This is a genomic window from Runella sp. (assembly GCF_965279615.1).
Classification (GTDB): domain Bacteria; phylum Bacteroidota; class Bacteroidia; order Cytophagales; family Spirosomataceae; genus Runella.
The window spans coordinates 7,583,967-7,641,637 of the sequence record NZ_OZ257252.1 but is presented as its reverse complement, the minus strand read 5'-3'; the positions used below and the strand labels follow the sequence as shown (position 1 = coordinate 7,641,637).

The window sequence follows — 57,671 nt, the reverse complement described above, 5'->3', positions numbered from 1 at the left end:
TGGTAAAACCCGAAGGGCCTTTCCAGCTATAGGCAGTAAAACCGTCGGAGGCCGAAAGCGTGACAGCCGTGCCACTGCATACGGCCAAAGGCTTGGCACCGTTGGCATTGGCTGTAATGGTCGGATTAGATGTTACCGTAAAAATATCGCTGTTTTCAATGCTGTTAGCCACGGGCGTACTGCTTTTTACCCGAATACGAAATTTGCCGTTGGGCAAGCCCACCGGAAGTACAATCGAAATCGGACTTAAGGTAGCGCCCGTAAAATTGGTCAACACCACGGATGTGCCCGCTTCATTCATGATGTCGGCGGTAAAGATATTTCCTACCGGAAACGTGCCGGTGGTAGTAAAACTGATGCGTAAGGTATCTTTAACACAAATCGACGTGCGGTTGAGGGTCGGTTTGGAAATAGTGACTGTTATGGGCGGATTCCCGTTAACATCCAATACCTGCGTATATACATCTTTGGTACAGGAACCACTTTGATTGCGTTCATCTTCCCAAACGGCGATGTACGGATTGGCGGCCCCCGGATTGGCAGCTAATTTGAGGTTATGCCGAAATTTCGAATCAGTGCGGTTACAGATCGGCTTTCCGGTATTACCCCAATCGCGCGTGACTTGGAACGCATTATCAATGCTCACGGATTGTCCGAACAGTTGAAAATTAAACACACCGGTCATAAAATATTTCTTGGCACCCATAAACGCATCCTCTACAAGAAGACCTGACAGAGAACAACCTCCTCCATTATACCCTCTGGCAATTACTTCGATCTCGTTGGTTTTTGAGGTTGTTCCGTCAAAAATTCGCATTACCTGCGCATTATCCGCCTGATTGAGGTATAAAAAACAGGTCAGTCCGGAAATACCGGCTGCCACATTTACCTGATTGAGCGCCGACGATTTGAAGATATTCGTCACCCCGATCAATGTTCCATTGCTGTGGCGAAAACGGTGCGCGCGTACATCTGTCCCCGATCCGATCTGGCCGCTGTTACGGGCATAAACGACCAGTTCATCCGTAGCAGGTTGAACAATCGCATTCTGAATATGGATTACCTGCTCAATATCCCCGGAGTTATCAATCCGATTTTTATGAGTTTGGGTCAATGTACTGCCGCTGAGTGTATATCTTTTAACATGAAGCTGTCGATTCAGGTCTGAATGGGCCACAAAAATCACAATTCCGCTGCTCCAAGCCGAACCGAAAACGCGTGGTCTGATCTGATCTCCCGCTTCGTTTTCTAAGGCAACTTCGGTGGTGGGAGCGGTAGCGATATTGCTCAAATTGATCAGAGAGAGCTTAATGTCTGAGCTTCCACCGGCAATTTTAGAAGTAGAGACCACCGCCAATCTCCCTCCGCTTGGTATAAATGAAGCACTCCATTCCAGGTCACCGCTATTATATGCCGCCAACTGGTGGCCGATGCCTCCGTTTGCTGAAATTTGCGGCGCTCCGTTGCTTACCGTTACTGATTGATAATATAATTCGGTATTTGACCCTCTGACGACTTTATACACTATAATGGATTGACCCGCACTTTCAGCGGGAAATAAACCCACGCTTTTTATTCCATCCGCACAGGTAGGAGAACTGAGCCCGGTGACCGAAAAAAGAAGCCTTCCCCGTTTTCCTGCCGCCGGGGTGTATTGGGATTGTCCTGTAGCATTGTAACGTTGGACATACATGGCCGACGCATTCGCTTCACGTTCAACCCACGCAATGACGTAGCCTCCCGCACCATCTGTTGCTATTCCATAAAGTGTTGAGCTATAAACAGTACTTGCATCGCTGGAGACGCGCGTATTTTGTGTCAAATCACCACTCCATTGCGCCCAACTACCGATCCTTAATCCCATTAATAACACTAAAAGCCATCCTCTCATTATCATCATAGTATCATTTCTGCCTCTAAATGGTTCCCTGCAATTTACGCAAAATCACGCCTAAGCCATTGTTGTAAAATTGCTTTCTTAGAAAACGGTTCAAAAAAATTGGAATGGCTGCCGGTAAGCGTGCTACCCCCCGGGCGTTTTTGATAAAGCCGTATCTTTTTTGGCTTTACCGAACGCCGTTGAATTCGGTGTAATCACCTTTGAAGTGGGTTTGGCAGTTGTATCGACCACTGCCGCAGAAGTCGCTGCTTTGAGTTTGGCGGATAAATGCGGCACTTTTACAATGGGAAGGGAAGACGTCGACCGAGGTTTAAATTCAATTGGTTTTGAGGTATCCGACTGTATTATCGCCTCCTGTTCCAATGTTGGTGACGGTGCGGTTTCGGAAAGCGTTGGCGTTGGCTTTTTTTTCTGAAGAAAATAGGCTCCTAATGAAATAGCACTTATCAATACCAATATTCCCAAATACCAAAGTCCCCGATTGCTTTTGGGAGTTTCGGCCGGCGTGGAAGAAGCAACCGGCTCCGATTCGGCTATTGTCTTTTTAAATTTAACGGTATTATCGGACGAAGCAGCCATTGCCTGCATAGGCTCGATCCATTCTTTTGCCGCTTTAGATGGCTCATTATCTGCTACCTGAACCAAATAGCCGGAGTAATTATCACGCGTATTTCCGTCGCAAAGATTCAGTAACAGTTGAAGTTTTTTGTCGTTGGTCTCTTCGCTTTCCAGAATTTGACAAAGAGCATCATCATTCACATTTTCGAGCACCCCGTCTGTGCATTGAAAGAAATAATCCCGGGGCTTCACATCGGTCAGCGTATGAATTTCCATCTGCGTGTCTTTGTGCGATCCCTGAATCGCGCGCATGATAACGTTGCGTTCGGGGTGATTTTGCGCCTGTTCCGCCGAGATCAGGCCCGATTTCAACAGGAAATTGACTTTCGAATGGTCTTCACTTTTATAGACGATCGTTCCATTTCGAATTTGATAGATCCGACTGTCGCCAATGTGCCCGACATGCACCGCATCTTCCCCAAAAGCAACCAATGTAAAAGTGGTCGCCATGCCTTTGAGCAGGTGTTGAACGGCCAGCATTTCGTCAAATTGTTTTTGAACATGCGTAAGTGCCTCATCAATTACCTCTTCCGAAAAATCAGCGCTTGTATGATTGTTGAGGTATTCAGCAAAGCCCGACACGGCAATGTGGCTGGCCAATTCTCCCTTTTGGGCTCCTCCGACACCATCACAAACGATAAAAAAGCGATTTTGAACAGTAGCGGCACCAACTTCGGGATACACCGAATCCTCGTTGTTTTCGCGCTGTCCCTGAAATGTGAATCCCAAAGGCGGGTAGATACTATACGGCATCGTATACTTGGCTAGGTAAATACAAATAGCGGATCAAAAGCATATCTTTTACCAAATAATGGTTTTGGAATAATCAGTTCCCTGCACGTTTCGGGCGGCATCTCTGGCGCTGCTTGCCGCTTTGGTCGTTTGCAAAACCACCTTTGTTCGTCCCATTTGAATGGTATCGTTGTCTTCCAGATAGATCAGGTCTTCCGGCTCTAGTTTTATCTTACGCATGGCGTCTTTAGCACCCATCACAAACGTCCCGTTTCGACTTCCGGCTTCCGCGATCAGGTATTGAAACTGTCCGAATTTATCACGGGTCACTTCAATTACCGCATGCCGACGACTCATCATGGCATCGTTTGTTTCGATCAGAATGTCTGCCGTTGGCAACGAACTTTTTCTGCCGATAACGTTTGGACCAATGCGCAAAGGGTGCGTTTGGGCGGCGGCATTTTCATCGTGAACCACTAAAAACCCTACGGTACCGGTTTGTTGAAAAATATCATTTTGCGCTTTATTATCCTCCGGATTGGGTTGAGCAAACAAAGGGTTGCTTCCTCCTGCCGATTTTGTGATATGTTGAAACCCGGTAGGAGGCGATAAAGGAGGCATAAATTCGTTGGTCGGAGGAGAGGCCGGCGCACCTGCTTCCTGCGTAACGACAAAGACACACTTTTCGGGTCTTTGCTGTACACAATTCAGCTTGGCCGGACTGCCGGGCAATAATTTGACCGGCGACTGTCCTTTTTTGGTGTGCTGGCACTCCTTGCAACGAAAAACGTACTCAAACATATTTTACCAATCGATGTATAAAAACCTGTGTTTTCCCACTAAAGGGGCTTTTTTAGGTGTTCGTAAATAAATCATCCAACGAGTCCAAATGATAGCTATCCGTGGGAGGCACCAAACCGGCAGTTTGTTCCAAATGTCCCTGATGGTCATCATGGTGGTGGGGCTGTGCATGTTCCACATGCGCTACCTCTACATGGCCACGGTGCCCGGAAAGGGCATCTTCCAAAGAACTGTCAGGCATGGGCTGGTCGCCTTCCACGTAGGGTTGTACCAAAGATACATAGTCGTTTCTGATTTCCGGCGTCATGCCCGTCCATTCTTCAGAAGTATACGTATTGTACCATTGGCCATGCCATTCAAAGATACCACCCGGACCTACCTGTGCCCGTGCCGTATCAAAGGCTTCTTTAAAAGGCACTTCCTGATTTACTTCCGCTACTTCCAAAATGGGAGCAGCTGTGCCGGATTGTTCCGCAACGGGTTGTGGCAGCGGAGGAACGATGTAAGAGGTATCGGCGGGCTTATCTAAATTGGCGGCATTGATCACGTCGGTGGCGATTCCGCTCGAAGTTTCCATTACTTCGGCTACTTCTTCGGAAGGCTCCTGATTCATGGCCCACCAAGACACAAAAGCAATATTTCCGACCATCACGATTCCTGCACCCGCCATCTCTGTCGGCGACATTTTATCGGGACTGAATATTTTGGGTAACTCACGGGCAGGTGCCGGACCTGACTGTGGTTGGGGTTGAGGCTGCGGTTTAGGAGGCTGTGGCTTGGGTTGTTCCTGTTTGTGAGTACCCAGCATTCCGGTTTCATCCAACATGTCTATAATTGTTCTTTAAGCTGTGAATAAATCATCATCTGTTGCTAAATCTGTTTCTATGGTCACGGAAGCATCATGCGAACCGTAATCCAATATATGATGCAAATGTGCATCTTCGGTAGGAACAGCGCTTGGAGTCTCTGTCACCTGTGCCATAATAGGATGCCCGTCAAGGCCCAACGGCACGGCGGTTTCCAATGCACTATCGCCGTTTGTATCCAAATCCACCACTTCCGTTTCTCCCAAGCTTGACAATGAATTGGCAGTTGAGGAAGCAGTATCTGAATTCATAGGAACCTGAAGCGGATTTTCCAGGATCTCGGCTTTGTCTTCCAAAACTTCCCCTTCGTCAGATATTGGGAATGCCGTTTCGAGTTTTCCGTCGTTGTTTTTATCCACGTACATATACCCTGAAATCCCTTCTCCCGGCTCGTCTTTGATCACAATATCGGCAAATCCGTCGTGATTTTTATCCGCCATTGTGGTTTCTTCCACGCCGTCATTGTCCGTATCCAATTTAACAACGTCAGGGCTGTCTTCCACAACCGCAGCAGGCTCTTCCACTTCAACGGGATTAACGATCGGCTCAATTCGGTTAGTGAATTCCGTTTGCATATCCTTGGGCATCACATTCCACTCTTCGATGGAATACGTGCTGTACCATTGACCTTTGTATTCAAAAAGTCCACCGGGGCCCACTTGATCGCGCGCTTCGATAAACGCATCTTTGAATTCTGAGTCGTCGCTCACTTCCGCGATTTTGATCTCATCCGGCAATACGGGTGTTGCTACCGGCTCCGGTTCGGGGGCAGGTTTAGGTTTGGGCGCTCCTCCCGATGGCTTGGGGGCAGGGGGTGGCGGGGGTGGAAGCGAAGGAGTTTCAACGGGAGCCACCGGCGATTCTATAAATTCTTCTTTGGGCAACTCGGGCACAATCGAATCTGTCGGTGCCTGTACCGCCGGTTTTACCGGTTCGGGTGCTTCTTCTCCTTCAAACACCGTCCATGAGATAAATCCCACGCTTCCTACCGCTACCGCTCCAATCGCCAACGCTCCGGCTACTTTAGAATAGTCTTTTTTAGGTTTTGGGGCAACAGGTGCCGGTGTAGCAGCAGGCGGCGGCGGAGTGGCCGCTAAAGGAGGCATATTGGGAGGAGAAAGCGGCGGCGTTTTTTGAGCAGGCTCATTAGGCCCGCCGAAAAACTGGGTGTGTTCATTAAGACTCATTTATTTTCAGCGTTTAAAGGTTCATGATTTTACCCAAATTGCTTTGCACTGTACGCACAGGCGCTGCTTTTTGTGGTATTCGTAAGGAAAGCCGTACAATGACCGATTGCATTTGGGACATACGTACTGGATTTTAAAGTCATTTTCAATGTCAGTGACCAGATTTTGCGTCTTGGCCGATTTGTTCTTGCTCAACAATTCACGGGCGGCCAATCCAACGGCGCTGCCGACCGCAGTACCAACACCGGGGACCGGCACAAAAAAAGTTCCTAACAATGCCGGCGCAATAATGACGCAGGCCGTAAAAAACGTATCCATTCCGTTGTTACCCCGAGCCTGTTGGAGCAATAACTGGTAACTGTCCCATACATTCTGCAACTTCCCGAATTCAAGCGAATAATCGTTGGGATCTTCGCGGGTAGTGCGGGCTGCATCAAGAATCTGTTGAAGACTCAATCGCTGATCTGCCACCAGAATAATATCATTGTGGCTGATGCTTTTGCGTTTGATACGAAATCCGTTCACAAATGTCCCATTGGTAGAGCCCATATCTTCCAGTACTACCGTATTTTTGGAAGGGTCGATCACGGCCCGGGCATGTTGTCCCGACACTCCCCGTGAGTTAAGTACCACTTGTCCCGGCAACGGTTGTTGTCCTCTTCCGATCAGGATTACTTGCATTAGAGTTGTTTCGTTATTCGTTGTAACACAGCATCTTGCTTACTGAGTGCTAATTTACAAAACTATAAATATGCGCCCTAGACATTTTTATCGAACGGTAAAAGATTCTTTAGCCTCATTCTTTATATTATGAATAAAAGAAGTGGAAAAAGTCGTTTGATGCTCGTTGTTCTTTCCGCTCTCTGTTTCAGCGCTTTTTATGAGTGCAAACGCATTAGTTCACTTATATATGGAATAGCTATTACGTCCGTGACGGATCAAACTTACAAACGATAATGCCGGCGTTGGTTTTCGATGGGTAAAGGGCTAATGCGCACATATTCTCACCGTTTGATAAAAATAGTTAGGCATTTCAACCAAAACCGTTGTATTTTGGCTATCATAATCGAAATTGGATGTTTTGCGTCTTATGACTTACGAGCAATTTAAACAACGTTATCGCTACGACCCCTCCAACGATATTCTGGGAGAAGGGGCTTTCGGGAAGGTCTTTCGGGCAGTTGATACCGAAAGCGGCTCGACCGTAGCTATCAAAGTGGCGCCCGTCAATATGTCTAACGAAAGCCATTCGCTCAAACATGAGTTTGAGACCGTTGGCAAAGTAGACCCACACCTTCATATTGCCCTATACGATGAATGTTACCGCTTTTCGGTCGAATGGGCGGGATTGCATGACTTTGCCGTATTGGAATATTATCCTATGGGCAGTCTGGATAAAATCATCAAAAATCAAAAACTGACCGATACCGAAAAGCACGACCTGGCCGTCGGTATTTTGGAAGGCCTGCGTCATTTACATAATACGGGCGCGCAGGGCGTAGTACATCGCGACCTTAAACCACGTAACGTATTGATTCAGAAATGGCGCGGCAAGTACGTTCCCAAGATCACCGATTTTGGTCTGAGCAAATTTTCGGATTCGATCTCCAATAGCGTGATCTCGCAAAGTTTCAAAGGCGGCACGCTCAATTATGCTTCTCCCGAACAGATCAAAGGCGAGCAAATTCGTCGCAATACCGACCTGTGGTCTTTTGGGGTCATACTACACGAGATCATGACGGGTGAAGTGCCTTATAAAATTGACGACAGTTCAGAAAGTACATTGCGGCAAGTGTACGAGCGAATGAACAAACAAACGCTGCCGGAGTCGTTTAAAGAAGTTAAAGAACCGTACGCGTCCATCATCAAAAAATGCCTGATGGTCAATCCCAATCAGCGCTACCGGACCGCCGAGGAAATTTTACAGGATATTCGCAAAGCACCCGCTCCTCCTCCTCCCCCGCCGCCGCCGCCGGTAGTTGAAGAAAAATCACATTTAAAGGATAGAACGGAAATCTTTGAGGATAGCCCTTTTGCGGGTATGGGAAGCAGTTCAGGCTCTTTTGAGTCTTTTGGCTCCTCGTCTTCCTCCGATTTAAAACCGTTGAAAGAAGAGTCTAATCCTCAAAAAAATGACGTAAAAGAAGGTGATGGTTACGTTCGTTCCGACCCAAAACCGAAGAAACCATCCAACAATACCACACTGCTTATTTTAGCAGGAGTAGCGGTATTAGTGATTATTTCAGCTTCAGTCATTTATTTTGGTGGAAATAAAAAAGAAGATGTAACGTTTCAAAAAACCGACTCTACCGAGCTAAATGCTCAAAAGGCCGTTGTTACTTTAGATACCGTGGCACTTGCCCATCAGGCAGATTCGCTTTTCAATATACCTGATTATCAGGAATATGCCCGTCTGTCGCTCAAAGACCCTGCCCTCAAACAACGCGCGCTCACCAAATTGCTTAACAAAGCGCAGGAGGCCGATAAATTTGGGCTGGAATACGCGGAAGACCGCGATTATATGAGTTCGGTCTGCCGGGCTATTCTTATCATTGACCCTAAAGAACCCAAGGCGTTGAGTCGTTTGGAAAAAATCGCAAAGTATTAAGCTGCTTCAATGTTGATCACTGAATTATTACAAAAATACCAAGTTTCATTTGCGCCCGTTGTGCCGTTTGATTGGGAGAAAGATGGTTTTTTAGTTTTGGACTTTACCGAGCAAAACACTGAATTAGAATATGTTGACCTACAAAGCAGTCAATTATTTTCAGAATATGTGTTTGAAAAACTGCATCAGGCAAATGTTTCGGTAGGTGTAGGTGGGTACAACGAACACCGCATGATCTATCGCCGCAGTGCGCATTTTCAACAAACCGACGAGCCGCGCTGTATTCATCTTGGTGTTGATATTTGGGCGTTGGCCGGCACACCCATTTTTGCCCCTTTGGAAGGGCGGGTTCACAGTTTTGCCAACAATGCCAACTTCGGCGATTATGGCCCGACCATTATTTTGGAGCATCAACTGGAAAACCGGCTTTTTTACTCCTTATATGGACATTTAAGTGCCGAGTCATTGGAAGGCTTATATGAAGGAAAATCCATTGAAAAAGGGCAGCAAATCGCCGGGATCGGCCACTTTCCCATCAACGGTGACTGGCCACCACACCTGCATTTTCAACTCATGACCGATATGCTTGGCTTAAAAGGAGACTTTCCGGGCGTATGTACGTTGCGCGAACGTGAGCGATTTCTGCAACTTTGTCCCAATCCAAACCTGATTTTGGGCATTCCGGGGCTTTGAATCTGTCATTCGTTCCCATTGCTTCATTTCTTATTTACGTGAAATAAACAGCCGGTCGGGTTGTGAGCAACCTTCCGCACGAGATACACTTTCCGGTGCGGAAGGTTGCTCACAACCCGACCGGCTGACAACCCTTTTTCGATTATCCATTCTCCACTTTTCCATTTTCCGCTGTAACGTTTAGCCCTTGCCGGCAAAAGAGTTACCTTTGCAGTAATTCATGGCGTTCATTACGCTGAATTATGGTTCACAATCAGTAAAACTTACTAAAAAGTCAGTACAACATGGGAAATCGCCGTTTGCGAATGGGTCAATACAATCGACTTCAAGTCGTGAAACGCCTGGATTTTGGAATTTATTTGGACGGATACGAAGACGAGATTTTGGTTCCGACCCGATATGTACCCGAAGGCGTTGAAATCGGTGATTATCTGGATGTTTTTGTGTACCGTGATTCCGAAGATCGCGCCATTGCCACAACGCTTGAACCGGCCGGTACGGTGGGAGAATTTGCCTACCTGACGGTCAATGCCGTTACATCGGCGGGGGTTTTTATGGATTGGGGTTTGCCCAAAGATTTATTCGTTCCGTTTAAGCAACAGCGCGACAACATGCTCGTCGGCAAATCGTTTCTGGTGTTTATTCACTTAGATTCTCAAACCGACCGAATTATGGCTTCGGCCAAAATTGACCGTTTTCTGGAAGAAGATATTTCTGAATTGAAGGAAGGAATGGAGGTTGAACTTCTTCCTTTTGAATACACCGATCTGGGCATCAAAGCACTTATCAATCAACGGTATTTGGGCGTTTTGTACCACGGCGAGGTCTTTAAAAACATTGATCTTGGCAAGCCGACAAAAGGGTATATTAAAAAGATCCGAGAAGATCAAAAGATAGACCTATCGTTGGTAGAGCAATCCTACAACCGCATTGCCGACAGCAAAACCGTTTTGTACGAAAAATTGGTCGAGGCAGAAAACGGTATGCTGCCCTTCACTGATAAGTCTGATCCGGCAGTGATTCACAGCACGTTTGGAATGTCAAAAAAAGACTTCAAAAAGGCCATCGGCGGCCTGTTAAAAGAAGGAAAAATAAAGTTACAGGAAAACGGTATTTATAAAATTTGAGTTTTTCGTATTGGTGATGCAATAAAAAAAAGCGCGATCAGAGATCACGCTTTTTTGGCACATAGGTCTATTGTTTACCCCAATAGATGTCTTATTTCGAATAGAAATGTCTGCGTTAATAGGTAGCCCTATTCACAAAGACTCTAAATGAGACAAAAGGGTTGGAATACCCCTGAAAATATTTTTTAGTTGCGCATATCTTCCATTAGTTTTTGCAAAATACCCACTACTCTTTCGGTCTGCTCACGGCTCGGGGTAGTGTCCCAGTTTCCTACAATTCCATTGCCGCCTAAATAAATGCCATCTTTTCGGGAGATAATACTCGCGCCTTTGGTATTGAGTTTATAAGTAACTTCCGGCTGTGGAATCAGGCAGGAAAGCTGGCCCGAAACGGGCGTTAAATGCTCGTCATTGAAAATCGCTTTAGCCCCTAATCCCATGCAGTTGACCACACATTTTTCGGGCAAAGCATCAATATCTTCCATCCGTTTGATCTCGTGGATTTTCACCTTTCCACCAAATAACAGAAAATCGGTCATGTGTTTGTGAAGGTAGGTTGGAATATTGATCATTAAGTTTGAACGTCGAGATACATAATCGGCCTTGAAAGGGTGTTCTTTTTTGGTCAACATTATCCGTTCCGGCACCAATCCTGCCGGATCTTCAAAAACTTCGGTTGCGGAATGTGCTCCGGGCGGCTCGTTGAAAACATTGTATTCATCTACCCATGAGATAATATCATTCAGTCCCAATTGAAATTGAAACGCCCGAAACGACAAGCGGGTGGCCTTTTCCCACCAAGACTTAAATTCAGGAGTGGCTTTTAAAGGGTCACATACTCTGGAAGACGGCGACCATGTTCCCGTTGCCAAACTGCTTGTTATATTGGGCGCAAGGTCTTTGGCATAAATGGTCACTTCAATGCCTTTTTCCTGTAAGAGCCGCGCGGTGGTAAGTCCAATAGTACCTGCTCCAATGACGGCTACGCGTTTCACTCCCGTTTTCAAGACTTCTTCCCGCGCCAACATCCCCGAACCCCACGACAGCGACCAACCGCTGCCACCATGTCCATAATTGTGCACGAGGGTTTTGTTGCCCATTTGCTCAGATTCCAACCGCGGCCCAATGGTTCGAAAAGGCCGTAAGCCTACGGTTTCTCTCACAATCCTGTCCATTGAAAGGCGCAGTTTTGGGATACGATAATAGCCCATATTGATCTGGAAATGCTTATCTGCATATCCTTTTGCAGTAGTAGCACAAGCAGCAACCGTACTGCCTACAGCCGCCCAACCACCCGCAATTGCGGCCTGTTGGATAAATCTACGACGATTCATAATGGAAGGATTAGAATGTTGAATGAAATATATTTTGCCGAGCGGCCTTCCGGCAATCTATGAATAACTTTTACCAAATCTACTTTTAAAAAGGACTGGCGCAAAATATAATTTTGCCTATTTTACAGTAAGTAAGCCATAAGAATTAGTTTGCATTATTTTGTTTGACGGCAGCGGCCGGCCGTCCCGGATGGGGCGGTCGGCCGCTGCCGTCAAACAACCCGCCAATAATTTAAACTAATTTTGAACAGGTACTATAAAATATTAAATTTCAAGACTCTACTATTCAGCAACACAAAACCTTTAAATTATGCAAAAGTTATTCTGTTTCATTGGGATCATTGCCCTCTTCATTTTGTATTCTCCTCAAACACATGCCCAAACTGTTGAATTTTTCGGTAATCCTTCCTCTGCTATTTCATCGGGAGCAATTGTTCCGGAAGGAAAAAAGATGTTTTGGTCCAGCGGAATTGTCGCCGACGCAGCCGACAGCAGCGCCCAAGTAGGTACTTATGGGCGTTTTGGCAATACCAAAACACAGGCATTAAGCATCCTGAAAAAATTGCAGGCGGCTTTGAATAAGCAAAAACTATCCTTTAAAGACGTATTGTTCCTGCGGGTATATATTGCACCCGATATGTTTCAAAACAACAAATTTGATTTTCAAGGGTGGTTCGATGCATATGCTCAATACTTTGGAACGAAAGAAAATCCCATAAAACCCTGTCGTTCAACAATTGGCGTAGCAGCATTGGTCCAACCCGACAAATGTATTGAGATCGAGCTTGTAGCGGTTTATTAACGCTATTCCATGAAAAATAATGGGTTTTAATACGTGACCAATTCGGTACATATTTAGTCCAAGCAATAGAACAAAACCTACTGTTATTTCATGGAACTGAATCTTGCTTCAATCAAAGACCAAATCATTTTGGCCATTACGCAATATGGGGGTAAAATTTTACTGGCCATTGCCGTATTTATCGTTGGGCGTTTGCTCATCGGTCGCATTAGCCGCTTCATTAGTAACCGAATGAATAGCAGTCATATCGACCGCGATGTGCAGCCTTTTCTTAAATCATTGGTTACGGTTGGCCTGACTGTAATGCTTTTATTAAGCTGCGCAGGGATTTTAGGCATTCAAACTACCTCTTTTGTTGCCATTTTGGGAGCTGCGGGCTTGGCCGTTGGATTGGCCTTGCAGGGCAGTTTAGCCAACTTTGCAGGCGGTGTGCTGTTACTGGTTTTTAAACCTTTCCGCGTAGGCGATTTAATTACCGCTCAAGGTTTTACGGGCCACGTAGAAGCTATTCGCATTTTTGACACGGTATTGGTTACGGTAGATAATAAAACAGTTACGCTGCCCAATGGGCCTTTATCAACAGGGCCGATCACCAATATTTCGACGAAAGGTGACATTCGGGTAGATATGGTTTTCGCGGCAGGCAGTCAAAACGGAGTTGATAAGATCCGTGCCAGTATTGAAGAAGTAATTGCAGCCTGTTCATATGCCAATGACACCAAGCACGATGTATTGGTTACTAAACTCACCGAAAATGCCATCTTTTTTGATGTGCGGGTATGGACAAAAGCCACTACGTATTGGGAAACGTACTATTTTGTTCATGAACACATTAGTAAACAATTTACCCAAGACAAGGTTGAGGCACCTTTGGTGCAATACACCGTTAAACAGGGTTAAAAACAAAAGAGCCGCTTTCGAAAGCGGCTCTTTGTTATAGGTATTATTCTTTTCCTGCCTCTATCTTAGTCTTCTTCAACTCTTCTTTTTGATCATCACGAAGCGTAGGGTATTTGATGCCTAATTGCTCTAAATACGTTTTGTACTTGGTGGGATCGTAGTAATATTTAGAGAGTTCAGGTTTGAATTTCTCCATAATCGTGCGGTTTAAGTAAATAGCCGGCACTTCTTTGGGCGAGATCAACGGTTCGTATTTCATCTCTTTTGTCTGCTCATTCTTGTAATACGCCCATGCTTCTTTGATGATTTCGGGATTTAAAAGCATATCAATCAAGGTCATCGCCTCTGCTTTTGCCCCATACACCACGCCTTTGTGCGCAATGGGGGTTGCCATCGAAATCGCATTGGCCCAGTGGTGACCGGGCAGTCCCGGAATATTGGACGGATAACGTAACACTACCGTTGGCAACGACCAGGAAATATCGGCAATGTCATCCGAGCCACCGCCCAAAGACATACCTTGGCCACCCATCATGCGCGTAGGTGAGTCTGCCGGCAAGCCAATCGTATCAATTTTCATAGCCAACCCTTCTACTTTAGGGGCCTGCAATTCTTTTTGAGATGCTTTTGCCAACATTTGGTCTTCTTCCGACCACGTTGGCAGACCTACTTTCTTAATATTTTGGTACATGGCTTCAGCAATGGGTTTACTGAAATGCCCGGGCCAAGCGGATCCCAAAATTTCGTACGAAAATTTCGTATCCGTCATTAAGGCCGCCCCTTCGGCGATTTTGACCCCGATATCAAACAATTTTTTGATTTTAGGGTAAGAGCGTTCACGGAAATAATACCAAACAGCGGCTTTGGAAGGCACAACATTGGGTTGGTCGCCTCCATCCGGAATGACGTAGTGCGAACGTTGAGTTAATTCCAAGTGCTCGCGACGAAAATTCCAACCTACGTTCATTAACTCTACGGCGTCCAACGCACTGCGACCGCGCCAAGGTGCACCTGCCGCGTGAGCAGCGGCCCCTTCAAAATTGAAGCGTACCGAAACCAATCCGTTATTACCGGCATCGCCGTACGAAACTCCTAAATTATTGGCTACGTGCGTAAAAATACACGCATCCACGTCTTTAAAGTAACCATCACGGACAAAAAAGGCCTTAGCACCTACCAATTCCTCGGCTACTCCCGGCCAAAGGACTAAGGTTCCGGGAATTTTTTCCCGCTCCATAATTTCTTTCACCGCCAACGCCGAGATAATATTTAATGCCTGACCGGAATTATGGCCTTCGCCGTGGCCCGGAGCACCCACTACGATAGGATCCTGGTAGGCAACGCCCGGTTTTTGCGAGGCTTTGGGAATACAATCCACGTCAGAACCAATGGCGATAACGGGCTTACCGCTCCCCCATTTGGCCAACCACGCCGTCGGCATATTGGAAATGCCTTTTTCAATGGTAAAGCCATTTTTTTCCAACAAATCAGTCAGATACTTAAAGCTTTCGACCTCCTGAAAGCCCAGCTCGGAAAAACTGAACAGCATATCGTTGATCTGTTGCCCCATTACAGCGCGTTTTTCAACGCCGGCAACAGCATCTTGCTTGAGTTTTTCGAGACGTGCCTGTTCAGGAGTAATTTTGGGAGCTTTTTTGGATTGTGCCCAGCTCAATGTACTAATGGCTGCAACGAGCAGCGCGGTGTAGAGCGTTTTTTTCATAGTTTGGGTTAAGAAAAAGTGTAATTTACCCAAAAATAGAAAAAAACGCTTAAAATCGGTTTACATCGACGAAAGTAAATTTATAGTAGAATTATAAAATCAATTCCTGCATTGCTTCACCGCAATCAATACACTTATACATTCTTATTCCAATATTTATCTATCTATAACATACAGCAAGTCCATAAAAAGACAAAGCACAGCGGATTTCGCTGTGCCTGTACTACTATACTCAACGTTATGAAAAATCTTTATGCCCGAAAGGCAGTTTCTCGTTTATCTATCTTGAAACCAACCTGTATGGGAGTACTTATTGTAAATATCTCAACTTATTTTATCTATAAAAAGTATCATTATTTTTAGTCCCGCAACGCTATTGTGTTCTTCCTCTCAAGACTACAATTTTAATTTATGCCCGTTCTCCGACTTCTAAGCAACGTTTGAACTATTTACTCGTTATAAATTCGCTTATTTGCCATATTTTTTACAAATATAAGTCAAAACTTATATATTATTTATTTCTATCAAATGAATGAGCATTTTATTGGCATGAAAACTGTAAAAAATTTAATGGATTCTTAAAATATGAGAAAAGCCCGTTATTTTTGGACTGCGATATTCGTGCCCGGTATACTTAGCCTAACAGATGAAAAATACATTTTCTGCCCTCATCGTTGAGGACAATCCGCTTGCATCGGCAGAATTGACCGATTATTTGGCAAAAACGAATATGTTTGAGCCGCCTACTGTTTATACGACCGTAGCGGACTCTTTCAATTATCTTAACCACCAAACGGTAGATATACTTTTTTTAGATTTGGATCTACCTGATCTGCCGGGTCTCGAATTATTGAAGTTACTTCAAAAGCGTCCTCCGGTAATAATCACTTCTCTACACATTGACTTGGCCGTCGACTGCTTCGACTTTGATGTTGCTGATTTTCTTACTAAACCTTACTCGTATACTCGCTTATTGCGAGGCATTCACCGAGCTATTCGAAAACAAAACTCACTTGTATCACTTCCCGAACCAACCCCTTTAAAAAAGCATATATTTCTTCAAACAGGGCGTTCTTCGGCGCGTTTCGAATTAAAGGATATTTTATACATTGAGGCCTACGGCGTTTATGTAAAAGTAATGACTGCCTCGGGAGTAGTGGTTGTCAATCAGATGCTGTCAAACATAGAAGAAAATCTTCCGGAAACTTCATTTTTAAGAATACATCGCTCTTTCGTAGTAAACCTTGATCATCTTAAACGCATTGAACCTAACGACTTATGGGTTGGAAGCCATCAAATCCCGATCGGGCTCTCTTATAAAGAGAAAGTACGTCAAAAGCTGAAGAATGACGGAATAATACCTTAGTTTTGCAATTTGGGCAATGTAAAATAAAATGTACTGCCCACTCCCTCTCGGCTGACAGCCCAGAATTCCCCCCCAAGTTTTTGGATAAACTCACGACTTATCCATAATCCCAGACCGCTTCCTTTTTCGCCTTGCGTACCGAGTGTGCTTGAGCGGTAGGTGCCTGATAAAACCCTTTCCAGTTCTGTCAACTGAATTCCTGTTCCGGTATCCTGTATGGAAATTATTATTTCATCTGGCTTTTCATCAGCTTCAATTGTAACAGTACCTGAAATGAATGAAAACTTAATGGCATTACTCAGTAAGTTTCGTACTATTAGTTGCAGGTGATTTTCATCGCTTAACCCGATCGTTCTGCCGTCAATATTATTATATACCAGAAGTTGTTTTGCGTTTATTTCATCCTGCAAAAACAGGATTGTTTCCTCTACCACTTCTCTGAGCGGGATTTCTACAATGATACTTTTATAGCCACTTAGCTGCATATTTGCCCAATTCAGCAAATTACTGAGCAGTTGACTTACGTCCTTGGTTTTAAGCTGTATTTCACTGATCGTACTTTTAGATTGCTCTACCGAAAGTTTGCCTTCATTTAACAATTTTATGGTGGCTTGTAAATTATATAAAGGAGAGCTAAGGTCATGGCTTATCACAGCAAACAGATGGTTTTTAAATTGATCTAATTCCTGTAAATCAAGTGTTTGTTTCGATAACTGCTCATTTCGTTGCAATAACAAGGCTTGGTATTGCCGGAAAATAGACTTGGTGAAGTAAATGCAGGCGCATATAAAAAAATAACAAACTGTAAAATTCGTGACATTGGAATAATAATTCCGGAATGTCCATTCGTAAGATATATCTTTTATAACCAGCAATATTATCCAATAAACAGTCCCATTAAATACAATCGCAGCAATTTGACGATAACCCTCAAAAAACACTACTCCCACAGCTAAAAGGCCTACTATTGCAGTTTGTGTCTCATCTACTTCGCCCAGTCTTCGATTAACACCTGCTACAACCATTATAATAACATGAGCTAGCAGAAAAGCATACACAAAGCCAATAATGTAGTGATGTGTTTTAAACAACAGGTAAAGCGGTAGATTGACCAGCCATAAAACGGCAATCATTATGATGGTTATGAAACCATACCCCCAAATGCTGTCAAGTATAGCTAGGGAAAGCTCAAGCAATACGCAGCAAATATTCAATACATTGCACAAACGAATACGTTGTTCATCTAAGACTGATAGTCCGGAATGGATGCCCGTATTAAGAAGAATCTGCCAATACGATCGAGCTATAACAGTGAGTTTCACGAGAAAGGATAAATATCCTAAAATGATTGAGTGTAAAGGGATATATCTGCTATTTGACGTATTGTTCTTTGATTGGTCACAAATTTAAGAAAGAAAAATATTTACTCATTAGGTACAACCCTCTTTCTGCAAATTGGTTTTTGCTGCTTTTTAACATTCATTAAGACCGTTAATTTCATTTTAAAGGATAGCAAGAGCACATTCTACCGGCAGCAATCTCTTAAAATCCTTTTATCAAGAAGCATATACTGAAGCGAATCTTAGTACCTGTTTCACCTTGCAATGAAAAGATGCCTTTCAATACTACGTATAACAAAAGAAGATGATATTTTTCTGATTTACTCCTATACCTCCCCGCAAGAATTTTTTATATTGACCGGATAATCAGGTCAAAGCCTATCTTATAAAAAAATTAGAAGTTGAAAAGAGAAAGACTGAATGGAAAACTTCTGAATTACTTGAGATGTGACACACTTGATAGAAGTGTGCCGGCATGCTTTCTGTTAAGTTTCTATGGAATTAGAAAAGAGAAAGAAAAAATTAAAGCAGGGTAAAATGATATGACAAAAATACATTGAGTATTTTTACAATACACAGAATACTAATGAACAAGACCTTTTTTTAAGTAAAACATGCAAAAAAATATATAAATAAAAAAAAAGGCAATTTACTATTTGAAATGACTTTAAATTGCAAAGCTTTTCAGACCTTTATAGCATTCAATAACACTGTTATCTGTTTGTATAATATTACTAATTACATATATAGTACGCGATATGGAACACAAACTTGTCCCTTTAATAGTTGAAGACGATCCACTTGCTCAAAAAAGTTTAAGCTATCTTCTTACCAAAACCAATATGTTTGAAGAAGCTGTTGTATGTGGCACTGTTACTGAAGCTTTTGAATATCTCAATAGAAAAACAGCCGATATTATATTTTTAGATATTGAACTGCCTGATTTATCAGGGTTAGAGTTATTAAAACTTTTTCCGGCTCATGCGCCGGTAGTGGTTACTTCTTCTCACGTAGAGATGGCGGTTGAGTGTTTTGATTTTGATGTTGTTGATTTTCTTACTAAACCTTTTTCATATACCCGTCTGTTACGTTCTATCCAACGTGCTACCAAAAAATTACCTGATCAACAAGTCATTCCCGAGAAAGCGCCCGTCAAAAACTACATATTTCTGCCCACAGGTCGCTCAACGGTACGATTTAATTACAGTGATATCTTATACATTGAAGCCTATGGAGTATATGTCAAAATCGTCACTCCTGACGGCACAGTAGTAGTCAACCAAATGTTGTCAAATATTGAAGAAGTGCTTCCCCAAGATCCTTTTTTAAGAATACACCGTTCTTTTTTGGTAAATCTCAACCATATCAACCGTATTGCTACCAATGAAGTAAGGGTCAGCACGTTTTTTCTGCCCATCGGAATGTCATATAAAGAAAAAGTAGCGCAAAAATTAAAAAGCAGCGGATTGTTAAACGAATAAACTACGCTCCTCTTTCTTTTATACTATTCTACTTCCTCTCAGTTAAACTATCCGATTCACTTAGCACGATTTTTACTTCTTCATTATAAAAAACCTTTCATTGCTTTTATAAGATATACGGTTGTTCTTAGCAGCATGTATCAGGTAAGTCTGTGTTCTTTTTCCTTTCATTCTAAACATATTATGAAAATCTATCCCCTTTTTTCAGCTTTAACAGCGTGTTTTTTACTGTTTTTTTCTCCCCTTAGCTTTTGTCAAACTAATTTTGTAAATGGTGATTTACTACCCGATGCTCCTGAATTGGCAGCGCGTGGAAAATACAGTGTTGGAGTTCAAATGTTAAAGCTGGTTAATAATAACCAATTGAATATCCTCGCTAAAAATGGCAAAGATTCTCTCTATGATCGACCTCTGACCGTTGAAATTTGGTATCCTGCCGTCATTCCATCAAACAAACAGCAACTTGTAGAATATGACGAAGTATTGGGCTCAAGCAATGACCCAAAAAGACCATTGAAACCTTTCAAATTCATGGGACGTGCTTTACGCGACGCCCAAGCCGACAAAGCCGACGGCCCTTATCCGTTACTTATTGTTTCTCATGGGTATCCGGGTTCTCGATTTTTACTGACTTATCTAACTGAAAATTTAGCGTCTAAAGGTTACATTGTTGTAGCCATTGATCATACAGAGTCTACATTTAGAGATGCTGCAAATTTTGCAAGCACATTACTCAATCGGTCGTTAGACGATTTATTTGTTTTAAACGAAATGTCCAAATTGGGTCAAAAAGAAGGCAAAACCTTTCTTTCCGGTTTAGTTAATGCGGATAATACAGCACTAATCGGCTATTCAATGGGAGGTTATGGCGCACTCAATGCCGCCGGAGCCGGTTATAGCGCTCAAGCAGTAAAGTTCTTTGGACAAATCTCAGGAGGCAGCAAAGCATTGGAAAAACGGATGTCAGGAAACGAAGCATTTAATGCCTCATTGGATAAACGGATTAAAGCAGTAGTCGCTTTTGCGCCTTGGGGAATGGAACGGGGCGTATGGGATGCAGAGGGATTAAAGGGGTTGAGTATCCCTACCTTCTTCGTGGCAGGCAGCCAAGATGATGTTTCAGGATATGAAAAAGGCATAAAAGCTATTTATAACAGCGCTGTCAACGCCGACCGCTATATGTTGACTTATATGAATGCTCGCCACAATGTAGCCCCAAATCCTCCTCCTACCGAAGCACTCGCTGCCGGGTTGCCGCTTGATGAATACCTGCGTTATGCAGAACCCGCTTGGAGTGAGCGCCGTATCAATAATATCAACCAGCATTTTGTAACGGCTTTTTTGGGAAGCCTTCTGAAAGGGCTGGACTATAAAAAATACCTGGAACTCAAAGAAAACTCAAACGAAGCTACGTGGGCCGGATTCAAACCCCGTACATCCGTTGGTCTGGAATTAAGACACACAAAGCCTTAGATATATTTGACTGAGTTTTAGGTCTTACAGGAAAAATATTGCTCCGACGGTCTCGAACAATCCGCCGGTTGCGCCGGTCGGGTTGTGAACAACCCTTCGCACGGCTTAATGTGTAGAGTGCATAGGGTTGCTCACAACCCGACTGACCGCCGATAGTCGAAACAACTATTTCAAATACCCTACTTAAAGAATAATTTCAGGAGGGATAAAACAGAAAAAGGGCAGTTTGATAAACAAACTGCCCTTTTTCATGAATTCTATATTTTACTCAGCGTTTACTTCTATCGCTGACGTTTCTCTTTCGCCGGTTTGCTTGGTTCCTGATCTTTCTTCTTACCGGTACGGAAACCTGCCGGATAAGTAGAACGCAGATCGCTCATTGGCAGAATTCTAACTTCTACACGACGGTTACGAGTCATACCTTCTACTGATTTGTTATCAGCAAGCGGACGAAGTTCTCCGTAGTATTCAACAGTGATACGGCTTGGATCTTGCAGACCGTTACGGATCAGGTAACGTTTAGCAGCTTCTACACGACGTTTTGAAAGTTGAACATTATAGTTGTCAGAAGCACGGGCATCGGTATGGCCTACAATAATGGCACGGCAATTAGGTCTCAGGTTGAGCAAATCAACTACCTGGCGAAGAATTTGCTGCGAAGGATCTTTTACGATGGCCTTGTCAGTATCAAACTCAATATTTCCAAACATTGCCTCACACTCTTCTTTCGGCAAGTTACGGGCAATGATATCTTTAATGTATTTGTCAAGATCCATGGCTACCCCACCTCCGGATACGATACTGTTTGCCGGTGTACTTGGTTCTTTGTCGAAAAGATCCGCTACACCGTCACCGTCTGAGTCAGTAAACAAACGAGGATCAACGGGTTTCGGCATGTTGGCCTTCGCAATTGAATCCGCTTCTTTCATATTAGGATTGTATGGAGGCGGAATCAAAGCCAATGGGTTGGTATAACGTAAGTGATAACGGCCTTTGGCAGGGTCATGAACCCAATTTCCTTTAGCGTCTTTCTTAGCCATAACAGCACTTTTACCCATTTTATAGGTAACGGATATGCCAATGCTTCCCCATTTATCCTGTTTAGAATCTCCTTTTCTAAATGTCCAGATGTCCTGTCTGGCGTATTGTTCGCCACCGCCACCGCCATAGGTAACGTCTAATTTTTCTGTATTTACGTGATTTAAAGTAAAGTCTATTCCAATATCTATACGAGGTGAAGCTTCAAAGTGAATGGCTGAGCCAATTGGGACTACTATTTCGCGGGTGTAAGTAGAACCGTCACGTTCCCATTCTCCGGCTGTTTTGGAACTCTTGTTGGTATTACTGCGAATAAGTTCTGTTCCTTTATTGGTGCCTAAGCGGTAAACTCTTGAATTATACCACATATAGCCATATCCTACATAAACATCCCATTTCCAACGTTTAAGTTTATCATACCCAAACAAGATAGGCTTAAGGTTGGCATGTGCATTGAGTGAAGTTTGGAGAAATCCTTTTACCTCAAAATGAGCGTTATAGATTCGTTGTTTTGAACCATTGAGGTTTCCTGTCCAAAAATTAAGGCTTGCTCCGAAGATTGGTGACACCTGCTTGTGCAGTGCCAGACCCAGACCACCGGTAATATGTTCTTCCGGCCCCAGCTTAAAGTCGTGCTGACGTAAGTCGCCATAAAATTGCGTAAGAGCGGGAGTAATTGTCAGCGCCCATGTATTCAATTTGTTGGGACCTTCATAGCCGGCGCTTTTAGGGGCGGGAGCTTGAGCATTTATTTTCGTCAATGCAAACGATACAAAGAATAGAGTGGACAGAAAGTTGACTTTTTTCATGGGCAATGAATGATTGTTATTTACTACAAAAAGGTAATACCAACATTTTTAAAATAATAGTGTATCAAGTCTTATAAGCCGGATTCTGTTCCCTGACTTTCATCAGGACTCTTATCATTTATCTGGTTCAAACGTCACCGTCTGAATCTAGCAACCTACCCATGCCGATATCCCGTTGAAGAGAATTGGAGCGAGTAACTCCAAGATCGGCACTTATTTGGTCTTTCAGCCCGTAAGGTTTACCATGCCTCGCTTGTCACCAATTGAGCGGTGGGCTCTTACCCCACCCTTTCGCCCTTACCCCGACTTCGAAAAATATCCGAAACGAGGCGGTTTGCTTTCTGTTGCACTTGCTGTCAAATCGCCGTCGCCAACGACTTGCCTTCCTGTTAGGAAGTACGGTACTCTATGCTGTCCGGACTTTCCTCCCCAAAATAAATTTGGAACGATAAGACGGACCCGATTACACTATTGGGCACAAATCTATGAAGAGTTGTGCTCTTTAAAAATCAAATAAACAGAAAAAAATCGTAAAAACCATAAACAGGCATTCAATTTTTTGACTTAGAGCAGGCCATCAATTTTAACTTCAATGCGCCCTTTTGCCACAACCAACGCCACCAATGAGGTAGGGGTCAGATAAACCTGATCAGGGGTCAGCGTATCCAAACGTCCTCCCAAATCTATTCCTTTGGCTACTTTACGATTACTAAGTTGTTGACGAATAGCTTTTTGGGCTTCGTCGATTTGTGTGCCTATCGGAAACACAAATTGTTGTTCGATTTGCTTGGCAAAACGCCCCTGTAACAACCAATTTGCGGTTTGAACAAGCACGTTTCGGGTACTCAAATCATAGTCTACATTTTTTAAAGAAAGTAAACGAGTGGCAGCATCGTAGTAAGGAACTCCTTTCAAATAGATGACCCCGTTTATACTGCCCTTCAAACCTGCTTTAATGACCAACTTGTCGTTTTGACCATAAATAGCGACTTCGGTCACTTCTACTTTGTATTTACCTTCCTTGAAATCGAAGGTTTTTCCTATAAATTGAGCGGCTGCCAACCGAGAGGCTTCCTCGTAAGGTACTACTCCGATCAGGCCAATTTGAAAACCTTGCGGCACATCGTTGGTAATGATAAGATTAGGCACATCAACGACCGGCTTCGTAACGGGCTTTTCTCCGATCAATGTTTGTGTAAAACCTCTGATCCCTAATGTAGCTCTGATTTTACCGTTTTGAACTTCAAAAGGGGTTGCTAAAATATCGGTTGGAGTAATGATCAACCATGTTCGGTATTCTTCCGAGATCATGCGCGGTTCACGAATCAGGTTCCAGGCCTGAATCACGTATGGTTTTATAATGAAATTCTTACGAACGTTATCATCAATGGATTTGGATATTGTACCTAAGTTCTCCGATATCTTACGACTTACCAACCCTGTGATGGGAATATCTATTCCGGCTACCTTGATGCCGGGTTTTGTCACCCAATCAAAACCCGCCGAGACCGTTTTTGTATTTACCTGCCAGTCAGGATCAATGCCGAAACGGGTCATAAATTTGAGGTTAATTTGAAATTCCGTGCTTTGGCTACCTGCTATTTCAATGCCTAACGGTGCTATTTTATACGCTTTCTCAGCCCATATTTTTAGCGGTACGGTATAAAACAGCAGTGAATCTCTGGCCTCAGCAATAATAGGTGACCTTTTCCATACTTTGATCTTGAAATTATCCTGATTGTCGTCGTTAAAACTATTGTCTTCGTAAATTACTCCCTGTACCTGAGCATTCAGGTGCTTTGTTACTTCAGCAATCGACAGCTCTATGGGTACGTGTACTACTGACTTATGTTTTTCACTTTGGATTTCCATGTTTGTATGTTGATAAGCCTCAGCAGGGGCTTTGGGCTGGGTAGTCATGGGCGCTTTACAGCCAATGAGTAAACCGGAAAGACCAAAAAATAAACTATAAACTAATGAAGGAAAAGAGTCTAAAAAAGTGTGCCGGAGAGCTAAAAGTTTAACACAAACTTTGTTTAAATGCATGGGGATATTTCAAAATGAATATAAGGACTCGCAAAGTTATCAAAACAAGCTACAAGTCCTCTAATTTACGTTTAAAAAGTCCTTTTTCCTATTTTTTCAAAGGCCATTGGTAACGGAACTTTTTGTTGGTCGGCGCCCCGAAATAATTAACCTCCAAGTAATCCAGTCGCTTTTTGTGAATGTCCAGTCGTTTTTTAAAATCTTCGGTATTTTTAAGATGTTGGGCTGTCCATCCCACTTCGGCCAACGCAATAGCGCGTGGAAAAGCCATGTACTCTACATAGTCGGAGGTTGGCATGTATTCGGTCCATACATTTCCCTGAACGCCGAGAATATGCTTGGCTTCATCAGGTGTCAGATTGGAGGACGTAGGATTGTAAGCATAGGACTCTTCCAAGGGGGTTAATCCGCCAATCGCAATGGGCTGGGTCTTGGCATCCACTTGATAGTGGTCCAAATAGCAAAAATTTTCGGGTGTCATGATGGCATCGTGGTGTTGTTTGGCCGCTAATACTCCCCCTTCTGTTCCTCGCCAACTCATAATGGTGGCGTTGGGAGAAATTCCTCCTTCCAATATCTCATCCCACCCGATCATTTTTCGCCCCTTAGACGTGATAAATTTATCAATACGACGGATGAAATAACTCTGTAAATCATGCGCATCTTTGAGCCCTTCTTTTTTGATCAGTTCTTGACAAAAAAGACTTTCTTCCCACTGATTTTTGGGGCATTCATCGCCGCCGATGTGAATGTATTGGCTGGGAAAAAGATCAATAACTTCCGTTAAAATTTCTTCCAGAAAACGAAATGTTTCTTCTTTGGGCGCAAATACATCATCGTAAACGCCCCATTTTGTGCCTACTTTATATATTTTGTCGGGGTTATTGCCATACTGCGGATACGCTGCCAAAGCCGCTGAAGCGTGGCCGGGCATTTCAATTTCGGGGATTACGGTTACAAAATGCTCTCGTGCGTAATTGACAACTTCTTTAATTTCTTCCTGCGTATAAAAACCGCCGTAGGGTTTGCCATCGTATTTCTGATCGTTATAATGCCCCAACATGGTTTCTTTCCGTTGCGAACCGACTTGCGTTAATTTGGGGTATTTTTTTATTTCGATCCGCCATCCCTGATCATCGGTCAGGTGCCAATGGAAGGTATTCATTTTGTGCAGGGCGATCAGATCAATGTATTTTTTGATAAAGGCAACCGGATAAAAATGCCGCCCAACGTCAAGCATTAACCCGCGATAGGCATAACGCGGTCGATCTTCAATGTAGCAACAGGGAACGCTCCATTTTATATTTTCTGCCCTTACAGAGCCGTAGATCTCCGTCGGCATTAACTGCAACAATGACTGTAATCCGTAAAAGAAACCTTTGGGTTGTTCGGCGGTAATGATGATTCGTTTAGGCGTAACTTCCAGAAAATATCCTTCCTCACCCAATTTATGGTCTTTGCTCATCACAAAATTGATTCCGTCTTTTACCCGAAAATTGCCGGCAAAAACTTTCGTATCTTTTCCGGTAACTCTTCCGATCCGATTGGCCAATTCTTCGGCCAAACGACGCAGCATAGGGTCTGTACCTGCAACGGCTATGATCGGATCAGGAGGAAGAATAAATGAACCTTCTTTCGGTTCCAGAAGTAAAGGCTTGGGAATGATCGGATAAAGACTTTGACTGAAAACGGGACAAATGGCCCAAAGAAGTAACAAAAACAATGAAAAGGCACGTTTTTTCATAGATTCGGTAAGGATTTTAATCAAAAATGAATAGCTGTTCTACCTATAATCCTTACGCTAATCGGCTTCCGTTGGGCACCCAACGTTCCGGTTGTGACAAGACCACTTCTCCGTCGGGTAATATAAATCCTGTAACCAATACTTCAGAGATAAAATCAGCGACCTGTTTGGCGGGAAAATTGGTTACACAAATGACCTGTCGGTTGAGAAGTTCCGCTTTAGAATACAACTTGGTTACCTGCGCAGAGCTTCGTTTTATGCCTATTTCCTCACCTAAGTCTACCCATAATTTGCAGGCCGGTTTTCGGGCTTTTGGAAAATCTTCTACCTGAACGATGGTTCCTGCGCGCAACTCCACTTTTTCGAAATCCTGCCAACTGATGCTCATTTTATTATCGGAAAAAGAAAGTTAAAAGAACACAAACGTTTTTTATGCATTCTTCACATAACTGCCGAGCCACTTGATATAGCTGCGGTGTTTTTTGAATACTTTTTCAACGTTCTCATCTTTAAAATAGCCTTCCAACTCAATAAAAAACCAGAAATTAAAATCTTCGCTTCCTTTGTAAGGACGGCTTTCGATTTTAGTAAGGTTGATATTCAAGCGTTTAAAGTCCTGCAAAAAGCCGGCGAGGATACCCGGTTTATCGGTATCAGGCAGTCGGGCAATGATGGTGGTTTTATCGTTCTCGCTGGGTTGGTTGACAAAATCCTTGGCTAAGATAAAGAAACGGGTTCTGTTGTTGCCGTTGTCTTCAATATTATCAAACAAAACCGGCAAGCTGAACAACCGGGCAGCAATGACGGAGCAAATAGCGGCGCTTTCGGGGTCTTCTGCCGCAAGTTTGGCCGCTTTGGAGGTAGATTCAACCTGAATTTCTTCGGGCTGGGTTTGTTCAAAATATTTATTCAAAAATCCTCGGCATTGACGAAAAGCAATGTCTTTGGAATAAATACGCTTGATCTTGGAAGGGTTTTCGGCTTCTGTTGCCAACGCAAAATGAACAGGAATCTTCAATTCAGCGGCAATGTTGATGCTGGTTTCATTGAGTAGGTCTACGGTTTCGTACACGATTCCTTCCTGATTGTTTTCGATGGGAATGACGCCGAATTTTGCCCGTCCTGTGTCTACTGCCTCAAAAACGGATTTGATGGTCGGTAAGGTCATGTATTCACTCATGGCTCCAAAACGGCTTTCGGCGGCCTGATGCGTAAAGCTGCCTTCCGGGCCTAAATAAGCGATTCGTTCAGGAAGTTCGATATTACGGGCCGCGGCAAATATTTCCAGATAAATTGCCTCAATGGCATCAGAAGTAAGCGGCCCTTTGTTGTGGGATTTTACACGGTCTAAGATGGCTTTTTCACGTTCAGGGCGATAAATGACCGTTTTTGTAGCTCGTTTTAATTCACCAACTTTATGAACCCACTCCATTCGACGATTCAGAAGTGTCAATAATTGGTTATCTAATGCATCTATTTCTTGGCGAATCTGTTCTAAAGTCATGGTTTAGGAGTCAAAAAATGAAGGGTTGAGTCTGTTTCCTCACCCCTTCAGGTCAATAGGTAATAACACTGAATTTTATAACTGATCTTCGTCTTCTTTAGGAGCCGGCGGAATGGTCAATCCCGCAAAAAGAGAGTCCATTTTTGCCGCATATTCGGCGGTATCATCCAAATAAAAATGAACTTCAGGAACAATGCGCAACTGATGGCGTACACGTTGCCCCAACAATTGCCGTATTTGTTTACTGCGCTCCTGAATCTGCTCCAAAACAAGTCCTTTGTTCTTCACCGCCAGGAAACTCAAATATACTCTTGCGACACTTAAGTCCGGCGACATTCTAACGATAGTGACAGTTATAAACGCATTGTCGAACCAAGTTCGACCTTCTTTTTGAAAAATATCGCTCAGATCTTTTTGTATTTGTCTGGCAACTTTCTGTTGTCTTTTGGATTCCATAGTCAATTTATCTTTTACGATTGGCCGCTGTTTGTATTTACTTCTATTTCAGGTTCTGCCAATATTTATTAAGACAGGCACAAAGGTACGAAATTCTATTTATCTAATTTGGTACGGTTTTTGTTATTAGCCTTGTCAATGCTGTAAAAACACAATGTTTGGCAAAATGTCTAGACCTAATTTATACGAAACAGTACTGCTTTTTGTCGGTTTAATTGGCATAGCTCAAGCTCAAAATGTCAATTTTGAATCGTCAAACTTGCCCGTTGTTATCATTAATACACAAGGGAAAACGATCTCTGAGCAAGCTCCGATAAACGCAGGTATAGGATTGATTAACAATGGATTAAACAAAAGAAATTACTATCGAAATCCTACTAAGAACTACCAACCCGACGCCTTCAATGATTTTAACGGGTCTATCGGAATTATCTGCACAGGCATTACCTCCCAGTTTTTCCCTAAAAAATCCTATAGCTTCGAGATCCATACTAATTCCAATCAGATCAGCAAAGCTTCTTTGTTGGGAATGCCTGCCGAAAGCAATTGGATTTTAATGGCAAGTTATACCGACAAAACACTATTACGGGATGCCATGGCCTTCTACCTTTCAAACCAATCCGGACGGTACGCACCTCGAACAAAATACGTCGAACTCGTGATAGACGGTGATTATAAAGGGGTATATATTTTAATGGAGAAAATCAAACCAAGCCCCGACAGGATCACTATTTCCACGCTGAAACCTACCGCCAATTCCGGAGATTCTTTAACGGGTGGGTATATTTTAAAAGTCGATAAAAAAGAAGATACGACCTACGCTTCCTGGCAATCGCCTTATCTTGCCAATCATAACATAAGTGTTACAGTAGCCGTAGAATACCCTCAAAAAAGCGTGCTTACTACGGCTCAATTTAATTACATCAAAACTACTTTTACCGCTTTCGAGAACGCGCTCAAATCGCCCCAATTCAAAGATTCGACCAACGGCTATGCCAAACATATTGACGTCAGTTCTTTCATTGACTATTTCTTATTGACCGAATTGACCTACAGTATTGATGCCTACAGGTCAGAAGTTTTCATGCACAAAGATCTGAACAGTCGCAATCCCAAACTAAAAATGGGCGCACCTTGGGGGTATGAACATGCCTTCGGCAATGCTGCCTCGTGTCGGGGTTGGGAGACCAACCACTGGGCTTATAATTCAGTATCAGAATTTTGTCCAAACGAAGCAAGCCAAGTTCCTTTTTGGTGGGCACGTTTACTGGAAGACCGCAATTTTTGTATCAAAGTGCGTGATCGTTGGCAGCAATTACGCAACTCTCAATGGTTAACGAATACCATTACTGCCTTTGTTGACCAAACTACGAGTACGTTAAACGAATCTCAAACCCGTAATTTTCAACGATGGCCCATTCTTGGACAATGGGTATGGCCTAATTATTATTACGGTGACACGTATCAGGAAGAAGTTGATTGGTTTAAAAATTGGACGAAAGAACGTTTAAAATGGCTGGATAATAATATACCCCGCGTTGGAGTTCTGGCTCGGGAACTTGATTGTGCCGCAATGGCAAAGCCAACCGCCGACACAACGCAGGCGTTGTGTCAAGGCCAGGTAAGTATTCCGCTGGTTGCTACCGGTACCGCTTTAAAGTGGTACAGTACTGCGTCAGATACAGTTGGTACGGGCATCGCGCCTACGCCGGCAACGTCAATTGCTGATACACTTCATTTTTATGTATCACAAACGATTGACGGCTGCGAGAGTAAGCGTACTGTAATCGAGGTAATAGTGAAACCCAAACCGGCTAAACCATTGGTAGATTCTACCCTTAATTACACGCAAGGACAAATAGCTTCTCCACTCACCGCCAATGGGTTGAATTTGGCATGGTATACTTCGCTGTCTGATAAAAACGGCATAGTGAATACTCCAACGCCACCCACGGCTACCGCAGGCGTATTCATTTACTATGTTTCCCAAAAAGTAAACGGATGCGAAAGTGACAGAGCAAAAATTGAGGTAACGGTTAAATCACCTCTTGGCACCACTGTCTGTTTGGATATAAAAGTCTTGTTGGAAGGGCCGTTGGCAGGAACGGCAATGACCACTTTGTTGAATAAACAAGGATTGCTTCCGGGGCAAATTCCAACAAATAAAACGGCCATTCATACGCCGGCGGGTCAGCCTTACAATTACAGTCCCATCAATTATTATGGAAAAGAGACCGTTTCAGCTTATGACGCCGACATTGTGGATTGGGTGCTGGTTTCGTTACGAACCGCTCCGCAGCTTGCGACGTCTACCGTTTATCGAACAGCAGCACTGCTTAAAAAAGACGGAACCGTTCGTATACTTACAGGCTGTATTAATATCAATCCTGCGCTGAAATATTATGTGGTCGTTGAGCATCGAAATCATATCGGAGCCCTATCGCATGAGGCTATTTCAGTTGTAAGCAATAAGCTGACGTATGATTTTACCACACAACAATCTTACGTGCCAACAGGAGTCCCTGCCTACGGACAAACTAAAATAGGTTCGGTCTATTGCTTATTTGCCTCCGATGGTGCCAAATCTTCGTTTTCGGAAATCAACGCCAATGATGCTACCGTTTGGAAAACCGACAATGGAAAGTTTGGCTCTTATAAATCTTCCGATTTTAACATGGACGGCGAAATAAATGCTCTTGATGGCTCCATTTGGCGCAAAAACAACGGAAAATTCTCAGGAGTGAGTTATTAAAAGGAACTGTTTGTACTACCCAAAACCATAATTTTACATATTCCGTCGATACTGTCCGCCTACTTTGTACAACGCCCCTGAGATTTGACCCAGTGTACACACTTTGGTGGCTTCCATGAGGCTTTCAAAAAGGTTCTCTCCCCGCAACGCCATCTCCTGCAATTGGGAAAGTGCCAAATTGGCGCTTTGCGTATTTTGTTCCTGAAAGGCTTGGCGAGCCCTTACCGCGTATTGCTTTTCATCATCGGTGGAGCGAATCACTTCGGCGGGAAGTACCGTGGGCGAGCCTTTCTCATCCAAAAAGGTATTTACCCCAACGATGGGCAATGCGCCTGTATGTTTTTGCATTTCATAATACATCGACTCTTCCTGAATCTTACTGCGCTGGTACATTCGCTCCATCGCCCCCAATACGCCTCCCCGCTCGTTAATACTCAAAAACTCCTGATATACTGCTTCTTCGACCAAATCGGTCAGTTCTTCGGCAATGAATGAGCCTTGCAATGGGTTTTCATTTTTGGTTAACCCAAATTCCCGATTGATGATCAACTGAATCGCCACGGCGCGGCGTACGCTTTCTTCGGTTGGCGTAGTAATGGCTTCGTCGTAGGCGTTGGTATGCAGGGAATTACAATTGTCATAAATCGCTAACAGTGCCTGCAATGTTGTTCGAATGTCATTGAAAGCGATCTCCTGCGCGTGCAGACTCCGGCCTGAGGTTTGGATATGGTACTTTAATTTTTGACTGCGGTCGTTGCCTTTGTATTTAAATTTAATGGCTTTGGCCCAAATTCGCCGGGCGACTCTTCCCAACACGGTATATTCAGGGTCCATTCCGTTGGAGAAGAAAAAGGAAAGATTGGGGGCAAAATCATCAATGTGCATTCCTCGGCTGAGGTAATATTCCACAAACGTAAAGCCGTTGGATAAGGTAAAAGCCAGTTGAGAAATTGGATTAGCACCTGCTTCGGCAATATGATAGCCGGAAATAGAAACCGAATAAAAATTACGCACTTGGTTATCAATGAAATACTGCTGAATATCACCCATGAGCTTGAGCGCAAACTCAGTCGAAAATATGCAGGTATTCTGAGCCTGGTCTTCTTTCAAGATATCAGCCTGTACCGTTCCCCGCACTTGACGCAGCGTTTGGGCCTTGATCTTTTGATAGACTTCGGGAGCTAAAAGTTGATCTCCCGTAATTCCGAGCAGCATAAGTCCAAGACCGTTATTGCCTTCCGGCACCTCACCCCTATATTCCCTCTCCTGTGAGCGAGGGGACTTAAATGCTGCCAAGCGTTTTTCCCGCTCCTCCTTACTCCAAGCTGACAGAATATACTTTTCACATTGCTGGTCAATGGCCGCATTTAGAAAGAAGCCCAACACAATCGGTGCCGGACCGTTGATGGTCATGGAAACAGAAGTCGAAGGATCACAGAGATCAAACCCACTGTATAGTTTTTTGGCATCGTCAAGGGTGCATACATTGACGCCGGAATTACCCACTTTTCCGAATATATCCGGGCGCAGGTCGGGGTCTTCTCCATAGAGTGTCACCGAATCAAATGCCGTTGAGAGGCGTTTGGCAGGCATTTCTTTGGATAAATAATGAAAGCGTCGATTGGTCCGCTCGGGGCCGCCTTCTCCCGCAAACATTCGTGTAGGGTCTTCACCTTCCCGTTTGAGCGGAAAAACGCCTGCCGTATAGGGAAATTCTCCCGGTACATTTTCGGTCAGTTGCCACCGCAAAATATCGCCCCAATCATTGTACTTCGGCAGGGCTATCTTGGGGATTTTTAGATGAGACAATGTTTCTGTCCACAGATCCTGCTCAATGATCTTATCCCTGACCTTAAATTGATATTTTTCAGCCCGGTATTTTTGTACCGTTTCAGTCCATTTTTGCAGTAATTGTTTGCAGTCATACTGCAACTTGGCTTCCAACTCGCTATAGACCGTTTTGAGCGCTTCAACAGTATCGCTATTGGTTGTTTTCGGCAAAGCTTTCAGCGTTCCGTCCAATTGATACAGTTGTCGGGCAATGGCCGTTTGCTCATTGACAAATTGGTCGTAAGTTCGTGAATTTTCGACAATTTCGGCCAGATACCGCACGCGATCGGGAGAAATTATACCGGCAGCCAACGGCGCTCTCTGACGGAGGGAGTGTTGTTCCCATTGGGAAAACAATTTTCCATTCACCCATTGGCTTTCGCTGCTATCATCCTGTTTTTTAGTCTTTTGGTCCAGCAATGCCATGATTTTCACGTACAGAGCGTTCATTCCTACATCGTTGAACTGACTCGCCATTGTTCCGAAAATGGGTAATTCCTCATCTGATGTTTCCCAAAGACCATGATTGCGTCGGTATTGCTTTCTGACGTCGCGAAGCGCGTCCAATGAACCTCGCTTGTCGAATTTATTGATGGCGATCACGTCGGCAAAATCGAGCATATCAATTTTTTCCAATTGCGTAGCCGCCCCGTATTCCGCAGTCATCACATAAAGCGACAGGTCTGAATGTTCGGTGATTTCCGTATCCGATTGCCCAATCCCCGAAGTTTCTACGATAATCAGGTCAAAATGAGCTTCTTTGCATATATCAATGGCATCCTGAACATATTTACTCAACGCCAAATTGGATTGACGCGTGGCGAGTGAGCGCATATATACGCGCCCCTTTGAGAGTTCGGGATGAATGGCATTCATTCGAATACGGTCGCCCAAAAGCGCGCCGCCCGTTTTACGTTTGGAAGGGTCGATCGAAATGATCGCCAGGGTTTTATCGTCAAAATCTATCAAAAAACGACGCACCAACTCATCAACCAACGAAGATTTTCCCGCACCTCCCGTACCCGTAATCCCCAAAACAGGAGTTAGCGAAGTGCCATTTGCTACGAGTTGAACGTTGTTTTGGGCGTATATTTCCGGAAAATTTTCTGCCAGTGAAATTCGCCGTGCAACGGTCTGTACATTTGTCAGCAATTGGGTTTGTATCCAATCATTATCGTCCTCTTCTTCGGAAATATCTATTTTTTTATCCAATGGAAAGTCACATTGTTGAACCAGATCATTGATCATTCCCTGCAAACCCATCGAACGCCCATCGTCGGGGGAATACAGGCGTGCGATTCCATACGCATGCAACTCAGCCATTTCAGAAGGTAAAATAGTACCCCCGCCGCCGCCAAAAATTTTTATATCTCCCGCTCCACGCTCCTGAAGCAAGTCATACATGTACTTAAAATATTCGACGTGCCCGCCCTGATAGCTTGTTATTGCAATACCCTGCACATCTTCCTGTATGGCACAATCCACAATTTCCTGCACCGAGCGGTTGTGCCCGAGGTGAATGACTTCCACCCCGGATGCCTGCATGATGCGACGCATGATGTTGATGGCGGCATCATGCCCGTCAAACAGGCTGGCGGCGGTCACAATTCTAACGTGATTTTTGGGTTGATACGGTTTGATTGGGCTACTTTCCATGTTCTTTTTGCAGAAGAAATTCTGCGGCTAAGATACAGAAAGTATCGGCATCCAAAATCAGCGGCCTGTCAGTTGTTGAATCTTTCCCGTTTGGTAATTAAGTAAATACAGTTCTCCCGCTTCATCCTGCCCAAACGACGACAACGAACCCGTTAATTGAGTAAGTAATTTGTTGGATGCCTGCTTAGAGGTTTCGTTGTATTGCAACGCCCAAATATTACCGCTTACGTAATCACCGTAGATGTATTGTCCTTTCAAAGAAGGCAATTTGGCTCCACGATACACATAGCCTCCCGTAATGGATTTTCCTTCGGTAGTACCATAGTCAAAGACCGGTTCCATCAATCCTGTGCGGTTACAGTTACTGCCGGGATTGTAGCATTCATCTCCTTCAGTAATACGCCAGCCATAATTGCCGCCCCGTTCCAAAATATCTATTTCTTCCCGCGTATTTTGTCCCACATCGGCAATCCAAAACCGATCTGTTTCACGGTCTGCCGTTACTCTCCAGGGATTCCGTAATCCATAAGCGTAGATTTCGGGGCGAGCATTTGCCGTAGTTTTAAAAGGATTGTCGGCAGGAATGGCGTAGTTTAGGCCATTTTCTTTACTGTTTACGTCAATACGCAGGATTTTTCCAAGCAATACGCCTAAATTCTGGGCATTGTTTTGAGGGTCGCCTCCGGAACCGCCATCACCCGTAGCGATGTACAGAAAGCCGTCTTTTCCAAACAAAAGCGCCCCGCCATTGTGATTGGAATACGGTTGATTAAAGGTTAACAAAATCTCTTCGGAAGTGGCATTCGCTACCGTTTTATCGGACTGAAAACGGGAGATGACCGTTTGAAGTTGACCGTTTTGCTGTCTTGTATAATTGACAAATAATTGGCCATTCGTACTGAAATTGGGGTGAAAGGCAATTCCCAACAGGCCCGTTTCTCCGCCGGAAGATACGCGCCCGGTGATGTCCAAAAAGGTTGTTACCTGCGAAACGTTAGCTGTATTATTGAAAACTTTTACGAGCCCGCGCTGTTCCACTAAAAACAATCTATTGCTCCCATCACCTGCGGAAGTAAGTCCAACGGGACTGCCGAAAGTAAGCGCAGGGAAGGCATCTGTTACGGTCCAAACGATGGCGGAATCAACGTCTATGGGATCGGCATCTTCGGTTTTATTATTGCAGGAAATCGCGGCAACCACCAATCCGATACTTACCATTACACCGGTTATTACGCTGTTCTTTTTCATAACTCAATGATGATTAATGTGTGGAATTCTGTAAACAATAAAATGATATACCAATATGTTTAAAAAACTATACCACCCTTTAAACGAAAATTATGCCCATTTTCACATTTTTAATTTCTCATTTACCGATTTTGTTCAAATTGAAGGATTAAACAATTTCAGATATGACCGATGTACTCATTATTGGCGGAGGATTAGCGGGGCTTGTGAGTAGCATCGAATTAGCTCATAGAGGTTTCATGGTGGTTGTCGTAGAACGTAAAATATACCCTTTCCACAGGGTTTGCGGGGAGTATGTATCCAATGAAGTACGCCCTTATTTAGAAAAACTAGGGCTGAAAATAGCGGATCTGGGAGTGAAAGAAATTCAGCGTTTTCAGTTTACCTCTCCTTCAGGCCGCGCCTTGGAGACCGATCTTGATCTGGGAGGATTTGGCATCAGTCGTTACGCGTTGGATTTTGCCTTGTTTGAATTGGCAAAAAAAGCAGGTGTTGAATTTGTGATGGGAGAAACCGTCGAAAATGTTGAATATACCGAGGAAGAATGTCGGGCTACCACCACAAACCATCTTCGTTTGTCAGCGCGCATAGTGTTGGGAACTTTCGGAAAAAACTCCCGCATGGACAAATCACTGGACCGTGACTTTACGCATAAGAAATCGTCTTATGTGGGTGTAAAATACCACATTCGTACTCAATTTCCCCAAGACCTGATCGCTTTGCATAATTTTCAAGACGGTTATTGCGGTATTTCGGCCATTGAAGAGGATAAATATTGTCTCTGCTATCTTACTACGCGCAATAATGTTCGGAAGCACGGCTCCATTGCCAACATGGAACAAGCCGTTTTATGGAAAAATCCGCACCTTAAGCGCCTGTTCAACGAATCTGAGTTTTTATACGAGCGCCCCGAGGTTATCAATGAGTTTTCGTTTGAGCCAAAACAATTGGTCGAAAATCACATTTTGATGGTGGGCGATGCGGCCGGACTCATTACCCCGCTTTGTGGCAACGGAATGGCGATGGCCATTCACGGCGGTAAAATCGCGGCAGAACTAACGGCCCGGTTTTTAAACGGATCCATCAGTCGCCGGGAATTGGAAAACCGGTACAAAAAAGCGTGGAAACGACAATTTTCAACCCGCCTGTGGATCGGCCGCAACGTTCAACGGCTTTTTGGCGATGCGTGGCTGTCGGAAGCAGCATTGTCTTTTTTTGGGCTGTCAACTCCCCTTTTACGATTCGTTATTAAAAGTACTCACGGCAAAACAATTACATAATGGAAAAAGAACCGGTCATTTCAATCAAAGGGCTACAGAAAGCATACAGCAAAGAACTCATTTTAAAAGGAGTTGATCTGGACGTATACGCGGGTGAAATCATCGGTTATATCGGCCCAAACGGTGCCGGCAAAAGCACTACCATTAAGATACTCATCGGTATGATCCCTGACTTTGTCGGGGAAGTAAAAGTGCTTGGGTATGACATCAAAGAAGATGCCATTGAGGTCAAAAAACGCATCGGTTATGTGCCCGAAAATGCCTTATTGTATGAAGTACTGACGCCGATGGAATATTTGCAGTTTGTCGGCAGGCTTTATAAAATGGACGACGAGGTCATTGAACGGCGCGCGGCCGAATTATTGACCATTGTTGGACTCAAAACCCACGCCGACGTTCGCATGAATACGTTCTCGAAAGGAATGCGCCAAAAAGTATTATTGATTTCCAGCCTGATCCATAACCCCGATATTATCTTTTTGGACGAGCCGCTTTCGGGCTTAGATGCCAACGCCGTGATTTTGGTCAAGGAAATCTTAGCACAGCTCAAAGCAGCCGGCAAAACTATTTTTTACAGTTCGCACATTATGGATGTGGTTGAAAAGATCTCAGATCGCATTGTCATCATCAACCAAGGTACCATCATTGCAAACGGCACTTTTGAAGAACTCAAAGAAAAAGCCCACAGTGGCACGCTCGAACATATATTTCAGGACCTTACCGGCGACTCCGGAACGGATACCCGTGCCCACGATTTTTTACAGGCTTTACGATAAAATGGCGTTCATTTTCTATTCCGTTCAAATTTTATGACCAAAGGTGTACTGCGAATTCTTGATTTCTTTCAAGGCTTCTTCACGTGGCTCGGTGCCGATTATCCGCTTCTGCGGAGTATTGTGGAAATCAAATTCAGGATGCAAAACCGTCGCCAAGTCGCGGCATTTTCACACTACAATCAAGGCAAACCGAAAAAGGACGCCAACAATTCTTTTTGGTTACTGTGTGGCATGATGATGCTCTTCGGGCTGTTCATGGGCACCTTTATATTTATTGTTGATTCACCTTATTATGCCCTTTGCATTCCGTTTGGCTACGTCATGGTAATGTCGGTGCTGCTGTTGGTCACTGATTTTTCTGCCTTTTTATTGGACACCGCCGACAACTTTGTTATTCTTCCGCGCCCCGTAGACAGCCGCACTGTTTTATTGGCCCGTCTGGTACATATCAGCGCTTATGTGCTGCTTCTGAGTTTCAGTATTGCCTTTTTTACGTTGGCATTTACTTGGTTCAGGTTTGGAGTTGCGGCATTTGCGGTCAGCATTTTTCTCGTTATACTCACTGCCGTTCTTTCCGTCTTCTTTACCACCCTGCTTTATATGCTGCTGATGCGTTTTACCACCGAAGAGCGCCTCAAAGACATTATCAGCTATTTTCAGATCGGTTTTACGATGGTTATTACGATAGGTTACCAATTTATAGGGCGCTTATTTAACGTGTTTGACGGCGAATCAATCGCCGTTGTTGTACCAATTTGGCATTATGCATTGCCCCCAATGTGGATGAGCGGTGCTGTCGAATGGGTTGTTAACCGAACACCCGGTACTGCCCCTTTTATCTTTATCGCTTTTATCGCCCCATTGATCTGTCTATGGGTTTTAAATCGTTTTTTGGCACCCACCTTCAATAAACACCTTGCCGCAATGGGAACAGCCGACGGCGGCGGCAGCGAACGAATCATTGTTCAGCAACGCAAAGGTTTTGTTGATTGGTTGGCAAACCGCGTTACGCAAAGCGCGTTGGAAAAAGCGGTTTTTGAATTGACCTGGAAAATCACCTCACGCGACAGACGATTCAAACTCCGCACTTATCCAAGTTTAGGATCGGTTTTACCCATGTTTTTTGCTTTTGGACGAGATCTTTTCAGGCCTGAAAAATGGGCGGAGATCAGCGACTCTCATACGTATCTCCTGATTATTTACATGGCTTACATCATTCTTGCAACTTTTAGCCAACAAACCCGCTTCAGCGAAGATTTCAAAGCCGCCGGTGTTTACTTCTCCACCCCCACCGACAGTCCGCGCGAAGTGTTATTGGGGAATATAAAGGCTGTCATTTTGAAGTTTTACACGCCTTTTTATCTGTTTGTCAGCGCGTTTATTTTGTTTTTATGGGGTTTTCAAGTATTGGATGATCTGATATTATGCTATCTGGTATCTATATGTATACTCCTAACGGAAGTCATTCTTCATTCAAATTTCAAATTGCCTTTTGCCACAAGTCCTGCCGAACAGAAAGAAGGAGGACAAACCTATCTTTTGATCGTGATCCTGTTATTTCTACCCATTTGTGGGGTGGCACATTGGGGGCTTACGTATATTCCATATGCAGTGCCGACTGCCTGTTTTTTGGCGGCGGGAATGATTTATGCGCTTTATCGACGATTTGAGAAAATAACGTGGACGCAATTTGATCTATAATTTGAATTCTATTCCTTAAAAGAGGTAAATTTGTCATTTATTATCTTTTAATCACAAAAGCGTACAAGAATGTTTCTAAAGCACCTATCTTGGTTTACATTGTTTAGTGTTCCTCTCTTAGCTCAGGAAAAACTCGAAAATTACACGCAAAAAATCTCAGGCAGCAACGTTACGTATGATTTGGTCGCCATCAAAGGAGGTGAGTTTACGATGGGAAGTCCTGCCAAGGAAAAGGGACGAAAAGAAGACGAAGGCCCCCAACATACGGTAAAAATCGAGCCATTTTGGATGGGCAAATACGAAGTCCAGTGGGATCTATACGATTTGTTTACCACTAAAAATATTGAAATCGAGATGGCAAAACGCCATCCGGACCCCGAAAACAGCCTCGCTAAAACCGACGGAAGTACCCGCCCCAGCGCAGCTTACGTAGATATGTCGTTTGGAATGGGTCGTTCAGGATACCCCGCCATCAACATGACTCAATACGCGGCCATTTATTTTTGCAAATGGCTTTACGAAAAAACGGGCGTTTTCTACCGTTTGCCTACCGAAGCGGAATGGGAATATGCCTGCCGGGCAGGCACCACCACCGCTTATTCATTCGGTGACGATCCTAAATTGCTCGACGAATATGGTTGGTACAAAGGCAACAGCAATAACGGCTACAAAAAACTCGGCACCAAAAAGCCAAATCCCTGGGGCCTTTATGACATGCACGGCAACGTAATGGAATGGACCCTTGATCAATACGTGAAGGATTATTACACAAAAAGATCCAAAGGAGAAGTAAATGAAGCGTTTCCAAAAGTGACAGAACTTTATCCTACATCTGTACGCGGTGGTTCTTGGGACGACGACGCATCTGCATGCCGCAGTGCAAATCGAATTCCGTCGATAGCTGACTGGAAGATCATTGATCCGCAAAGCCCCAAAAGTGAGTGGTGGATGACGAGTGCTTCTTTTGTAGGATTTCGAATCGTAAGACCCGTCAAGACGCCCACGAAAGAAGAGATCGCAGCCTACTACAATCCTCCTCTGATCGAAGATTATTAGGCCTGAAAGCATGGTCCGTTGTCATTCGTGTCATTGTTTAAAAGGCAGTAAAAATAAAAAATCAATTGAGTATCAATAGTTTTCCGGCTCTTTTGACTTTTACTTTAACTATCCTTGTTGTACATATAAAATTCCTAAATCAATTAATAGTAATCCACAGTTCAAAATCCATATTTCAAACCTACATTCTAATGGAAACTAATCGCCGAGAGTTCCTCAAAACTTCCAGCCTTTTTACAGGTGGCGCTTTATTGAGCAGCTTGCCTTTCTCATCGTATGGCTACCATAATTCTGCCGACGACGTCATCAAGATCGCCCTTATCGGTTGCGGCGGTCGCGGGTCAGGCGCCGCCGCACAAGCGTTGAGCACGACGCAAAATGTAAAATTGGTAGCGATGGCCGATGCTTTCTCTGATCGTCTGGAAGATGCTTACACGGCTCTTACCAAACGTAAATACAAAGACGGAGCAGGGGCAGAGATTGACATAAAATCAAAAGTTGACGTTCCGGCAGAACGTAAGTTTGTTGGTTTCGATGCTTACAAACAAGCCATGGCGTTTGCAGATGTAGTGATCTTGGCTACGCCTCCCGGCTTCCGCCCTATGCACTTTGAAGAAGCGGTAAAGCAAAACAAACATATCTTCATGGAAAAACCGGTGGCAACGGATGGTCCGGGCGTGCGTTTGGTGCTTGCCGCTGCCGAAGAAGCCAAACGCAAAAAACTTAACGTAGTGGTAGGCTTGCAACGTCACTATCAACGCAACTACCGCGAAGCCATGAACCGGATCCACGACGGAAAAATCGGCGATATCGTTGGCGGAAGTGTGTATTGGGTATCAGGCGGTGTGTGGAACCACCCTCGCAAACCGGGGCAGACAGAGATGGAATACCAAATGCGTAACTGGTATTATTTCAACTGGCTGTGCGGGGATCATATCAATGAGCAACACATTCACAACATCGACGTTGCCAACTGGGTAAAACAAGGCTATCCGGTATCTGCGCAGGGCACAGGCGGTCGTCAGGTGCGTACGGGCAAAGAGTTCGGGGAGATTTTTGATCACCATATTGTTGACTTCACGTATGGTGATGGAACGCTTATCAACAGCCAATGCCGTCACTATGAAGGAACATACAGCAAAGTGGATGAGCAATTCTTAGGTACTAAAGGACGTATTGACAGCTTCAACGGCAACAACACAGTTCTTAAATCATACAAGGGAAATAAAGTTATCTACGCCCACGAAGGCAAAGGTGACCGCAACCCATACCAAGTAGAGCACGACGAACTGTTTGCGGCCATTGCCAAAGGCGAATACAAATTTGCCGATGCTGAAAACGGTGCCAAAAGTACTTTGACTTCCATCATGGGACGGATGGCCACTTATTCGGGCAAAACCGTTAAATGGGAAGAAGCACTTAATTCCGGTATCAGCCTATTCCCCGAAAAATTAGCGTGGGATGCATTGCCGAAATTGCTTCCGGGCTCCGATGGCTATTATCCGGTAGCCGTTCCGGGCAAGACCATTGTGGTTTAGTTCTTTCGGATTCTCACATAAAAAAAGAGTTCATAGTCACCTATGAACTCTTTTTTATGACTCGGCCTCTATTCTCCTTTTAAGATTTTGAGTGTCCTGTTGGGATATTCGGGATGATGTACCTGTATAAAGTACATTCCTCTAGTCAATGAATGAGAACCGATACCGATCGTTGCCCGTTGGCCTTCCCAAAGCACATCCGTAATCGGAGTCCTCTGTCCTGAAATATTCAGCAGTGAAAATGAAGTTGTGGACGGCTCATAATCAAGAGGCAATGTCATTTTGAACGAATCTTTAAAAGGATTGGGATAAGGTGCCCATAAAACCTCTTCTCCTCCAAACCCTTCGCCTCCCCCGCTTCCATTGGTGATCTCGAATTCGATCTTTGATTCAACCACTACCTTCCCGCTTTTGAGTCCCTTCGCCGTTAAAACATAGTTACCGCCTGTTGAACCAAAACCTCCATTGTCATCGTATAATGCATAAGGAGCACTTAGATCCGTAAACGTGGCATCAACAGGTCCTGACATCTCAAATTGAATACGGTCGACAGGCGCATTTACTTCCGCAAAAATATTGACAAACGAAGGTATTTGACTCAGTTGTATCTTATCTTTATCACGCAGGGTCTGTACAAATTTACGCGAGGCCGACCCACCTGCTTTGTAGAGGCTAAACACCAATGAAGCCGTGGCAGACTCTGTTACTTTTAAAATAAAATACGCTTCTACTGCTGCTCCCTGATTATCAATTGCTCTTACCATAATGGTATACGACCCCGCTACCGTAGGCGTACCGACTATTATGCCACTCTGATAGGATAATCCGGTAGGTAACCCTCTTACAATGATTCCCGACAAAAACCCATCAGGCTCATAAAAAGTACTGACAGGAACCGTAAAATTGTAAGGTTCATCTACTTTAGTCGTTTGGTCAGCGATAGCAGCTACAACAGTAGGCGGAATATTACCGTTTGGTAAACGTACCGTAAGGGCAAAGGTAGTTTCTGCAAATACACCCACAGGGTCATACCCGCGAACCGTCACTTTATATTCCCCGCCAACGGACGGATTCCCAAAAATAGCGCCTTTGGTACTGCTCAAGCCGGCCGGTAAATTTAACACTTCGATACGGATCTCACCGCCTTCAGGATCTTTGAAAGATTTTGCAGGTACAGTATACGTAAAACTCGTTCCCACAACTGCCGATTGACCCGGAATGGCATCTGCCACGACCGGCGGTAAATTGGCCGATGTTGCTTTGACAATAAGACGAAAGCTTGTTTCAACCCAGCTTCCACCGTTATCGGTTCCTCTCAGCACTACCACAAATTCACCGGCAGCGGTCGGAGTTCCGGCCAATTTTCCTTGGTTCAATGTTATTCCGGCCGGAGCATTCTTAACCGTAATACTCGCGATCGTACCATCGGCATCTTTAAATAGATCCGTCGGAAGGGTATAACTATACGCCTGTTGGACTACAGCAGCCTGATCAGGAATGATAGCCGCCACGGTAGGTGCCTGATTATTAACAGTTACTTTCAACACAAACTGCGTTTTAACAGAGGCATTTTCATTATCGAAAGCTTCAACTGAAACAGTCGAGGTTCCTGCCTGCGTAGGTGTACCGCTAATTTTCCAACCATCCGCTTTCAATCCATTGGGCAGCCCTTTTATATCAATGTGGTCAATTTTTCCGTCTTTGTCCTGAAAAGTTGCCGTTGGAATTGTATAACTGAACGCTTTCCCCACCGTTGCCTGCTGATCAGCAATCTGACTGACAAGTACGGGAGGCTGATTAACGCGTTTGTCAATAACAACAAAATTAAATACCACTTTTCCAATGCCGGTTGCTCCCGTTATAATGGTCGAGTTATAGGCTTCAAGCACCATCTCATAATTGCCGACCTTTAACGTAACCCCATCATTATCACCATATAATCCATAAGGTGCTGTCGTTTCGATTTGGGTTTTATTGATCGCCCCCGACAATTTAAAAACAACCGCTTTGGCTGATCCATCAGGTACGGCAAAGAGGTTTATGGGATAATTTAAATCAGCTATATTAAGCGTATCATTGTTTTTCAGCGTACGAATTAAGCTCCGCTTCTGAAAATCGCCCGCTTTGTAAAGATCCAAACGGGTTAATTTTTGAGGTGTCACCGTTAAGTTGAATGTTGTCGTCGTAGAGGCATCGTACATATCTGTTGCTTTTACCTTCACTTCGTACGTACCCAAATTCGTGGTATTTCCTTTGATCGTATTTTTATCCAAAAACAACCCCGTAGGCAAGCCGCTTACTTCATAGAATTCGATGGTTCCGTCCGGGTCCTGAAACGCATCCTGAGGAATAACATACGAAGCGTCAAATCCGGAAACCAGTGTATAATTTTGCAGTGGATTTTTTACAATAGGTGATTGGTTATTTTCAGGTTCTCCCAAAAGGTCTTCGATCAGCTTTACTTCTACCGGACCGCTTGCTTTCTTTTCGTCCCAACGGCTATTGTAGCCCGGATGAAAATATCCCCCGGTTTTGACCAATTCCGAAAGCTTGACAACCATCTTTTGAACGGGAACAATTTTCGTCATGGGTTTATTCAACCAATTGGCCGCAACAAATTTTATTCCCTGTGTGTAAAAACCAATATCATCGACGCTCGTACAAACAATATTCACCAATTTACATCCCCGCTCAAAGTGCTCATTAAGCATCAGTTGTAATCCATAAGAGGAGAGATTTGGCTCACGAAATGCCTCATTCATGAGCCATTTTCCTTCAGCCATATTGCTTCTCAACACATCAGCACTGAAAAAGTGAGAGTAGTATTGAGAGTCATTTATCTTAGTTCCATCCGTGGAACGCGCCAGATCTTTAAAGGCAAATGTGGCCCTGCGAAAACTTAATCCATCATGCACCGAGCCAAAATCATTGATCACCTTGTAGGAATTATCTACTCCTTTGGCCGTTCTGCTTACACCATCCAAAAAGTTTTTCAAAACAGTGTGACGATACACATACCAATCAATGTATCGCATATTTTCAGGATGTGGATAATCAGACGTCACCGGCTGTATGTCATCAATGCTGCTATAATCTGAACGCCATGTCGCATTGATGGTTTTAATATCTGTATAACGCTGCTTTAACCATGCCCGGTAGCCGGTTATCATGCTTGGGGCATAGTCGAACATAGACAAATACGACGTTCCACCGATACCGCCGGATTTGGTGCTTCCTTCGTAGTGATAGCCGGCCTCCTGGGTTGGAGTAGTAGTAGCGGCAATGCACAAAATGTTTCCGTCACGTTGATATGCTGCATAACGTTCGCAGACTTCTTTCACAAAAGCCAGGGATTTCTGAACGGCAGATTCGTGAGCCATGCTAAAGAACTCATTGGTAGGATTGCCCTGTTGGTCTTTAGATGTTTCACTCTCGCTCCAATACCCTTCATTACGATTACAGCATCTTGCTAAATGGATGCGGATGAAGATTTTAAGTCCTAATTCTTTGCTCAGCTTTATTTGATTATCAAACTGGGTCCAGTTGGCAGGGCTGGAGGGCGAGTTGTATACCACATCCCAGCGTACTGTAACCATTGATGCATTACAGCCCTGTTTAGCTCCTTCACGAAGGATGTCCAAACCATACTGATCTCCCTCATTAGTATTGAGGAGGGCAACACATAAATACCTTTGATCGTCTTCAGCTACAAAAAGGGGGTTAGGTTCAAAATAATTAGTTGGCAGAATAGGTCGAGGTCCAGCATAGGCTCCCAGGGTCACCGACCATACCAATAGACACAGAAGTCGCGCTAAACGTTTAATCATTAGAAAAATAGTTAGAATAACGGGGTAATCATTTAGGGACAAAAACCGTGCGAAAAATCATTAAAAAACTATGAAAAAGCTATCCCTAAACGACCTCTCATCTTAACTCTCTGATAATCTGCACTATAACCGATTTTTAAAAACCTTAATGGATAAGTTTGGGAACGATTGGAATAAATGAACGCATCTCCTGAAAAAACAGCCGGCATAATTTTTGCCATCGCCATATCACCTCAAAAACCGCCTAAAAAAGGTTATAGAGCACTTTTTATTTGAATCACAACAGTTTTTGACGTAGGAGTCATACTTCGGTCGGCAAAACTGTTGATCGGAACTAAAGCGTTCGTTTCCGGGAAATAGGTGGCTACACATTTTTCGGGTATCAAGTAAGGTAAAATGATGAATTTAGTAGCAACTCGCTCTATTCCACCGAAATAATTATACAAATTTACAATCATTCCCGGTTTCCACTCTCCTTTTAGTATATCTTTTTCATTCATCAATACTACTCGACGTTCATTATATATACCACGATACCGATCATTAAGGCCATAAATGGTCGTATTGAATTGATCATGGCTCCGAATGGTCATCATTAAATACTCATTTTCGGCCAATTTCAGAGGAGAATAGCTATTAATTGTAAAGGTTGCTTTCCCGCTTTTTGTTTTAAAATTGCCCTCACGAGCCCCATTTGGCAAATAAAACCCTCCCGGTTTACGAACGCGTTCGTTATAATTTTCAAACCCGGGAATAGTTTTCTCAATGGCATTTCTAATGTTATCGTAATGCACTAAAAAACTATCCCAATCAATTGCAGATTCATTCCCTAATGTGGCTTTTGCCAATCGGTACACAATGTCAGGCTCACTCAGCAAAAATTCAGAAACAGGTTTCAATTTTCCTTTGGATTGATGGACAACGCCCATTGAGTTTTCAACACTGACAAATTGGGCTTCTCCCTGTTGCTCATCTGCATCGGTCCGCCCCAAACAAGGTAAGATCAATGCTTCCTCGCCTGTTACTAAATGGCTCCGGTTCAATTTGGTCGAAACATGCGCCGTTAGAGCACAGTTACGCAGTGCTTTTGCGGTATAAACCGTATCGGGGGTTGCCGAAAGAAAGTTTCCACCCATTGCAAAAAATACTCCTACTTTGCCTTCATGCATGGCTTTGATAGCCTCTACGGTATTGTATCCGTGCTTTCGGGGCGGCTTAAAACCAAATTGTTTTTCCAAGCTGTCCAAAAAAGCTTTAGGCGGCATTTCCCAAATCCCCATTGTCCGGTCTCCCTGCACGTTACTGTGTCCGCGTACGGGACAAGTACCCGCGCCGGGTTTTCCGATTGACCCTTTCACCAATAAAAGATTAACAACCTCACGAATGGTATCAACCGAATTTTTATGCTGTGTCAGGCCCATTGCCCAACACGCAATAATTTTTTTTGAATGAATGATCAATGTTGCCGCTTCCTGTACTTGAGCAACGGTTAAGCCACAATCATCGGCGAGTTGTTCAATCGTATATTTTTCTAAATCTTTAAGGAGTTCCTGAATTCCCGTTGTTTTTTCTTCAATAAATTTCCAATCAAAAACCTCGCCGGTTTTTAGTTCTGCCTCATGCATTAATTTTATAAATGCCTTAAAGAGAGGTATATCCCCATTGATACGTATCGGCAAGAATACATCCGAGAGGTTCGTTTTTGCTCCCAACAGCCCTCCCAAGGTCTGAGGATTACTGAAAGCTACCAACCCTGTTTCGTGCAATGGATTGATGGAAAGTATTTTAGCGCCGTTTTTTTTGGCCTTTTCTAACGCGGTGAGCATACGCGGGTGGTTGGTTCCGGGATTTTGACCGGCAATGATGATCAGATCGGCCAAATACAGGTCCTCCAATTTGACCGATCCTTTCCCGATCCCCAGCGTTTCGCTCAACGCCACTCCGCTCGACTCATGACACATGTTGGAGCAATCCGGAAGATTATTCGTTCCAAATTCCCGCACAAAAAGCTGATATAAAAAGGCTGCTTCGTTGCTCGTACGGCCCGAGGTATAAAATATTGCTTCATCAGGTGACGGAAGTCGGTTGAGGTGGCCGGCAATTAACGCAAAGGCATCCTCCCAAGCAATCGGTGCATAATGATCTGCCCCTTTTGGTTTGAACATGGGTTGTGCAATACGCCCCTGTTGGCTCAATTCAAAATCGCTCCATGTTCCCAATTCTGAAATAGAATGTTCAGCAAAAAACTCAGGAAGAAGGCGCTTAGTTGTGGCTTCTTCGGCCACGGCTTTGGCGCCGTTCTCGCAGTATTCGGCAATACGTGAACGTTCGTCATCGGGATCGGGCCAAGCACAGCTTGGGCAATCAAAACCGTCTTTTTGGTTCAGATTAAATAATGCCTTTGCTCCTCTCCCCACATTCATGGCTCCAAAAACGTGTTGAAAAGAACTAACGACGGCCGGCAAACCAACGGCTACTTCTTTTGGCTCGCCTGTTTTCAGCCCCGTTAGGGTTTCGGGCGTAAGTTCTGTGGGTAACGCTGTTTTCTTTTTCATCTTTTTACCAAAAATAAATGGTGACAGGAACTGTGCCCTGTCACCATTGTAAACGTCTTCTTAATTACGAATGTTTCAGCTATTTGCCCGCCATTGCGATTAAGTTATCCAACGGAACCTTCCAAGCTTATTTCCAGCAGTTTTTGGGCTTCTACCGCAAATTCCATCGGAAGCTGATTCAATACTTCTTTGGCATATCCGTTGACGATCAACGCCACCGCCTGTTCGGTTGGGATACCGCGTTGGTTGCAGTAAAACAACTGATCTTCCCCGATTTTTGACGTTGTAGCTTCGTGCTCAACGGTAGAGCTGGTGTTGTTTACTTCAATATATGGGAAGGTGTGCGCACCACAGGTATCACCCAACAGCAATGAATCGCATTGCGAGAAGTTACGGGCGTTTTCAGCACGCTTAAATACCTGAACCAAACCACGGTACGAATTTTGGCTTTTACCCGCCGAAATTCCTTTCGAAACAATACGGCTCTTGGTATTTTTGCCAATATGAATCATTTTGGTTCCCGTATCGGCCTGTTGCATGTTGTTGGTCAACGCCACCGAATAAAACTCCCCGATGGAGTTATCTCCTTTCAAAATAACCGAAGGATATTTCCAGGTAATGGCCGAACCCGTCTCTACCTGCGTCCACGAAATTTTTGAATTTGCGCCTTCGCAGATACCTCGCTTGGTTACAAAATTATAAATTCCACCTTTCCCTTCCTTATCACCGGGATACCAGTTTTGTACCGTGCTGTATTTTACTTCGGCGCGCTCATGAGCAACGATCTCGACCACTGCGGCGTGCAATTGGTTTTCGTCACGCATGGGAGCCGTACAGCCTTCCAAATAACTTACATACGAGCCTTCATCGGCGACGATCAGTGTACGCTCAAATTGACCCGTTCCTGAAGCATTGATTCGGAAATAAGTCGAAAGTTCCATCGGGCAACGAACGCCTTTAGGAATATAACAAAACGAACCGTCAGAAAAAACGGCAGCGTTGAGGGCCGAAAAATAGTTATCTTTGGCAGGCACAACAGAACCCATGTACTTACGTACCAATTCAGGATGGTCCTGAATGGCTTCGCTCATGGAGCAAAAAATGATGCCTTGTTTTTTGAGTTCTGTTTTAAACGTTGTTGCCACCGAAATAGAGTCAATGACCGCATCAACGGCTACACCCGACAATCGTTTTTGTTCATTTAATGAAATCCCCAAACGCTCAAAAGTTCGTCTTAATTCAGGATCTATCTCATCCAACGAGCCAACTTCTATTTTTTGCTTGGGAGCAGAATAATATTTAATTACTTGATAATCAATAGGTGTATAGTGAACATTCGGCCACGTTGGCTCGGTCATTCCTTGCCATAGACGAAATGCTTTCAAACGCCATTCAGTCATCCATTCAGGCTCCTGTTTTTTTGCCGAAATCCATCTGACGGTATCTTCAGTTAAACCGGGCGCTGCTTCATCGGCTTCGATGTCAGTTACGAAACCATATTTATATTCAGAATTGGTAATTTCTTCCAGGATATCTACCTCTTTGCTCATCGCGTTGTGTGCAGTTAATTCAATATTTTAACAACAAATGCGTACTTTCTGTTCTTATCGGGGTACAAATATCTTAAAAAAATCTAATATAAAGGTAAGAGAGTGGAGTGGAATAACACTTGATGAGCCTTTTACTTTTAAGTCTATAGGGTTTTGTTTGACCCCGGATGGGGTCAGACGTTTGTAGATAATAGCTTGATTTCTACAAACAGGTGACCCCAGCCGGGGTCAAACAATCGGCATATAACTCAGTTCAACTTTAACTGCTTTAAAACTCGGCACTTATTTTAATCTTTTGTCTTCCTCATTATCAGCACTATAATTTATTTTCTGCGTACTTTTCCCAAAACTCCTTGAATACGTCAGTTTGATGACTCGGTAAAAAGCCGTTTCGTCTCGCCAATTGGAGACGGTATTGATATTAAAAACGATGGGAGTCATGCCGCTGATATGGGTATGAACGCTGAACGATTTCAGGACGTCGGGCAGCGATAACTGAATCGTGCCTTTGTCATTTTTCAATTTTTTGGCAATGCCCAAATTCATGATACCAAAGCCTTTGATCGAATTGGTTCCTTCAAAAAAAGGAAAGTTTCGCCAACCGGAAAGCTCTATTTCAACGTTGCCGGGCAGTTGCAGACTTTGAGTGAAGTTAATGTTTTGAAATACAAAGGTTTTTTCGGTGGGTGTGAGACTATAAGAAACTTTGTAATCACGCAATGAAGTTGTACTGCCTACCGACAATTTCCACCAACTGAAAATTCGGCCCGAATAATTCAAAAAAAGGTTAATGCTTTTCTGAAAGTCCAGGTTTTGGGGCGACGAAATTCCAATATCCTTTGTCGCGTTGGAAGTGATTTGATAGCGCAGGATCGGATGCAGATCATATTGAAAAGAAAGCCCGGCGGTCAAGCCTTTTGTGGTAAAATCGGTCTTTAATACATCCGTAACGGTAGGTTTCAGCAATGGATTGCCCGAAAAAACAAAGGTTGGATCGTTATAAAACAAATTTGAGATCAAATCCGTATACGCAGGGCGACTGATACGACGGCTGTAATTAATGCTGAAATTTGACTTATCGTTAAGCGTATGAGTATAAAGGAGCGATGGAAAAAGGTTGGCAATGACGAACGCATCTTTGTATATGTTGATATCGCGCTGCCAATATTCGTAACGTACACCCACATGAAGGTTTGACTTTGGGGACACTAAAAACTTGAATTGCGAATAAGCCGCCGCTATTCGTTCCTGACTGTAAATGGAGCTTTGCGAGCGCGGATCGATTTGCCAAACATCGTTGACCTTTCGTTCTACCTTGCTGTCATTCACACTGTTAGAATAACTGCCCTTTATCCCAAATTCGGCACTTATCTTAGTGTTTAGTTGGATGTTATAATCTGTTTTAAATACACCTACCTGTATTTTCGAAACGCTTTCTCCCCGATTGCCAAAGGTAAAAATAGGGTTTTCCGGCACGATCTCGTTTTCTTCCCTATCAAAATAATTGGAATTGATGAGCGTAGGGCTGTTGTTGGAATAATTTATATAGCTTACATCGGCGCTCAACTGTGATCTTGCACTCGTTTTCTGCTTAAAATAGACCGATGAGATCGTATTTTGTTTTGTATTCAATCCGTCTGAAAAAGCGGTCATTTTTATAAAATCAGCGTTTTTCAGTTCATAGGTACCGCCGTTGTTCACCAAATTATGTGATCTTCCAAAAGAAAATAAAAATTCGCCGCCAATGGTCGTTTTGCGATTTGGTTGATAGTCTATGTTCACATTGACGTTATGCGTATTCTGAAACCGTCGCGACATTCCGTAAAATGTATTAAACGTTTCGCCCAACATAAAGGAAGCTCCGGCGGTACCTTCCCCCATAAATCCTGACCTGCTTACGTCGTGCAAAAAAGAATAAGACGTATAAAGATTCACTTTTTTAAAGCCCTGAGAAATCCCTAAAGAGGTAACCCCTTTTTCTCGAAAACCATAACCCGCAGTGGCTGAAAAATTGACTTTTGTTCCTTCATTTTCATTCTTTTTGAACACAATATTGATAATTCCCGCCCCGCCGTCAGCGTCGTATTGGGCGGTTGGAGAGGTAATGAGTTCTATTTTTTCAATGTTATCCGCCACCGTATTTTCAAGCAGCGTCATTAATTCTTCCATCGACATCGGCACTTTTCGGCCATTAAAAAGAATCGTCACGCCGCTTTGTCCGTTCAGGCTGAACTGATTATTCCGTCGGTCAGAAATGACACCCGGCAACCTTTCCAACACTTGCAGCGCATTGCTTCCTTTGGTCATGAGGCTGCTTTGAATATTGATCACTTTACCGACCGGCGTATTTTGAATCAATTCTTTTTTGGCCGAAACTACCACTTCGTTGAGGGAATTATTTTCCTCCAAAAGGCGCAGATCAGGCAGTTGAATGGACGGGTTCGTTGCCGTTAGTGTAAACGATCCGGACTGAAAGGTTTTATAACCGATACTTCTGACTTGCAGATAAAACGTTCCTTCCTTTGAATAATTAAGCAAAAATATTCCTTTTTCGTCGGTAGTAGTGCCTGCCGCAATGACGGAGTCTTGAGCAGTATAAAGTATCACATTGGCAAAGGGAAGCGGCTCGCCTTTGGTTGCAATTACTTTTCCGGTAATTTGGGCAAAGCTTTCCGATGCCGTAAATAGTGCCAAAAGAAACAGTATCCTCATTTTTTTGATTTTTTATTCAAATCAAATGAAGGATAACCATTGAAACTGAACGGATTGACAAGTTGCTGCTTCTAATTGACCATTGGCAGAAAACAGTATTTTTTTCCATTCATCAATTATTTTTAACACTACGTCAATCGCATATAAATCAAAAAGAAGGTCGGTGGTAATTTTCCCTGCTAAAATGGTGTGAGTACTATGCAAAAATGGTTTTTCAAATATAAACTTTACCATATCCCTTTCTGGATCGCCTATCATCTGCTTTGGATGATGATCAATATCGGCAATTTGAACGGTATGTTTCATTATCTTTTTGGGGGAAATCTGCCTATTAAATTTTATGGATACATTGTGTTTCAAGCCGCCGGCGCTTACTTCAATCTGTACTATCTGATTCCTAAGTTTTTGTACGTAGGCAAATACAAAACCTACATCGTCTTGGTCATTGCGACGGTTTTGGTAAGTTCGGCGTTCATTGTATGCGGTTATTACCTGAATGCTTATTTTTCAGACCTTACTTTTTTTCAATTGTTCAACAAACGCCCCGATCAATATTTTGTGCTGTTCACTACCGCTGCTTTGCCTTCTACGGCGGGCAGCATGACCTTGGCAATGAGCGTAAAACTGGCGAAAAACTGGCTCAATACGGAAAAGAAACGATTGACGTTGGAAAAAGATAATTTGGAGACAGAACTCAAATACCTCAAATCGCAGATAAATCCGCATTTTTTGTTCAATACCATCAATTCCATTTTCGTACTGATCCATAAAAATCCTGACTTGGCGTCGGAGTCGTTGGCTTCTTTTTCAGAAATGCTTAGGTATCAGCTCTATGAATGCAACGATCAGGAAATACCGCTTAGCAAGGAATTGCATTTTCTGGAAAATTTTATTGAATTGGAAACCCTTCGGCTCTACGAGAATCAAACCGAGCTGACCTTTGAGATCAATCATGCTTCGGCGCAAGACACTAACATTGCGCCGTTCATGTTGCTTCCTTTCGTAGAAAATGCCTTTAAGCATGTCTCAAAAGGTAAAACACAGAAGAATTTTATAAAGATGTATCTTACGGTAAAAAACAAAAGAACGCTTGAAATGAGCGTCGAAAACAGCAAAAATACCGAAAGCACGGCGGAAGCATCGGGCATCGGACTAAAAAATGTGGAACGTCGTCTGAATTTAATTTATCCCGACAAACATCGTTTAACGATTACGCCCAACTCAAAAACCTTTAAAATAGACCTGACCATTGATCTGAAATGAAATTAAAATGCGTGATCGTTGATGATGAACCATTGGCCAGCGAAGGTTTGGCCCAGTACATATCCGTGATCGATTACATGGACTTGGCAGCCATTGCTCAAAATCCTATAGAGCTCAACAAAGTACTTGAAAATGAACCTATTGACCTTATTTTTTTAGACATTCAAATGCCGTATATGACGGGCTTGGATTTCCTGAAAATCAAGACCAACCTTCCGATGGTCATCATCACAACGGCGTACCCGAATTATGCGTTGGAAGGATTTCAGTTTGACGTGGTTGATTATTTGCTGAAACCTATTACGTTCAATCGCTTTTTCAAAGCCGCTAACAAAGCCAAAGAGTTGCATCTGTTGAAAAATCAAAAGTCAGGAAATACAACCCAAGTTTCGGAACCCGATTATTTATTCATCAAATGTGAAAACAAGTACGAAAAAATACTGATCGACGAACTGTTATTTGTTCAAGCCCTGCAAAATTACGTGATCATTCATACCGTCAGAGGTAAATACATGACACTTTTGCCCCTAAAAACCGTTGAAGAATACCTCGACCCGAGTAAGTTTTTGAGGGTGCATAAGTCGTATCTGGTTGCTGTTTCAAAGATAGAAAGTGTCGATAACACAGAACTCGCCATCCAAACTCATCAAATTCCCATCAGTCGAAATCTTCGTGAGCAAGTGATCGAGGTTGTTGTTAAAAGTAAGTTGTTGAGTAAATGACCAGTGTTTGCTCCAAAAACCAATTTACATTATTTTGTTTGACGGCAGCGGCCGACCGCCCCATCCGGGGTCAAACAGCCTGCAAATAATTTCGACTAACTCTGAACAAATAAAGCCGACACTAAAGTGCATCGAAGATTTTTTATTAAAATTTTTCATTAAAAAAGCGACATCGCCTTTCTCTCTAATATTCAGGCAACTAACTCTGAATTTATTACCCACAAAACAGAACCCCTCGGCTGCTTCAACTGATTTTCTTTTTGCCCAATTCCAACCCTCTTTCCAACCGTCGCGTCACTTGCTTGAATTCGCGTCCTTGAATTCGCCATTATTAATCTTAAAAACAAGTAAACAGCAATGAAATCAATGCAAGTAAAAGGCTCAGCCAACGGAATGTGGCAACAAGTGGTAAGTCGCTCAAGATCAACTACTAAAAAAGTAATGTGGGGAGTTGGCGCCGTATTAACGTTAGGAATGGTAAGCTGCGACAAAACGGATGACGGCATCGGTCCGAACTTCAGTTATGTTGGCGATTTTAACAAAGGCACCGAAAATTGGGAGGCTGGAATTACGGATTATGGCACTGAGCAGGAATCCATCATGGAGTTTAGTTCAAAGATCGCGGCACTCCCCACCGACTCGCTCAAAAAAGGATTTATGCTCACGAGCAGCAACCGCAGCGACGACGCTTTTATGTACATGAAAAGAAAGCTGACGGGCTTAGAGCCTAACCAAACGTACACCATTAATTTTGAGGTACAATTGGCATCGCAATACCCCGAGACCGGCGTCGGAATCGGTGGTTCTCCCGGTGGTTCGGTATTTTTGAAAGCCGGTGCGGCCGGTACTGAACCTCAAAAAGTCAAAGACAGCACCAATGTCAATCACTGGGTATTGAATTGGGACAAAGGTTCTCAAAACAATTCAGGGAAAAACGCGATTTTGCTGGGTAATATCGGAATTGAAGGCAGCGACTACAAATACCGGATCATCAAACGCAACAATGACAAAACACCGTTTTCTGCCAAAACCAACGATAAAGGCGAATTGTGGATCTTGGTAGGGACAGATTCAGGGTTTGAAGGGGTAACCACGCTTTATTATACCCAAGTCAAAGTGGTATTGCTGAAAGCGACAGGTACCATTTAATTCGGAGATTTCAGGTTTTATTTCCACTAACAAACCCGCCAACGCGCATGCGTTGGCGGGTTTGTCATTTCAGGAAAAAAAGATAAAAGTGCCGGATACATTAAACCGGGTCGCAAATGAGCTTTCATAAACATCAAACCGCTAAACCTCTGTACTCTATGAAAATTGTGAAGTTCATTATTTGTGTTTTCCTTATTTGTCAGTCCCGGTCTTTTGCACAATCCGGTTTTCCCACGCTGGGCAAAATTATTCGGAATGATCCTCAGCTGGATGCTCTGATTGCACCGGATGCCAAATTGGAGGTATTGGCTTCCGGATTTACGTGGGCTGAGGGTCCGGTATGGATAAAGGAAGGAGGCTATTTGTTGTTTTCCGACGTTCCCCAAAATACTGTTTTCAAATGGAATGCTAAAGAAGGATTAACGTCGTTTTTGAAGCCTTCCGGTTTTACAGGTGTGGGCACTTACGGAGATGAACCGGGATCAAATGGCCTCACACTGAACCGACAGGGACATTTGGTTTCTGCCGAACACGGTGATCGCCGTATTTCGGTCATGCCGCTGTCGGGCGTTGGAAAACGTACCGTGGCCGATAATTATCAGGGAAAACGTTTTAACAGTCCAAACGACGTGGTACAGCACTCGAGCGGAGCTTATTATTTTACCGATCCGCCGTATGGAATGCCTAAAAAACACGAAGATCCCACCCGCGAAATTGATTGGTTTGGAGTATACCGTGCAGGAACCGACGGTAAAGTTACCTTATTGACCAAAGACATGACCCGCCCGAACGGCCTTGCTTTTTCGCCCGATGAAAAAATACTGTATGTAGCCCAATCCGATCCTGACAAAGCCATTATTATGGCATTCCCGGTACAGGCAGACGGTTCGGTTGGTCAGGGGAAAGTATTTTTTGACGCTACCTCAATGGTTAAACAAGGATTGCCGGGATTGCCTGACGGTCTCAAAGTTGATAGCAACGGAAACGTATGGAGTAGCGGGCCGGGCGGTATTTTGGTATTTTCTCCGGCCGGTAAACTGCTGGGAAGAATTGAGACCGGCGAAGCCACCGCCAATTGCGGTTGGGGTGACGACGGCTCGACACTTTACATCACGGCCGATATGTATTTATGTCGAATTAAGACCAAAGCAAAAGGGGCCGGATGGTAGAAAAAGCGACTAAAATAAGATTCGGAAAAAAGGAGAGCATGTCTCTCCTTTTTTTATTTAATAACTTGACTTTATGCTTGAAAATTAATTAAATCCCCCGAACTTTGCAGTAATTATATCTAAGTATAACCCTTCAATAACAGGTCTAAAAAAAGTTACACTTTACCATTTATAATTACCAAAGTAGATGTCAGAGAATAGAAAATTTTTTGTGTATGGATTGTTTGTGCTGGTAGGAACTATTTATCTGATACGCCTTCTGTATCTCCAAGTGCTTGATAATACGTACGAAACCGCCAGCAACTCTATTCGGGCGGTGCCTGATGTACCGATGCGCGG

At 43.7% G+C, this 57,671-nt stretch carries 42 protein-coding genes and 1 other RNA gene (2 of these 43 cut by a window edge); 19 read left to right on the top strand and 24 right to left on the bottom strand.

The window, feature by feature from the left end; translation table 11 throughout:
- From ACQY73_RS32360 to ACQY73_RS32335, 6 genes are all read right to left on the bottom strand, one after another.
- Nucleotides 1-1,891 carry the 5' portion of a T9SS type A sorting domain-containing protein gene (locus ACQY73_RS32360; RefSeq protein WP_428658394.1) on the bottom strand. 1,187 nt of this gene lie to the left of the window's left edge, so only the first 1,891 of its 3,078 coding nucleotides appear in the window; its start codon is at nt 1,889-1,891; its stop codon lies beyond the left edge, outside the window.
- 132 nt (nt 1,892-2,023) lie between these two features.
- Complete coding sequence (locus ACQY73_RS32355) at nt 2,024-3,271, bottom strand: PP2C family protein-serine/threonine phosphatase (protein ID WP_428658392.1); 1,248 nt, start codon at nt 3,269-3,271, stop codon at nt 2,024-2,026.
- Between the two features lie 48 nt (nt 3,272-3,319).
- Nucleotides 3,320-4,051: an FHA domain-containing protein gene (locus ACQY73_RS32350; protein WP_428658390.1), complete on the bottom strand. Its 732-nt coding sequence runs from the start codon at nt 4,049-4,051 to the stop codon at nt 3,320-3,322.
- A gap of 52 nt (nt 4,052-4,103) precedes the next feature.
- Complete coding sequence (locus tag ACQY73_RS32345; RefSeq protein ID WP_428658388.1) at nt 4,104-4,877, bottom strand: hypothetical protein; 774 nt, start codon at nt 4,875-4,877, stop codon at nt 4,104-4,106.
- A gap of 15 nt (nt 4,878-4,892) precedes the next feature.
- Nucleotides 4,893-6,104: a hypothetical protein gene (locus ACQY73_RS32340; RefSeq protein WP_428658386.1), complete on the bottom strand. Its 1,212-nt coding sequence runs from the start codon at nt 6,102-6,104 to the stop codon at nt 4,893-4,895.
- A gap of 21 nt (nt 6,105-6,125) precedes the next feature.
- On the bottom strand, nt 6,126-6,785 hold the full coding sequence (locus ACQY73_RS32335) for an FHA domain-containing protein (protein ID WP_428658384.1): 660 nt from the start codon (nt 6,783-6,785) through the stop codon (nt 6,126-6,128).
- Nucleotides 6,786-7,194: 409 nt separating this feature from the next.
- Between ACQY73_RS32335 and ACQY73_RS32330 the strand changes: the two genes are divergently transcribed.
- Both ACQY73_RS32330 and ACQY73_RS32325 read left to right on the top strand, forming a co-directional pair.
- Nucleotides 7,195-8,712 (top strand): serine/threonine-protein kinase, encoded by a 1,518-nt coding sequence (locus tag ACQY73_RS32330; RefSeq protein WP_428658382.1) that lies wholly within the window; start codon nt 7,195-7,197, stop codon nt 8,710-8,712.
- A gap of 9 nt (nt 8,713-8,721) precedes the next feature.
- Entirely contained in the window at nt 8,722-9,405 is a 684-nt protein-coding gene (locus tag ACQY73_RS32325; protein WP_428658380.1) for a peptidoglycan DD-metalloendopeptidase family protein, read from the top strand.
- A 30-nt stretch (nt 9,406-9,435) separates the two neighbouring features.
- Here ACQY73_RS32325 and ACQY73_RS32320 read toward each other — a convergent pair whose 3' ends face one another.
- Nucleotides 9,436-9,570: a hypothetical protein gene (locus tag ACQY73_RS32320; RefSeq protein ID WP_428658379.1), complete on the bottom strand. Its 135-nt coding sequence runs from the start codon at nt 9,568-9,570 to the stop codon at nt 9,436-9,438.
- 119 nt (nt 9,571-9,689) lie between these two features.
- On the opposite strand from ACQY73_RS32320, the gene ACQY73_RS32315 reads away from it, so the two are divergent.
- On the top strand, nt 9,690-10,532 hold the full coding sequence (locus tag ACQY73_RS32315; RefSeq protein WP_428658377.1) for a CvfB family protein: 843 nt from the start codon (nt 9,690-9,692) through the stop codon (nt 10,530-10,532).
- A gap of 185 nt (nt 10,533-10,717) precedes the next feature.
- Here ACQY73_RS32315 and ACQY73_RS32310 read toward each other — a convergent pair whose 3' ends face one another.
- A complete protein-coding gene (locus ACQY73_RS32310; RefSeq protein ID WP_428658375.1) occupies nt 10,718-11,866 on the bottom strand; it encodes an FAD-dependent oxidoreductase in 1,149 nt (382 codons plus the stop codon).
- Between the two features lie 310 nt (nt 11,867-12,176).
- On the opposite strand from ACQY73_RS32310, the gene ACQY73_RS32305 reads away from it, so the two are divergent.
- Complete coding sequence (locus ACQY73_RS32305) at nt 12,177-12,668, top strand: RidA family protein (RefSeq protein ID WP_428658373.1); 492 nt, start codon at nt 12,177-12,179, stop codon at nt 12,666-12,668.
- 90 nt (nt 12,669-12,758) lie between these two features.
- Nucleotides 12,759-13,568: a mechanosensitive ion channel family protein gene (locus tag ACQY73_RS32300; protein WP_428658371.1), complete on the top strand. Its 810-nt coding sequence runs from the start codon at nt 12,759-12,761 to the stop codon at nt 13,566-13,568.
- 43 nt (nt 13,569-13,611) lie between these two features.
- Here ACQY73_RS32300 and ACQY73_RS32295 read toward each other — a convergent pair whose 3' ends face one another.
- Entirely contained in the window at nt 13,612-15,291 is a 1,680-nt protein-coding gene (locus ACQY73_RS32295; RefSeq protein ID WP_428658369.1) for an amidohydrolase, read from the bottom strand.
- A gap of 646 nt (nt 15,292-15,937) precedes the next feature.
- Here ACQY73_RS32295 and ACQY73_RS32290 point away from each other — a divergent pair.
- The gene (locus tag ACQY73_RS32290) at nt 15,938-16,657 is read left to right on the top strand and encodes a LytR/AlgR family response regulator transcription factor (RefSeq protein WP_428658367.1); all 720 of its coding nucleotides are present in this window, start codon (nt 15,938-15,940) and stop codon (nt 16,655-16,657) included.
- Here the strand turns inward: ACQY73_RS32290 and ACQY73_RS32285 are convergent.
- On the bottom strand, nt 16,654-17,979 hold the full coding sequence (locus ACQY73_RS32285) for a sensor histidine kinase (RefSeq protein WP_428658365.1): 1,326 nt from the start codon (nt 17,977-17,979) through the stop codon (nt 16,654-16,656). The genes ACQY73_RS32290 and ACQY73_RS32285 overlap by 4 nt on opposite strands.
- 776 nt (nt 17,980-18,755) lie before the next feature.
- Between ACQY73_RS32285 and ACQY73_RS32280 the strand changes: the two genes are divergently transcribed.
- A complete protein-coding gene (locus tag ACQY73_RS32280; protein WP_428658363.1) occupies nt 18,756-19,478 on the top strand; it encodes a LytR/AlgR family response regulator transcription factor in 723 nt (240 codons plus the stop codon).
- A gap of 183 nt (nt 19,479-19,661) precedes the next feature.
- On the top strand, nt 19,662-20,951 hold the full coding sequence (locus ACQY73_RS32275) for an alpha/beta hydrolase family protein (protein WP_428658362.1): 1,290 nt from the start codon (nt 19,662-19,664) through the stop codon (nt 20,949-20,951).
- A gap of 281 nt (nt 20,952-21,232) precedes the next feature.
- Here ACQY73_RS32275 and ACQY73_RS32270 read toward each other — a convergent pair whose 3' ends face one another.
- The 7 genes from ACQY73_RS32270 to rbfA all read right to left on the bottom strand — a co-directional run bounded on the left by ACQY73_RS32270 (nt 21,233) and on the right by rbfA (nt 28,548).
- Nucleotides 21,233-22,798, bottom strand: a complete 1,566-nt coding sequence (locus ACQY73_RS32270) for an OmpA family protein (RefSeq protein WP_428658360.1) — start codon at nt 22,796-22,798, stop codon at nt 21,233-21,235.
- A gap of 58 nt (nt 22,799-22,856) precedes the next feature.
- Nucleotides 22,857-23,263, bottom strand: an RNA gene (gene rnpB, locus ACQY73_RS32265) — RNase P RNA component class A.
- A 99-nt stretch (nt 23,264-23,362) separates the two neighbouring features.
- Nucleotides 23,363-24,670: a DUF4403 family protein gene (locus ACQY73_RS32260; protein ID WP_428658358.1), complete on the bottom strand. Its 1,308-nt coding sequence runs from the start codon at nt 24,668-24,670 to the stop codon at nt 23,363-23,365.
- Between the two features lie 262 nt (nt 24,671-24,932).
- Nucleotides 24,933-26,588, bottom strand: a complete 1,656-nt coding sequence (locus ACQY73_RS32255) for a beta-N-acetylhexosaminidase (RefSeq protein ID WP_428658356.1) — start codon at nt 26,586-26,588, stop codon at nt 24,933-24,935.
- A 52-nt stretch (nt 26,589-26,640) separates the two neighbouring features.
- Nucleotides 26,641-26,976, bottom strand: a complete 336-nt coding sequence (locus tag ACQY73_RS32250; protein ID WP_428658354.1) for a tRNA-binding protein — start codon at nt 26,974-26,976, stop codon at nt 26,641-26,643.
- A 42-nt stretch (nt 26,977-27,018) separates the two neighbouring features.
- Nucleotides 27,019-28,092 (bottom strand): prephenate dehydratase, encoded by a 1,074-nt coding sequence (pheA, locus tag ACQY73_RS32245; RefSeq protein WP_428658352.1) that lies wholly within the window; start codon nt 28,090-28,092, stop codon nt 27,019-27,021.
- A gap of 75 nt (nt 28,093-28,167) precedes the next feature.
- Nucleotides 28,168-28,548: a 30S ribosome-binding factor RbfA gene (rbfA, locus tag ACQY73_RS32240; protein WP_428658350.1), complete on the bottom strand. Its 381-nt coding sequence runs from the start codon at nt 28,546-28,548 to the stop codon at nt 28,168-28,170.
- Between the two features lie 166 nt (nt 28,549-28,714).
- Between rbfA and ACQY73_RS32235 the strand changes: the two genes are divergently transcribed.
- A complete protein-coding gene (locus ACQY73_RS32235) occupies nt 28,715-31,300 on the top strand; it encodes a CotH kinase family protein (RefSeq protein ID WP_428658348.1) in 2,586 nt (861 codons plus the stop codon).
- 33 nt (nt 31,301-31,333) lie between these two features.
- Here ACQY73_RS32235 and ACQY73_RS32230 read toward each other — a convergent pair whose 3' ends face one another.
- Both ACQY73_RS32230 and ACQY73_RS32225 read right to left on the bottom strand, forming a co-directional pair.
- Nucleotides 31,334-34,786: a methylmalonyl-CoA mutase family protein gene (locus tag ACQY73_RS32230; RefSeq protein WP_428658346.1), complete on the bottom strand. Its 3,453-nt coding sequence runs from the start codon at nt 34,784-34,786 to the stop codon at nt 31,334-31,336.
- A gap of 57 nt (nt 34,787-34,843) precedes the next feature.
- Nucleotides 34,844-36,034 (bottom strand): PQQ-dependent sugar dehydrogenase, encoded by a 1,191-nt coding sequence (locus tag ACQY73_RS32225; protein WP_428658344.1) that lies wholly within the window; start codon nt 36,032-36,034, stop codon nt 34,844-34,846.
- Nucleotides 36,035-36,198: 164 nt separating this feature from the next.
- Here ACQY73_RS32225 and ACQY73_RS32220 point away from each other — a divergent pair, with 164 nt between their 5' ends.
- The 5 genes from ACQY73_RS32220 (at nt 36,199) to ACQY73_RS32200 (ending at nt 42,385) form a co-directional block, all read left to right on the top strand.
- Nucleotides 36,199-37,314, top strand: coding sequence for an NAD(P)/FAD-dependent oxidoreductase (locus ACQY73_RS32220; RefSeq protein ID WP_428658343.1), 1,116 nt, complete (start codon nt 36,199-36,201; stop codon nt 37,312-37,314).
- Nucleotides 37,314-38,090, top strand: a complete 777-nt coding sequence (locus ACQY73_RS32215; protein WP_428658341.1) for an ABC transporter ATP-binding protein — start codon at nt 37,314-37,316, stop codon at nt 38,088-38,090. The genes ACQY73_RS32220 and ACQY73_RS32215 overlap by 1 nt, the downstream gene beginning before the upstream one ends.
- 33 nt (nt 38,091-38,123) lie before the next feature.
- Entirely contained in the window at nt 38,124-39,791 is a 1,668-nt protein-coding gene (locus tag ACQY73_RS32210; RefSeq protein WP_428658339.1) for a hypothetical protein, read from the top strand.
- 69 nt (nt 39,792-39,860) lie between these two features.
- On the top strand, nt 39,861-40,847 hold the full coding sequence (locus ACQY73_RS32205; RefSeq protein WP_428658338.1) for a formylglycine-generating enzyme family protein: 987 nt from the start codon (nt 39,861-39,863) through the stop codon (nt 40,845-40,847).
- Between the two features lie 191 nt (nt 40,848-41,038).
- The gene (locus ACQY73_RS32200) at nt 41,039-42,385 is read left to right on the top strand and encodes a Gfo/Idh/MocA family protein (protein WP_428658336.1); all 1,347 of its coding nucleotides are present in this window, start codon (nt 41,039-41,041) and stop codon (nt 42,383-42,385) included.
- Nucleotides 42,386-42,453: 68 nt separating this feature from the next.
- Here the strand turns inward: ACQY73_RS32200 and ACQY73_RS32195 are convergent, their stop codons facing one another.
- The 5 genes from ACQY73_RS32195 to ACQY73_RS32175 form a co-directional block, all read right to left on the bottom strand.
- Entirely contained in the window at nt 42,454-46,212 is a 3,759-nt protein-coding gene (locus ACQY73_RS32195; RefSeq protein ID WP_428658334.1) for a putative Ig domain-containing protein, read from the bottom strand.
- Between the two features lie 254 nt (nt 46,213-46,466).
- Nucleotides 46,467-48,767, bottom strand: coding sequence for an FdhF/YdeP family oxidoreductase (locus ACQY73_RS32190; RefSeq protein ID WP_428658332.1), 2,301 nt, complete (start codon nt 48,765-48,767; stop codon nt 46,467-46,469).
- Between the two features lie 104 nt (nt 48,768-48,871).
- Nucleotides 48,872-50,317 carry a Fe-S cluster assembly protein SufB gene (gene sufB / locus ACQY73_RS32185; RefSeq protein ID WP_428658330.1) on the bottom strand — a complete coding sequence of 482 codons (1,446 nt, stop codon included), beginning with the start codon at nt 50,315-50,317 and terminating at the stop codon, nt 48,872-48,874.
- A 282-nt stretch (nt 50,318-50,599) separates the two neighbouring features.
- Entirely contained in the window at nt 50,600-53,029 is a 2,430-nt protein-coding gene (locus ACQY73_RS32180; protein ID WP_428658328.1) for an outer membrane beta-barrel protein, read from the bottom strand.
- A gap of 21 nt (nt 53,030-53,050) precedes the next feature.
- On the bottom strand, nt 53,051-53,335 hold the full coding sequence (locus ACQY73_RS32175; RefSeq protein WP_428658326.1) for a hypothetical protein: 285 nt from the start codon (nt 53,333-53,335) through the stop codon (nt 53,051-53,053).
- On the opposite strand from ACQY73_RS32175, the gene ACQY73_RS32170 reads away from it, so the two are divergent.
- From ACQY73_RS32170 to mrdA, 5 genes are all read left to right on the top strand, one after another.
- Nucleotides 53,327-54,292, top strand: coding sequence for a sensor histidine kinase (locus ACQY73_RS32170; protein ID WP_428658324.1), 966 nt, complete (start codon nt 53,327-53,329; stop codon nt 54,290-54,292). The genes ACQY73_RS32175 and ACQY73_RS32170 overlap by 9 nt on opposite strands.
- Complete coding sequence (locus tag ACQY73_RS32165; protein WP_428658322.1) at nt 54,289-55,014, top strand: LytR/AlgR family response regulator transcription factor; 726 nt, start codon at nt 54,289-54,291, stop codon at nt 55,012-55,014. The genes ACQY73_RS32170 and ACQY73_RS32165 overlap by 4 nt, the downstream gene beginning before the upstream one ends.
- Before the next feature lie 357 nt (nt 55,015-55,371).
- Complete coding sequence (locus ACQY73_RS32160; protein ID WP_428658320.1) at nt 55,372-56,163, top strand: hypothetical protein; 792 nt, start codon at nt 55,372-55,374, stop codon at nt 56,161-56,163.
- A gap of 158 nt (nt 56,164-56,321) precedes the next feature.
- Nucleotides 56,322-57,332, top strand: coding sequence for an SMP-30/gluconolactonase/LRE family protein (locus ACQY73_RS32155; protein WP_428658319.1), 1,011 nt, complete (start codon nt 56,322-56,324; stop codon nt 57,330-57,332).
- A gap of 187 nt (nt 57,333-57,519) precedes the next feature.
- A protein-coding gene (gene mrdA, locus ACQY73_RS32150) for a penicillin-binding protein 2 (protein WP_428658317.1) crosses the window boundary here: on the top strand, nt 57,520-57,671 show its beginning. 1,765 nt of this gene lie beyond the right edge of the window; only the first 152 of its 1,917 coding nucleotides appear in the window; the start codon lies at nt 57,520-57,522; its stop codon lies off the right edge, out of view.

What these genes read in the sequence shown, in the direction of transcription:
- ACQY73_RS32355 (WP_428658392.1), bottom strand. Translation starts at nt 3,271, where the DNA reads ATGCCGTATAGTATCTACCCGCCTTTGGGATTCACATTTCAGGGACAG.
- ACQY73_RS32350 (WP_428658390.1), bottom strand. Translation starts at nt 4,051, where the DNA reads ATGTTTGAGTACGTTTTTCGTTGCAAGGAGTGCCAGCACACCAAAAAA.
- ACQY73_RS32345 (WP_428658388.1), bottom strand. Translation starts at nt 4,877, where the DNA reads ATGTTGGATGAAACCGGAATGCTGGGTACTCACAAACAGGAACAACCC.
- ACQY73_RS32340 (WP_428658386.1), bottom strand. Translation starts at nt 6,104, where the DNA reads ATGAGTCTTAATGAACACACCCAGTTTTTCGGCGGGCCTAATGAGCCT.
- ACQY73_RS32335 (WP_428658384.1), bottom strand. Translation starts at nt 6,785, where the DNA reads ATGCAAGTAATCCTGATCGGAAGAGGACAACAACCGTTGCCGGGACAA.
- ACQY73_RS32330 (WP_428658382.1), top strand. Translation starts at nt 7,195, where the DNA reads ATGACTTACGAGCAATTTAAACAACGTTATCGCTACGACCCCTCCAAC.
- ACQY73_RS32325 (WP_428658380.1), top strand. Translation starts at nt 8,722, where the DNA reads ATGTTGATCACTGAATTATTACAAAAATACCAAGTTTCATTTGCGCCC.
- ACQY73_RS32320 (WP_428658379.1), bottom strand. Translation starts at nt 9,570, where the DNA reads ATGGAAAAGTGGAGAATGGATAATCGAAAAAGGGTTGTCAGCCGGTCG.
- ACQY73_RS32315 (WP_428658377.1), top strand. Translation starts at nt 9,690, where the DNA reads ATGGGAAATCGCCGTTTGCGAATGGGTCAATACAATCGACTTCAAGTC.
- ACQY73_RS32310 (WP_428658375.1), bottom strand. Translation starts at nt 11,866, where the DNA reads ATGAATCGTCGTAGATTTATCCAACAGGCCGCAATTGCGGGTGGTTGG.
- ACQY73_RS32305 (WP_428658373.1), top strand. Translation starts at nt 12,177, where the DNA reads ATGCAAAAGTTATTCTGTTTCATTGGGATCATTGCCCTCTTCATTTTG.
- ACQY73_RS32300 (WP_428658371.1), top strand. Translation starts at nt 12,759, where the DNA reads ATGGAACTGAATCTTGCTTCAATCAAAGACCAAATCATTTTGGCCATT.
- ACQY73_RS32295 (WP_428658369.1), bottom strand. Translation starts at nt 15,291, where the DNA reads ATGAAAAAAACGCTCTACACCGCGCTGCTCGTTGCAGCCATTAGTACA.
- ACQY73_RS32290 (WP_428658367.1), top strand. Translation starts at nt 15,938, where the DNA reads ATGAAAAATACATTTTCTGCCCTCATCGTTGAGGACAATCCGCTTGCA.
- ACQY73_RS32280 (WP_428658363.1), top strand. Translation starts at nt 18,756, where the DNA reads ATGGAACACAAACTTGTCCCTTTAATAGTTGAAGACGATCCACTTGCT.
- ACQY73_RS32275 (WP_428658362.1), top strand. Translation starts at nt 19,662, where the DNA reads ATGAAAATCTATCCCCTTTTTTCAGCTTTAACAGCGTGTTTTTTACTG.
- ACQY73_RS32270 (WP_428658360.1), bottom strand. Translation starts at nt 22,798, where the DNA reads ATGAAAAAAGTCAACTTTCTGTCCACTCTATTCTTTGTATCGTTTGCA.
- ACQY73_RS32260 (WP_428658358.1), bottom strand. Translation starts at nt 24,670, where the DNA reads ATGGAAATCCAAAGTGAAAAACATAAGTCAGTAGTACACGTACCCATA.
- ACQY73_RS32255 (WP_428658356.1), bottom strand. Translation starts at nt 26,588, where the DNA reads ATGAAAAAACGTGCCTTTTCATTGTTTTTGTTACTTCTTTGGGCCATT.
- ACQY73_RS32250 (WP_428658354.1), bottom strand. Translation starts at nt 26,976, where the DNA reads ATGAGCATCAGTTGGCAGGATTTCGAAAAAGTGGAGTTGCGCGCAGGA.
- pheA (WP_428658352.1), bottom strand. Translation starts at nt 28,092, where the DNA reads ATGACTTTAGAACAGATTCGCCAAGAAATAGATGCATTAGATAACCAA.
- rbfA (WP_428658350.1), bottom strand. Translation starts at nt 28,548, where the DNA reads ATGGAATCCAAAAGACAACAGAAAGTTGCCAGACAAATACAAAAAGAT.
- ACQY73_RS32235 (WP_428658348.1), top strand. Translation starts at nt 28,715, where the DNA reads ATGTCTAGACCTAATTTATACGAAACAGTACTGCTTTTTGTCGGTTTA.
- ACQY73_RS32230 (WP_428658346.1), bottom strand. Translation starts at nt 34,786, where the DNA reads ATGGAAAGTAGCCCAATCAAACCGTATCAACCCAAAAATCACGTTAGA.
- ACQY73_RS32225 (WP_428658344.1), bottom strand. Translation starts at nt 36,034, where the DNA reads ATGAAAAAGAACAGCGTAATAACCGGTGTAATGGTAAGTATCGGATTG.
- ACQY73_RS32220 (WP_428658343.1), top strand. Translation starts at nt 36,199, where the DNA reads ATGACCGATGTACTCATTATTGGCGGAGGATTAGCGGGGCTTGTGAGT.
- ACQY73_RS32215 (WP_428658341.1), top strand. Translation starts at nt 37,314, where the DNA reads ATGGAAAAAGAACCGGTCATTTCAATCAAAGGGCTACAGAAAGCATAC.
- ACQY73_RS32210 (WP_428658339.1), top strand. Translation starts at nt 38,124, where the DNA reads ATGACCAAAGGTGTACTGCGAATTCTTGATTTCTTTCAAGGCTTCTTC.
- ACQY73_RS32205 (WP_428658338.1), top strand. Translation starts at nt 39,861, where the DNA reads ATGTTTCTAAAGCACCTATCTTGGTTTACATTGTTTAGTGTTCCTCTC.
- ACQY73_RS32200 (WP_428658336.1), top strand. Translation starts at nt 41,039, where the DNA reads ATGGAAACTAATCGCCGAGAGTTCCTCAAAACTTCCAGCCTTTTTACA.
- ACQY73_RS32195 (WP_428658334.1), bottom strand. Translation starts at nt 46,212, where the DNA reads ATGATTAAACGTTTAGCGCGACTTCTGTGTCTATTGGTATGGTCGGTG.
- ACQY73_RS32190 (WP_428658332.1), bottom strand. Translation starts at nt 48,767, where the DNA reads ATGAAAAAGAAAACAGCGTTACCCACAGAACTTACGCCCGAAACCCTA.
- sufB (WP_428658330.1), bottom strand. Translation starts at nt 50,317, where the DNA reads ATGAGCAAAGAGGTAGATATCCTGGAAGAAATTACCAATTCTGAATAT.
- ACQY73_RS32180 (WP_428658328.1), bottom strand. Translation starts at nt 53,029, where the DNA reads ATGAGGATACTGTTTCTTTTGGCACTATTTACGGCATCGGAAAGCTTT.
- ACQY73_RS32170 (WP_428658324.1), top strand. Translation starts at nt 53,327, where the DNA reads ATGTTTCATTATCTTTTTGGGGGAAATCTGCCTATTAAATTTTATGGA.
- ACQY73_RS32175 (WP_428658326.1), bottom strand. Translation starts at nt 53,335, where the DNA reads ATGAAACATACCGTTCAAATTGCCGATATTGATCATCATCCAAAGCAG.
- ACQY73_RS32165 (WP_428658322.1), top strand. Translation starts at nt 54,289, where the DNA reads ATGAAATTAAAATGCGTGATCGTTGATGATGAACCATTGGCCAGCGAA.
- ACQY73_RS32160 (WP_428658320.1), top strand. Translation starts at nt 55,372, where the DNA reads ATGAAATCAATGCAAGTAAAAGGCTCAGCCAACGGAATGTGGCAACAA.
- ACQY73_RS32155 (WP_428658319.1), top strand. Translation starts at nt 56,322, where the DNA reads ATGAAAATTGTGAAGTTCATTATTTGTGTTTTCCTTATTTGTCAGTCC.